We start from the raw sequence: 57671 nt of genomic DNA on the forward strand, positions 1-57671 counted from the left end.
AAATCACCTGTGATGGTCAAGGTAGTATTATTAGGGGTGTACCAGCGGTTATAAAAATCTTTTACATCTTGTAAGGTTGCATTCTGAAGATCTTCCAAAGACCCGATCACCTGCCAATTGTAGGGGTGGTCTTCGGGATACATATTTTTGTCGATCACATAAGAATTATGGCCATAAGGTTGGTTGTCTATACTCTGTCTTTTTTCGTTTTTTACCACCTGCTTCTCTTTGGCCAAAACTTGTTCCGTAACCGTATTGATGAAGAAACCTAATTTATCGGCCTCTGCCCAAATCATCTTTTCCAATGCGTTATTGGGAACAGTCTGGAAATAATTGGTACGATCCCTACTGGTAGAACCATTGGCTCCAGAGCCTCCTATACGAGCGCTCATTTCGTCCAATCCTCCTTTGCCCAAGTTTTCGGATTCAAGAAACAATAAGTGTTCAAATAAGTGTGCAAAACCTGTACGGCCCTCTATTTCCCTGGCCGAACCAACATGTGTGGTCAAAGCTACAGCGGTCACTGGGTCTGATCGGTCAATGTGGAAAACCACTTGAAGCCCATTTTCCAAAGTGAATTTTTCAAAATCTACTTTGAAATCCTGAGCACTTTCGGTGTTGGCGTTCTGGTCGGGAGAGCAGGCAAAAAAGATGCCTAAAAATAGGAGGGTAGCAATTTTAATTCTTTTCATGGTCTACTAAATATGACTTCGTATTTTATTTTCGGGGCGTAATATAAGGCATTACAAACTATATTTAAGCCTATTTGTATGCTGTTAACATTTAAGGAGTTGTCGGAAAAGTCTTAAAAAAATAGAATTTGGCATTATATCAACAAATAGGGAGTACTTTTTGTTAATTACTTTAACATCTAGAGGTTTTATGTTCGTAGAACACTTGTTATATTAGCATCCGACTAGTATCAAAACCCCCTTTTATGGCAGAAAAAAACCAATATACCGAAGATAATATCCGATCATTGGATTGGAAGGAACATATCCGGATGCGTCCTGGAATGTATATCGGTAAATTGGGAGATGGTTCTTCTGCGGACGACGGTATCTACATCCTTTTAAAAGAAGTAATCGACAATTGTATCGATGAATTTGTGATGGGAGCAGGAAAGACGATCGAAATCAGCATAAAAGAAAATTTGGTGAGTGTGCGGGACTATGGACGCGGAATTCCTTTAGGGAAAGTTGTGGATGTGGTCTCCAAAATGAATACAGGGGGGAAATACGATTCCAGAGCGTTTAAAAAATCGGTAGGATTGAACGGAGTGGGTACTAAAGCCGTAAATGCCCTCTCCAATTTCTTCAAAGTAGAATCGTCAAGGGAAAGTCAATTAAAAACCGCTGAGTTCCATCAAGGGAACCTTGTAGAGGAAGTAGGGCCGGATGATACTTCAAGGCGTAAAGGAACCAAGGTCTCCTTTATTCCCGATGAAACTATTTTCAAAAATTATAAGTACCGCGCGGAATATGTGGCGCGTATGCTTAAAAATTACGTGTACCTTAATCCCGGGCTGACCATTGTATTCAACGGGGAAAAGTTTTTTTCCAATAATGGATTGAAAGATCTTTTGGAAGACAATAATAGTAAGGAGGACATGCTGTATCCTATTATCCATTTGAAAGGAGATGATATAGAAGTGGCCATCACCCATAGTAAGACCCAGTACAGTGAGGAATACCACTCCTTTGTGAACGGACAACATACGACGCAGGGAGGGACGCACCAATCTGCCTTTCGTGAAGCGCTTGTAAGGACCATTCGCGATTTTTTTGGCAAGAACTATGAAGCCTCGGATATTCGTAAATCCATCATTTCAGCGATTTCCATTAAGGTAATGGAACCCGTATTTGAAAGTCAGACCAAAACAAAGCTGGGTTCTACGGACATGGGTGGGGATCTACCCACGGTGCGTACCTATATTAATGATTTTGTAGGGAAGTATCTCAACAACTACTTACATAAGAATAAAGAAACTGCCGATCAGTTGCAAAAAAAGATTGTACAGGCAGAGCGGGAACGGAAAGAATTGTCCGGAATCCGAAAACTGGCGAGAGATCGAGCGAAAAAAGCCAGTTTGCACAATAAAAAGTTACGGGATTGTCGTGTGCACCTCCCCGATATGAAAAAGGACAATCGTTTGGATAGTACCTTGTTCATTACCGAGGGAGACTCTGCTTCCGGTTCCATCACTAAATCCAGGAATGTAAATACGCAAGCGGTATTCAGTTTAAGAGGGAAACCCTTGAATTCTTATGGGATGTCTAAAAAGATAGTCTATGAGAACGAAGAATTCAACCTTCTACAAGCAGCATTGAATATTGAGGAATCCATGGAAGATCTGCGATACAACAATATTGTAATTGCTACGGATGCCGATGTTGACGGAATGCATATTCGTCTTCTGTTGATTACCTTCTTTTTACAGTTTTTCCCCGAATTGATCAAAGAAAACCATCTGTACATATTGCAAACGCCTTTGTTTCGGGTTCGAAACAAAAAGGAAACCATATATTGCTACAGCGAGGAAGAACGTCGCAATGCCATAGAGAAGCTATCGGGCAAGCCAGAAATTACAAGATTTAAGGGGTTGGGGGAAATCTCTCCGGATGAATTTAAACACTTTATAGGAGACGATATACGTTTGGAGCCTGTAATGCTGGACAAGGCAATGTCCATAGAACAATTGTTGCAGTTTTATATGGGCAAGAATACCCCAGATCGACAAAAATTCATCATTGAAAACCTTAAAGTAGAAATTGACTTAGTAGAAGAAAACCAATTATAAATCAAAACAATAGGAAAATTCCTTTATGGAAGAGAATGAAGAATTGAACGAAGCCTACAACGAATCCTCTGAAGATGCACAAGATACCTTGACCAAGGTAACGGGTATGTACAAGGATTGGTTTTTGGATTATGCTTCCTATGTAATTTTAGAGCGGGCCGTACCCGCCATTGAAGACGGATTTAAGCCCGTGCAACGCAGAATCATGCATGCATTGAAGGAGTTGGATGATGGGCGTTATAACAAAGTGGCAAATGTAGTGGGGCATACCATGCAGTATCATCCCCATGGAGATGCGAGTATTGCCGATGCCATGGTGCAGATCGGGCAAAAGGATTTACTCATAGATACACAGGGAAACTGGGGGAATATCCTTACGGGCGATAGGGCTGCAGCTTCTAGATATATTGAAGCCAGGCTATCAAAGTTTGCTTTGGAAGTGATCTTTAGCCCAAAAATTACGGAATGGCAACTGTCTTATGATGGCCGTAAAAAGGAACCCGTAAACCTGCCGGTAAAATTTCCTTTGTTATTGGCTCAAGGCGCAGAAGGGATAGCCGTGGGACTTTCCACCAAAGTGCTTCCGCATAACTTTAATGAGCTTATCGATGCTTCCATAAAACATCTCAAGGGGCAGCGTTTTACCCTATATCCAGACTTCCCCACTTCAGGAATAATAGATGTCACCAATTATAACGAAGGTCTACGTGGAGGAAAGATACGAGTTAGGGCTAAGATAGCGCAGTTCGATAAGAATACTTTGGTTATTAGCGAGATACCCTATGGTACCAATACCTCTTCTTTAATAGATTCTATCCTTAAGGCGAATGATAAAGGAAAGATCAAAATCAAGAAAATTGAAGATAATACCGCGGCAGAAGTAGAGATTTTGGTGCATCTGCCCAATGGAATATCTCCCGATAAGACCATTGATGCCCTGTATGCATTTACGTCCTGTGAATCTTCTATTTCTCCTTTGGGGTGTATCATTGAGGATAATAAGCCGCTGTTTATTGGTGTGGTCGACATGCTGAAGCGTTCTACAGAATATACAGTGGAGCTGCTGAAGGCAGAATTGGAGATTCAGTTATCGGAGTTGGAAGAACAATGGCACTTCTCTTCTTTGGAGCGTATTTTTATTGAAAATAGGATTTACCGCGATATTGAAGAAGAAGAAACCTGGGAAGGTGTTATAGGTGCTATCGATAAAGGACTGAAGCCTTTTGTGAAACATTTAAAGCGCGCCGTCACTGAAGAAGATATCACAAGATTGACCGAAATACGCATCAAACGTATTTCTAAATTCGATTTGGATAAAGCACAGCAATATCTTGATAGTCTGGAGGAAAGAATAGCTGAGGTAAAGTATCACTTAGAGCATTTGGTCGACTTTGCAATTTCGTATTTCAAGAATTTAAAGTCGAAATACGGAAAGGAAAGAGGGCGAAAATCCGAGATACGGACCTTTGATGATATCGAGGCGACCAAAGTGGTGATCAGAAATACAAAGCTCTACGTGAATCGCGAAGAAGGTTTTGTGGGGACTTCATTGAAGAGGGATGAATATGTCACGGATTGTAGTGATATCGATGATGTCATCGTAATGACGGCAGATGGAAAAATGATGGTGTCCAAAGTAGATTCCAAAACATTTATTGGTAAGAATATCATTCATGTCGGGGTGTTCAAGAAAAAGGATAAGAGAACGACCTTTAATATGATCTATAAAGATGGAAAGAATGGTCCTTGTTATATTAAGCGTTTCAATGTAACCAGTATTACCAGGGATAAGTTGTACGACCTAACTACGGGCAAACCAGGTTCTAGGGTACTGTACTTTTCGGCCAATCCAAATGGGGAAGCTGAGGTCGTGACCGTACACCTTCGGCATTCCGGTAGCATAAAGAAGTTGAAATGGGATATTGATTTTGCGGACATGTTGATCAAAGGGCGTAGTTCCAAAGGGAATATCGTTACTAAATATAATGTGAAACGCATTGAATTTAAGGAGAAAGGGGTTTCTACCTTAAAGCCAAGAAAGATATGGTTTGATGATGTAGTGCGTAGATTGAATGTTGATGGTAGAGGAGAACCCTTGGGGGATTTTAGGGGAGATGACCTTTTATTGGTGGTGACACAAAAAGGGGTGGCAAAGACCTTAACACCGGATTTATCCACGCATTTTGATGACGACATGATCGTATTGGAAAAATGGAACCCTAAAAAACCGCTGTCTGCCATTTATTATGAAGGGGAGAAAGAGCGGTATTATGTGAAACGGTTCGTGATAGAGGTTGGGGGTAAAGAAGAATCTTTCATTTCGGAACATCCAAAATCTTATTTGGAGCTAATTTCTACAGATTGGAGGCCCGTTGCCGAAATTGTATTTTCCAAAGTAAGGGGAAAAGATCAAAAACCTAATCAAAATGTTGATATAGAAGAATTTATATCAATTAAAGGAATAAAAGCTTTAGGAAATCAATTGACTTCGGAAAAGATTAAAAATGTCAATGCTTTGGAGCCGCTGCCCTACGAGGAGCCAGAGGAACAAAATGCAAATGACATGGAAGTGATCGATGAAGAAAATATTGAGCAACCCAAAGACGATTCCGATCAACCCACACTTTTTTAGAAAGCCAATGGCTTTGTAACCTCACTTTGTTTAACGAATAGAGGGATATTATAGAGATATAGTTACAAAGCATGAACAGCTTGTTGTTTTATTAACCTTTAATAGTATATTTAGCCAAAATTGCACATTTTATGGATTTTACAAACCCTCTGGTTTACGGCGCTCCTGCCTTTATTGCATTTATTTTAGTGGAACTTACGTATAGCAAAACACATGGTCGTGAAGATTTGTACGACTGGAAAGATTTTGCAGCGAGCAGTGCAATGGGGATTGGCTCCGCCATCATTGGGCCTTTGTTGAAGGTTGTGCTACTGGTAGTACTTTTTGAATATGCTTATGAGCTCTTTAATCCCATGGTGGATGGAGTGCGCACCAATATTATGGGTTATGAGTCCTTTGGTTATGCCTGGTATGTATGGCTATTGTGTCAATTAGCGGATGATTTCACTTATTATTGGTTCCATAGGGCCAATCATGAAATTAGAATCTTATGGGCAGCTCATATTGTGCATCATTCTTCAGACAACTTTAATTTGGGTACGGCCATAAGGAACGGATGGTTTACACTGCTGTACAAGCCATTTTTCTACGTATGGATGCCCATTGTTGGTTTTCCGGTGGAAATGGTAGTTGTGTGTCTGGCCATAGAGTCTTTTTGGCAGTTTCAATTGCATTCTCAGTATGTGCCTAAAATGGGATGGGTGGAAAAGATTTTTAATACCCATACCATGCATCAGGTGCACCATGCTCAAAATGTAGAGTACTTGGACAAGAATCACGGGGGTTTCCTGAATATCTTTGATAAAATGTTTGGGACTTGGAAAGAGCTGGATGATGATATCGATGTGAAGTTCGGGGTAATTCATGCTCCGGATTCCCATAACCCACTGGTGATACTTACCCATGAATATAAAGATATTATCAACGACGTCAAAAGGTCTAAGAAGCTCTCTCATGCTTTCATGTATATTTTTGGACCTCCGGGTTGGAGTCCGGACGGAAGCACGCTTACGGTAAAGCAGCAGCAGCGTCAGTTTAGGGAGTTTAAGAAGAAGCAGGCGGAGAACCCGGATATGGTGTTCAGCAGGCCCAATTAATAGAATGGATAAAAAGAAAAAAGGCGTCTTACTTAGTAAGACGCCTTTTTTATACCTATTGGTTTTTAAAGTTGTTTTATTTGGAAACTGCTTTCTTATTTCGCTTCATGCGCATGTCAAAAAACTCCACCATAAGTGAAAAAGCAATGGTGAAGTAGAGATAGCCTTTAGGAATGCTTCCCACTTCATTGTCAAAAACAATGAGATGTGAAAGGTGGGCCGCTTCGGCAATAAGCATAAAGCCAATGAGAATCAAGAAAGAAAGTCCTAATATCTGAATGGATGGATTTCTATTGACAAATTCTCCAACCGGATTGGCAAATAACATCATAATGATTACCGAAATAACCACGGCAACGACCATGATGACCAGGGCATCCGTTGGATTTGGGGAAATGCCATTGGTCATTCCTATGGCGGTCAATATGGAGTCAAAAGAGAAAACAATGTTAATAATGGTAATCTGAACAATGGCATTGCTAAGCGATGTGGAGCGGTGATTGCGCACCTCTCGCTCATCATGTCCCTTATCTTCAATTTTTTCACGGATCTCTTTGGTGCTTTTGTATAAAAGGAACAACCCTCCTCCAAATAGAATAAGGGCCTGTCCGCCAATACCTCCTGTAATCCAGGGTTCATCAAAGATCCAAAACGGTTTTTTGAGCGAGGTTAAAAGGGAAATTCCAAAAAGTAAAAGAATTCTCATGACCATGGCTAGGACCAAACCAATATTGGTAGCGCTCCTTCGTTGTTTCTTTTCGAGTTTGCCTGCAGCGATAGAAATAAAGATAATGTTGTCTATCCCGAGTACAATTTCCAAAAATGTAAGGGTGAGCAATGCTATCCATGCATCTGGATTGCTGAATATTTCTAACATATTTAGTTGGTTTTAATAGCGGTTCCTCTGGATTTTTTGGATTCTCCCACAATACTGTATTCAAAGGTGTATGAATTGGCAGTGGTGCTCAAAATTTTAATATGTATGGGTTGTTCTTCTGCGCTGTTTTTTGGGTGTAGGTTCTTTACGATATACTCACAATCATTGATCCAGCGAATGGAAGAAGTGTCTCTTTGTTGCTCAAAGATTTCTATTTGTGTGTTTTCTGTACGCGTAAAAGTGGTTGTTTTCTCTTCTCCATTAAGGGTTGTGGTGAAGGAGAAAGCCCCTGTTTTAAAGTCGGTACAATTGCGTTCGGGTTGAAAGCAGGAGCTAAGTAAACAGGCAAGGAGGCTGCTGAAAAGTACTTTTTTGATCATAATGCAAAATAAAGCAATTCACGGAAATGCACCATGCTAAATGTTATAATCTTCGCTTTGAAAATTGTGGGATTAGAGGTTTTCTTCATAGGCTTCAAAGCTGCCATCTGTATAAAAAATAACAATTTTTTTTATGGCCTTGTCTGTGTCTGTTTTGACTTTTGGTAATGTTGGTGTGGGGGAAAGGGTGTCTTTTTGGGTAGTGGGTACTGTGGTGGATTCTGGGGAGGGGAAAGATCCTTTGCCATTCAAAAGCCAATAGAGATTCACCTCGGGAAAGTTGGTGACCACTTTTAGGACAAACTCTAAACTAGGCTTGTTCCTGCCGGAAAGTAGATGGGAAATACTGGAACGCTGTACGCTGATTTTATCTGCAAAAGTAGCAGCGGAAAAACCGTAATAGCGCAAGATTTCTTCCAATCTTTTTATAAAATCTTCCTTGTTTACCATTGTAAATTATCTAAAAGCAAAAATACAAGGAAAATCCAATATTTTAGTATTAAATAATGTTAAATCAATTTTTAAAATAAAAACTAAAACTTTATATAAAGTATTATATATAATTGATTAATAATAATTTAAATTTTAAAAATAAAATTTATCAATACTACCGTTCATATTGTTTACGATCGTATACTTGTTTCCTGCAAAAAGTAAAAAAATAGAGTATACAATTGTAAATTACTTCATTACATTTGTAATTAAAATTGCACTTATTTTTGCAAAGAAAATTAGAGGGCATCTTATGGAAATACCGCGATCAAAATATCTAAAATTCAAAGAGGAATCTATTCAAGGCCGCTATGTGGTCAACGCACAGATTTTAGCATATTTGGAAAATGTACCCTCCAATTTTAAGGTAGAAACGATAGGATATTCTGTACTGAAGAAGCCTATAAAAATGTTGACCATCGGGTCAGGGGAACAGAAAATTTTAATGTGGTCTCAAATGCACGGAAATGAGTCGACCACTACAAAGGCCACTTTAGACCTGATTAATTTTTTAAAAGAAGATTCCAATTTTTCAAAGCTCATTAAAAAGGCATGCACCTTAAAAATCATTTTGATGTTAAATCCGGATGGTGCTGAAGTCTATACCCGAGTGAATGCAAATGAAGTGGATTTAAATCGGGATGCACAAAATCAGACCCAACCGGAAAGTAGCGTGTTAAAGAAGGTGTTTGATGATTTTCAACCAGATTTTTGTTTTAATCTTCATGGACAACGCACGATTTTTAATGTGGGCGATAGTCCTAAATCGGCAACAGTTTCTTTTTTGACTCCCGCTTTTGACGCAGAGCGGAATTTATCAGAGAGTAGAGAGCGGTCTATGAAACTCATTGCTGCCATGAATACCCTGCTTCAAAAGGAGATTCCCGGACAAGTAGGACGATATGATGACGGTTTTAACGCCAATTGTGTTGGCGATACCTTTCAAATGGCAAATGTGCCCACTATTTTATTTGAGGCGGGCCACTTTCCGGGGGATTATGATCGGGAAAAAACGAGGGAATTCATATGGTTGACCTTAATGGAAGCGTGTAGAGTCATTGCTGAGAAGGAAATACATAGATACGATGTAGAGCGCTATTTTGAAATTCCGGATAACAATAAGCTGTTCTTCGATATTCTTATACACCATGCAAATGCCTTACATGAAAAGTATAAAGAAGGGGAATCTGTAGGGGTATTGTTCCAGGAAAAGTTGGTGAATGGCGCTATTGATTTTGTGCCAAAAATTGAAAAAGTTGGTGATTTAAGCATGTATTTTGGTCATAAAGTTTTTAATGGCTTAGTAAACAAGGATTTAGAAGATATTCAAGAAAATTCAAGACTCTTTAAAACTTTATGATTTATTAACATATATTTCTTGTAAATATTAAAATTTTACATTTTTGATAAAAAAAATGAATATTCTTTACATTTAATTTCTTAATTCTTTACTTTTGCTTTTAAATATATTTTAAATGGGTAAAGTAAAACTAGACGAAATTGACCACCAGATTCTGGATATGCTGATTGATAATACCAGAACACCATTTACCGATATTGCAAAGAAATTACTGATTTCTGCAGGAACGGTTCATGTAAGGGTAAAGAAAATGGAAGAAGCCGGTATTATTAAAGGTTCTTCGCTAACATTGGATTATGTAAAATTGGGGTATGCCTTTATTGCGTATGTTGGTATTTTTCTTGAAAAAACCCATCAAACGAAATTTGTATTGGAACGCCTAACACAAATACCTTATGTTACGGTGGCCCATATTACAACGGGGAAGTTCAATATTTTTTGTAAAATTCGTGCCAAGGACACCAATCACGCAAAGAATATTATTTTCAAGATTGATGATATCGAAGGTATCAGCAGAACGGAAACCATGATTTCTTTGGAGGAAAGCATCAATGACAAGAAACGATTAATGCATACCATATTTAACGAACTTTAATTTTTTACATATACACAGTATAGATAATCCCATGCATTTTTGTGTGGGATTCTGTGTTTAATAGCTATTGCACATGAAAACTTCAGCGCTAAATACCAACGAATACCATACCTATTATGCTCCCTATATCAATGGCCTGGGAGAGGTAGATCTTTTGGAAAAATTAAAAATGGGATTGGAAAACTTTCCGCAATTTATGGGAAGTATCCCCGAGGATAAATTATCCTATACCTATGAGGAAGGAAAATGGACCATAGCAGAGATTCTCATGCATCTTATTGATGCTGAACGCGTATTTCAATATCGCGCCTTGCGTTTTGGAAGGGGAGATGAAACACCGCTCAACGGTTTTGATCAAGATGTCTTTGTGCCTACCTCTAATGCCAACAATCGTACTTTAGAAAGTATCATTGCGGAGTTCAAGGCGGTACGTGCAGCAACCATCACGCTTTTTGATAGTTTTGATGATACGGTGTTAAAGCAACAGGGAACAGCAAGCGATGCTAAAATCAGTGTAGCCGCTATTGGTTTTATCATATGTGGACATCAGAAACATCACAAACGCTTGATCAAAGAGCGCTATTTGTAAAATTATTCATCAAAGCCTAAATCGTCCTTCAGCTCATCTTCCATATTGAGCTCTAGTTCGGCTACTTTACTTTGTGAAGTATTGGTAATTGGTTTTATCTCCAATTCTTTTTCCATATTCTGATCAAAATTGGAAATAAAGTTGGACAAACTCTTGCTAATTTTTACCAGATAAAGGATATCTTCCGTCCGTAATTCTACGGCTTCAATGATTTCCCCGTGTTGGTTTTTAAAGGCAATAATATCACTATCGCCATAACCATGGGGGTAGGTTTCAATCAATAGTGCGGCAGTTTCGTGGTCTAGTTTTTTGTAATCTACTAATAGTCGTTTCATAGTTTTGGTCAATTGGAGTTATGGTAATTTCTTTTAACCTAAACTATACATTTTTTCCATGGAAAAATCCAAAGAGTTGTCAAATCATACATTTTAGTAGGTGTATATCCTATTCCATGTAGTAAGCAAATGCTGCCTTGTATAATTCTTGCGGAATGCGCACATCATAGACGGCTTCCCCTATATTTTTTAAGAGTACAAAATTGATGTTCCCATGGGAATTCTTTTTGTCGAATTTCAATAAATCCAGAATCGCGCTAATGTCATCCTCAGAAAAGGAAGTGGGCTCATAGCGTTTTAAAAAGGTGTTTTTTATGTCCTCCAGGTCGTTTTTGGATAAGCCGGTCAATTGGTGGGACAAATACCCTTCCATAATCATCCCTATGGCGATGGCTTCTCCATGAAGAAGTAGTTTATGGGCCTCGCTTTCTAAGAAATAAGACTCAATGGCATGTCCCAAGGTATGTCCAAAGTTTAAAATCTTCCGCAAATTTTGTTCGGTAGGATCTTGTAGTACGACCTCGTTTTTAATACAGACCGAATCATAGATCAGTTGGTCCAATCCTTCAAAAGAAGAGATGGATTTTAAGGTTTCCCAATACGCTTGGTCTTTGATCAAACCGTGCTTTAACATCTCGGCATAGCCACTATGGAGCTGACGGGCTTCCAAGGTTTTGAGGAAGTCGGACACAATAAGGACCATTTCTGGTTGGTTAATGACGCCGATCTGATTTTTCAAAGCTCCCAAATCTACCCCTGTTTTGCCGCCTACGGAAGCATCTACCATGGCCAAGAGTGTGGTAGGTACGTTGATAAAGGCAATCCCTCTTTTGTAGGCAGAGGCTACAAATCCGCCCAGATCTGTGATGACGCCACCCCCTAGGTTGATTACTAGGCTTTTGCGATCTCCATCCAATTCGGACATTGCTTCCCATACCTGGATACAGGTATACATATTCTTGTGGACCTCTCCGGCTTCGATCTCTATGATTTCATACAGATAATCCCCAGCAATCTCGGCCATAAACTGAGGCAGGCAATGTTCGTGCGTATTTTCATCTACCAAGATAAAAATCTTGGAATATTGGGCTTTGGCCAAATGCTCATTTAAATTTTGATAGGCCATTGCATTAAAATGCACGGCATAGGATGAAGTGCTGATAGATTCCATGAATAGGTATTTCAATAAGACTGCAAAATAAAGGCAATTTTAATCTTTGCAATACAATTTCAGTGATTATCTTTGATTTATTAAAAAATTAATACTTATGCGTCCAATTTTTGAGGATACTGCAACAGCCTTTGCCCTTAAAACCGACTCCGAACTCGAAAGAGCTTACTTCTTATTTAAAATGATCGCCAATGAGCCTTTGGTGCGTATAGGAACGGCCATGACCAATTTTGCTTTAAAGGCAAATTTACCGGTAGAAGGCTTGATACGTGCAACGGTCTTTGATCATTTTTGTGGCGGCGTCAATGAAGATGATTGTATGCCCTTGATCGATACCCTATATGAAAAGGGAGTCAGCGCCGTATTGGACTATTCTGTAGAAGGGAAGAAAGAGGAAGCACAATTTGATTTTTCACTTCAGAAAGCCATGGAAACCTTGAGCTTTGTGAAGGAGAAGCAGGCAATACCCTTTGCGGTCTTTAAACCAACTAGTTTTGGACGTATTGATCTATACGAAAAAGTAGGAAATAAGGAGAATTTGAATCCCCAAGAGACAGGGGAGTGGCAACGTATCGTTGATCGCTATGAAGCCATTTGCAAGAAAGCCTATGACATGGATGTAGGCTTGCTTATTGATGCCGAAGAAAGTTGGATGCAGGATGCTGCAGATAAGCTGATTTTGGAGATGATGCGGAAATACAACAAAGCGAAAGCCATCATTTTCAATACCATACAAACCTACCGTTGGGACCGATTGGACTATATGAAAAAAATAAAGGCGGTCGCAGCAGCAGAAGGCTTTAAGATAGGTGTTAAGATCGTACGGGGTGCCTATATGGAAAAAGAGAACGATCGTGCTGAGGAAAACGGATACCCAACTCCTATCTGCGCATCCAAACAGGAAACCGATGATAATTTCAATGCAGTAGTGGCCTATGCTATGGAACATTTAGAAGTGATTTCCATTTTTGCGGGCACCCATAATGAAGAAAGTACCTATAAGTTGATGGAGTTGATGAAAACCCAGGGCATTGAGAATGCGGATTCCAGAGTTTGGTTTGGGCAGCTCTATGGGATGAGCGATCATATTTCTTTTAACCTATCCCATCAAGGGTATAATATTGCCAAATACCTACCTTATGGCCCAGTAAAGGATGTGATGCCCTATTTGATCAGAAGAGCAGAAGAAAACACTTCAGTGGCCGGACAAACCAATCGGGAGTTGGAATTGCTCAAGAAAGAACGCAAACGCCGTAAAATATAGTTTTGTTTTTGAGTTTTTGAGTCCGTGAGTTTTGAATTCATAAGTCAGGTCCAAGCATTGAACGTAATCCTTGAACTTTGCTTTTTGAACTTGAACTTAATCCTTGAACTTCGCTATTGAACTTGAACTTGAACTTAATTCTTGAACTTGAATTTTATTTTTAAAACTGTACCCTCTCCACAGTAACCTTTTTAGGACAATTCGTTACCGTTAGCACAGCTTCCGATCCTTGGGCCGTACCTTCAATGACATAGGTTTTACAGGGCTTGGATTTGGTATCACTAGCGCTAAAATCCACATCCCCATCCCTGAAGAACGAATGGATATCTGTAGAATCCAAACTTTTGTTTTCCAGCAATTCCTGTACACTAGCGTTGTAATATAGGGGTTTGGACCGCAAGTCTTTCAACACCCTACAATTGGGAAGATAACAAAATTCAGTTCCCGTTTCCTTGGCCTTATTTCGGATAAAAAATACCATGAAAAGAATCCCTAGGGCAAGGCCAAAAAGGAAGAAGAACAAACGTTTGGTAAAAGGCATGACTTAAATTTTGGCAAAAGTATTGAAATTTAGCCTGTTTGTACGTTTAAAAAATCAGAAAATTAATATCGCTATAGGAAAGGTCAAACCATTCCCCGACCGACTTATTGGTGAGTACGCCATGATACATATAAAGACCATTTCGGAGCCCTTTGTCAAAGCGCAAGGCGCTTTCCAGGCCACCATCTTCTCCAATTTTAAGCAGATAAGGTGTAAAGATATTGCTGATGGATAAGGTAGCCGTTTTGGGGTAACGGGAAGGAATATTGGGTACTCCATAATGCAATACACCAAACTTTTCCACCGTCGGATGGTCGTGGGTCGTTACTTCCGAAGTTTCAAAGCAACCACCCATATCAATGCTCACATCAATAATAACGGAACCTTTCTTCATATGCTCCACCATGGTACTGGAAACAATGACCGGAGAGCGATCGTTACCACGTACGGCTCCGATGGCGACATCACAGCGTTTTAAGGCTTTTAACAAGTTCTTGGGCTGTATGGTAGAAGTATAAACGGTCTGTTTTAAATTCGTTTGAATACTGCGCAGTTTGGTAATGGAATTGTCAAATACTCGGATATTGGCGCCGAGCCCTAAGGCAGAGCGTGCCGCAAATTCCCCTACGGTACCCGCACCAATAATGACGACTTCTACAGGCGGGACTCCGCTAATATTCCCAAACATCAATCCGTTCCCTTGGTTCGTGGCCGCCATGATCTCAGAAGCGATCAATACGGCCGAGATACCTGCAATTTCACTAAGGGATCTAACGGCAGGGTATTTCCCATCTTCATCCCGGATGTATTCAAAAGCAATGGCCGTAATGCGTTTTTTGGCCAATTCCTCAAAATAACGTTTGGATTTGGTTTTGATTTGCAAGGCCGAAATTAAGGTCGCTTGCGGACTCATCATCTGAATTTCCGAAAGGGTAGGGGGCTCCACTTTAAGAATAATAGGGCAGGAGAGTACTTTCTTGGTATCTCGTGAAATTTCCCCTCCGGCATTGGTATAATCCTTATCGGTAAAATTAGACCCTTCCCCAGCACCTGATTCTATGAGTACTCGGTGTCCGTTTGCTGTAATCGCATTGACGGCATCCGGAGTCAGGCAAATCCGTTTTTCCTGATGTTGGGTTTCTTTGGGGATACCAATAAAGAGTTCTCCTTTCTGTTTTAAGATTTCCAAAGTTTCTTCTTGAGGCAGCAGTTGTTGTTTGCTAAAAGGAGAGGAAGGTTGATTCATAGAGTGCTGTGGCTACGGATTGTTGGTGGTCCAAAAAATGTAATTATAAAAATACGCTTTTTTTGGTAAAAATGATACTATTTTAAACAGCACAGATGCTACAGCATAGGTTTAAAGGGGGTGGTCCATGAAAATAGCAAACGCTATAATAAGGAAATACACTTACACTTAGGCAGGTGTAGTAGAAGCGGGACCTTATCTCGGAGAGAAATATATACAAAGCAAAATTTAGAAGTCAATTAGAAGTGAAGAATTGAACAAAATGGGAATAATGCAGTTGACTTTTAGAAGTATTAAGAAGCTCTTTTCTCTTTTTCTTCTCTTTTCAATTCGCGTTGACGTTCCTTTTCCTTAAGCTCTTTGAGTTCAGCGTCCATGGCTTCCAAATCGATACCGTGAACATGTTTATCATATAATTTGACCCTTATAAGATAGACAAAGGGAATAACAACCATACAAACAGGAAGTAACCATAATAAGTTTTCCGTATCAACGAAATTATCATCAGAGTAAATTACTTCAAAAATTTGGAAGGCATACATCAAAAGAGGAATCAAAATGATGTGATACCACCAATGTTTGCAGGTTAGAAACCAAATAACCAATAAATAAAGAGGGACTAGTTTTCCTAACAAAAACCATGCATAAGTATTTAAATCTTCGAAACCATTTCTATCAATCGAATAACCAAAAACATTTATGGTAGCTTCAGGATCTATTGGAAGGTATTGATGTAATTTAAATATAAATGGTGAAACAACTATTAGAAAAGCTATAAGAGACTCTATAAAAATTCTCTTTTTTGCTTGCCTACTTCTTTTTGGTTTTTCTCTCATTATTCGAATTAATATTCTTTACAACGAAAAAAAGAGTAATTTATTGATTACTCTTTTAAAAAAAATTATTAAGAATACTAAGACTATCGTCCAGGGACTCTAATTTTCGTCTTATCGACTCCTTGAGCGTTGTTCTTATTTATTCTAATTTTTGTTTTGTCTACTCCTTGCTCATATAACTCGTCTTCAGTAGTAGAAGTACAAGAAACGGCGGCAAAGGTAAACACTAGGCATGCCAAGACGCCAAATAGTGTTCTTTTCGTGTTCATCGTAATAAAAAGTTTTAGTTAATTAAAGATTTGATTCATTTTCATAACAAACGTAGGAAAAAAACGACTAACATTTCACACGAATTTGTTAAAATTTTGCATTTCAACGTTTAAAACATGCATTTCATCGAAAAAATAAGTTTTTACGACCAAGACTGCAATAAAAACAAATTTCTAGCGATGTGTACACCTTTTAGAATTAAAGATTTAGCGTTTTTTATTGAAAGAAAATATAACAAATAAATGCTTTTAATCGCTAACTACTTAAAGTAGAGTAAATTAGCGAAACATGATGCTAAAGTGATCTTGTAAGTGCTTTCCTAATGGCGTTTTTAACCCCATTTTAACCTCAATTTTATATCCGTTTAGAAGACCAAATAATTTTTTTAAATCCATACCTCTAAGGGATATACCTATCACCTAACAGAGTTCATTGTAATTTTCGAAATATAGAATATATTCACTTAATTAGATTTAAACGAAATCAGAGATGAAAAAGGTTTCGAAAGTTCTACTTTAAAAAGAATATAGAAATTATAAATTACTGAATAACAATTGTTAAAAAGATGTTATATCTAGTTATTTGGGGGTAGCTCTTTCGTAGAATGATATAGGTTAAAATCTTATTTTGTAGAAATATTTCACTAAAAAATTTGTGTAAATATAAATTATTTTCTATGTTTGTTTCATATTAATTTAAAAACATGGACAATATGAAAAAACAAACATTGAAAAATTCCCTATTACAAAAGAAAAGAATTAGCAGACTTCAACAGACAAAGATTGTTGGGGGAGGGACAAATACAAAAACAAAAGCTACTAGAGATAATAAGTGTGACTTTATTTAGTAATAAGAACTCTCTTTTGAATATTGAATTAACATTAAGAATTTAATATTCAATTGTAGTGACATTGATTTCTCCATAGGATTAATTTATATCATTCAATATGGAGAAATCAAAGTATATAGAACACTATTTTAATTTTTTTATGACAAACATACCTGACCAAAAACAAAAAGTTCAAGAAATAGATAGAATTTTACGAAAAGAATATAAAAGAACATCGGATATCGGGATAATGACTGGAATATCTGGAATTGCGTTATTTCAGTTTTATTATTCAAGATATATCGACAGTAATGAATGTGCCGAGATTGCAACGGAAATGATCGTTAATGGAATTGAAAAAATAAATAACGGCTATGATTCTCCTAGTTACAGTGATGGAATTGCCGGTTTATGTTGGGTTGTTCAACATCTGAAAATTAATGGATTCTTAGATGTGGATACGGATGCGTTTCTTTCGCCTTTTGATGAATATCTCTATGCTCAAATGCGATATGAGCTAAAACTTGGAAATTTTGATTTCTTACATGGTGCCTTGGGCTATGGCTTTTATTTTTTAAGTAGATACGATAATACATCCGATTTACATTTAAAGAAGAAATATGAAAAATACCTATTAAGCTTGGTTACGGGCTTAGAAAACTCAATGATTACAGAAGGAAAGACTTTTAAATGGGAATCTACACTAAATGTAAAAACTGGGGTTAAAGGTTTTGATTTGGGCTTATCTCATGGGATAGCTAGTATTATTAATTTTTTATCCCGCCTACATCAATTTGAAGTTTTTAAAAAATCTACCGAAAAATTACTTAAAGGCAGTATTGCTTTTGTATTGAGTACAGAAAGTGACAAAAAAACTAGTCTTTCTCTATTTCCATCAGCCATTGAAAAGGAAAAATCAATACAATATAATAGTAGAATTTCTTGGTGTTATGGAGATTTGGGAATTGGATTGTCCCTCTTAAGAGCAAGTAAAGTGCTTAAAGACGGTAGTTTAAAACAAAAAGCCTATACTATTTTTAAGCATACCGCTGAGAGAAAAACACCTCAGGATACTTTAGTGCGAGATGCCGGAGTCTGCCATGGATCCTTTGGTAATGCCTTGATGTATCAGAACATTTCGGGTAGGAACAAATTGTTTCAACGCATGTCCGAATTTTGGTTGGGAGATGGGATGCAAAAAGCAGTCTACAAGGATGGGTATGCGGGATACAAACAATGGTGCAATTCTCGAAAAACTTGGATTTCCCAATTATCACTTTTAGAAGGTATTGCAGGGATTGGTTTGACAATCATCAATTATTTATCCAAGAAACGTTTTAAATGGGATGAATGCCTATTGATAAGCTAAAATTCATAAACTCCATATCTTCGAGCGCAGTCGAGAGATGTATAGTTTGCTCATTACCTTAACTTAGAGCCTCATGATCAGCTTTTTCTGGATCATGAGGTTTTCATTTGAATTTCACGGGTACGCTCATCGATAATAGTAATATAAAGATGAACAGCATCCTCGGGGACATAGGAAGTGATTTTCTCCGGCCACTCCATAAAAACCCAGGCATCAGAGGACAAATAATCCTCTAAGCCTAAATCCAGAGCTTCGGTTTCATCTTCTAAACGATAAAAATCAAAATGATAGCCCAATAATTGGCCATCTGAATAGTGGTATTCGTTCACGATACCAAAAGTCGGGCTACTCACAATTTCTTCCCCGCTCAATTGCTGTACCATGGCTTTGATCAAGGTGGTTTTTCCAGCACCCATATCTCCATGGAAGCACAAGGTTTTAGAAGGGGAGTTCTTTAAAATCTGTCGCCCCAAATCTGCAAGTTGATCCAAGGTATAGGTAAATTGTTTCATATCTTCAAATAAAAAACGTACCATTGTGTGTTAATTCATATTTTATATGACAAATATAAAAGGAAAAAGAAGTTTTTTTTGGAGTAAAATATACTTAAAAGAACTTCTTTTGGCGTTATTGATTTTTTTTGCACCCTTTTTTATTTTTTTCCATCTGTTGTTCGATACTGATTCTAGAACTTTGAACATTTTCGGAATCTCTATTTATCATGATTTTGATGGAAGTAGCAATTTTGTTTGGATGATTCTGGGCAATGTTATACCGATTACGTTATTATTGACTTGGTTTTTTACATCCCGTTATAAATGGAGATATCTCATTCTACTACCAATGTCCATTTTTTTACGAAGTTTGATTTTTATAATGCCAGATTTTATTCTGAATAAACCAAATATAAATGTTTGGATATCAACTATTTCTGGAATGCTAATAGTTGTTATTCTTGATTTTGTCTTTTCTAAAAAAAATCGAAAACGAATTATTCTTGAAAATACTTTTGAGTATTACTTAAATTTAAAAAGTAAAAGATTTTATGACTCTTTAATAGATAAATTATATGGTATCAGAGGTGAAAAAAAAGATTTAGGATTTTCTCATTATTTAAAAAACATATATCATTTGAAGACTGTTCTAGGCAATCGACAAATGAAATATGGTTTTTCTAAACTATCCTCTTTTAAATTGAAAAGTAAGACTATTCAATGGTACATTGTATCTGTGTTGATTGGAGTGTATCTATTTTATAGATTAAATGACCTTATGGAAAAGGAGCTTATGGAATTAGATTTAGGTTTCATAGTTTTAGGAAGAAATGGTTTCTTTAGTTTCTGGGCGTTCTTTTGGTATTTTTCCAGAAAACTGGCAATTTTATTACCGCTTTGCATTTGGTTTTCTATTTCGAGAAATTGGTGGAAATATGCTATTCTTTCTCCTATTTTTTTATACACCTATCAGATATGGGAAATCTTTCAAGGGTTGGATTCTTTGGAAGGTTGGGAAAATCTAAGAGCATTACCTATTTTGGCAGTTGTATTGCTTGCCTTAATTTTTATTTCAAGAACAATGCGTTATGAATCCAAAATCATGGATGTACAGGAGCAGATTGTGGATGAAATTGAGGAGTTATTGCAAAAACAACAGGATGAAAACCGAGTGCAACAAGATAAATATGCCTTGGAAAGATTACGGGTAGAAGTGGCTTCCAATGAAGCAAAACAAAAGCAATTGGATGACCTCCTTTCCTTAAAACAACGCTTAGAGGATGAGCTTTTGGAAAAGTAAATATTCTTCTATCCTTTTACCAGTACTTTAGTTTACGTAAAATACTCCCCCACAGCACTTAAGCCTTTCAAATATAGAGTCCTATTTTCGTAAAACATCAAGATTTTATGGGCAATATCCTTATGATTTTTAGGTCGTATTTCATGAATTTGGTTAAGATTATAGATAATCTGCTTCATTTCATCGATTAAAAAACGTACAATTGTAATTCAATTACTAGCTTGTAGTGCATGTCGAACATTAGTGGAAAAAAAATATCCTTTTGGAGCTTTAAGTATATCTGGGACATAGGAGTCATACTGGTACTGCTGGTGTTGCCATTTGTACTGTACCTACATATTTTTTTTAGCGAAAAAACAAATGTTCTAAGCTTGTTTGGATATGCCTATGTGCATCCCTACAAGGATAATAGTGTATTCATTTGGGTGGTGTTGATGCATGTCATGCCCATGCTCTTGTTACTAATTTGGTATTTTAATACACGCTATTGGTGGCGTCATTTTATTCTATTTCCCTTATTTGTCATTACCTATACCTTTATGAAGGATACTTTTGTGTATCCCGATTTTATACAGGAACACATCATTGTATTTGCTGCCATTACGACTACCGTATTTTTATTGCTGATTCGTTTTTTAAATGCTTATAGTTTCCGAAAGATTAAAGTGACTCCAATAAAACTGAATATTGGTTCTAAGGAATTCTACTATGCCATTGTTAATCGTATGCGAACACAGTTTGTTCGGAAACCGGAAGAGGATAGGGAGTATTTAAAGAACTTATTGTATACGCAATCCTTATTGGAATCGGAAATCAATGATACTATTATAGGGGATGGGCTGCAATTTAAAAAGAGAAGGCGCGTCGATTTTGTGATCATTGTGATTATGATCGTGATTATTCCCATTTTGTTTCTTTTTCACAAGACCATATCGGCCAATGAAATGAGTATTGACCTTTATTTTATCTGTATAGAAAGTTACGGTTTTCCGCAGGTCTCTATTTTTATGTGGTACCTGGGAATAAAGCTTGCAAGCCTTATTATTCTCTTTATTTGGTTCAGTACCTCCAAAGATTGGTGGCGCTATGCACTCTTGTCTCCTTTGATTATTTTTACTTTTCAACTATGGCGATCAACCATGGACGATAATCCCAACTCCAGTGTAGATGAAATTGCATACATAAAGGCATTGCCTACCATTTTACTCGTAGTTTTGGCCTTATTCATTATTTCTAGGGCAGTAAAGTACCAATCAAAAATATTGGATGTCTATGAAAACATAACGCAAGAGATAGAGTCCCTATTAGGGGAATTGGAGAAATCCAACTCCCTTATTGAGGATACGAGATCTAAATTTACGGCATTACAAAAGGAAGTGGTTTCTGAAGAAACCGCTAAGGAACAATTAAATGCGCTACTAGAACTCCGAAAAAAGTTAGAAGAACAGCTTAATGAAAGAAAAGAATAAAAAAAGACGCGTTTTAGGAAACTCGTCTATTTATTTTCTTTCTTCTTTTCGATTTCAGCGGTAACCTCTCTCAAAAGTTGTTGTAATTGCTCTTCGTGACGAGCTCTTACCTTTTGCTCAATGATGTGTTCAATTTCATTTTGCTTTTCCTTGGGCAATTGATCGAAACCAGGAATGTCTTCTTTCTTCTTCAACATTTCGCCTTCGCCCGTAATCAACCAAACGACGTTAAGTTGAGGGTAAGTTCTTAAAATGGTTTCAATGACATCACTACCAATAGAGGCGTGATTTTTTTGCATTCGGAGGGTGTATCCGTTACCGGCACCAATAGAGAGATCAAATTTACGTGCACTTAATCCTGCATATCGGATAAATTGCATGAGACGGTCAATAGTTTTAATCATTTTAGTATAAATTTATCAGTTAGTAGTTGGTTTAGTGTTCCGCTAATATACAAAAATTCTATAACCATATAAAATAATTGCTCAATCTTGTGATAAAAATAGTAAGAATCAACCTACCTTATATCTTCTTTTCTAAACCTTGATTTATAAGGTAACTATCGCGGTTCCAGTACTATAAAGGGAATTATCATTTCTTCTAAAGACACTCCACCGTGCTGATAAGTGTTTCGATAATAGCCTACATAATGGTTATAATTGTTCGGATAAGCAAAGAATAGATCATTTTTTGCAAAAATATAGGAACTACTCACATTAATTTTGGGCAAAAATAGCTTTTCTGGGTTCGAAGCAGCTAAGACATCCTTATTTTCATAGGTTAAACTCCTTCCGGTTTTATATCTTAAATTTAGGCTGGTGTCCTTATCGCCGATAACTTTGGAAGGTTGTTTTACATTAATGGTTCCATGATCTGTGGTCACAATTAACTTTAGCCCCATTTGCTGGGCCTGCTGTATAATTTCTAACAAAGGAGAGTTTTTAAACCAACTGTTCGTAAGGGAACGGTAGGCTTTGTCGTTGGAAGCTAGTTCTTTGATTACTTCCATTTCGGTCTTTGCATGTGAGAGCATATCCACAAAATTGTAAACAATTACCGTGAGATCATTTTCTTTCTGCGATTTAAAGTTTTGTGATAAATGTCTTCCCTGCTTAAGACTACTGATTTTGTGGTATTCCCATTTTAGATGTAGCCCAAGGCGCTTGATTTGTTCTCCTAGAAATTTATCCTCATACAAATTTTTACCTCCTTCATCGGTGTCATTTTTCCACCAATTCGGATATTTTTTTTCCATATCCAAAGGGGTAAGCCCCGAAAAAATGGCATTTCTGGCATATTGGGTCGCTGTGGGCAATATGCTGTAGTAATTACATTCTTTCTTCTTTTTATAGAAAGAATTGAAGGTGTCTTCAAAGGCTAACCATTGATCATAACGTAAATTGTCAATGACCACCAGCAAGGTGGGCGTATCCTTTATTTCGGGTTGGATCAATTTTTTAAAAAGGGTATGGGACATTACGGGGCCTTCGTCATCGTGGAACCAATCCTCGTAATTTTTGTCGACAAACTTCCCAAACTGATTGTTGGCCTCTATTTTTTGGGATTCCAAAATTTCAAACATTCCGGAGTCTTCGATCTCTTCCAACTGTAATTCCCAGTAAATAAGTTTTTTATAGAGGTCCGCCCATTCTTCATGTGAATTCACCATGGAGAGGTCCATGGCTATTTTGCGAAATTCTTGCTGGTAATTGGCCGTAGTTCTTTCGGAAACAAGGCGTGAGTGATCTAAACTTTTCTTTAGGGAGAGTAGAATTTGATTGGGGTTTACAGGTTTTATCAGATAATCTGCGATTTTGGAACCAATGGCTTCGTCCATAATGAACTCTTCCTCACTCTTGGTAATCATCACAATGGGAAGAGTAGCATCTATGACCTTTATTTCATTCAAAGTTTCCAATCCTGAAATACCGGGCATGTTTTCATCTAAAAAAACAATGTCAAACCTGGTATTGGCCACTTCTTCCAAGGCTTCTTGTCCACTTTTGCAGGTGACTACGGTATAGTCCTTACGTTCTAAAAATAGAATATGTGGCTTAAGCAAATCAATTTCATCATCAACCCAGAGTATTGTTATCTTGTTCATTTAGTGCTTATATTTGTTGCTAAAAATCTATTTTGATAAAATCAAACAAACTTAAGATTTTCAATGATCCAATTTACGGATTTATTAGAATTCCAAGTACGCTTATTTTTGACCTTATCGCAGAACCTTATTTCCAAAGACTCCGTAGAATTTCCCAAATGGGCTTGTCGTATTTGGTATATCCCGGGGCGCATCACACGCGTTTTCATCACGCCTTGGGGAGCATGCATTTAATGCGAAAGGCAATACAAGTACTTCGTTTTAAGGATGTTGAGATTACTGAGGAGGAAGAAGAAGGTTTGTTGTGTGCCATATTATTGCACGATATTGGTCATGGACCCTTTTCCCATGCTATGGAACACAGTATCGTAAAAGGCGTAAGTCATGAAGAGATATCCTTGCTCTTTATGGAAGCGATGAATAAGAAGTTTAACGGAAGTTTAACGCTTGCGATCGCGATCTTCAAGAAGGAGTATCCCAAAAACTTTTTAAATCAGTTGGTTTCCAGTCAATTAGATATGGATCGGTTGGATTATTTAAAAAGGGATAGTTTTTATACCGGCGTATCTGAAGGAAATATCAACTCTGAACGGCTTATCAGCATGCTCAATGTGTCCGAAGGCAGTTTGGTGATCGAGGAAAAAGGTATCTATTCGGTAGAGAAATTTTTAATGGCGCGCCGTTTTATGTATTGGCAGGTCTATCTTCATAAAACCGCTTTAGTGGCCGAACAACTGCTGGTGAATACCATGCGCAGGGCTAAATTTTTGATTGAAAAAGGGGTTCCCTTGGAATGTAGCGAGGCCTTGAGCTTCTTTATGAAACACACCATTCAGGCAGCTACCTTTGGACCTGAAGTATTGCATACTTTTGCCCAACTGGACGATATTGATTTGCTATCGGCCATAAAAACATGGCGAAAGCACGATGATGCCGTGTTGTCCGAGCTCTGCGATATGATCATCAATAGGAAGTTGTTGCATATTAAAATCAAGAATAAACCCATATCCAAGGCTAAACTTCAAAAACGTTTGGAAGCTCTTAAAACCAGAAAGCAATTTTCCGAGGAAGAGGCTTCGTATTTCATTTTTTCGGGCAAAATAGAAAATCAGGCCTATAATCAGGAGGAGGAAAGAATACAAATTCTAGCTAAAAGTGGTAAAATAACGGATGTGGCCAAACTTTCGGATCAATTAAATGCACGCACATTATCCAAGAAAGTAACCAAATATTATATGTGCTACCCTAAGGAAGGGGTTTAACAATTTTTCTTACTTTTGTTCCCGCAAACCAAAAACAGAGGATAAAACTACAACGTGTGAAATTTACAGCTAGTCAGATTGCAGGTATTTTGGAAGGGGAGGTCGAAGGAAACCCTGAAATAGCTGTGGATAAATTGGCGAAAATAGAAGAGGGGCAAAGTGGCTCCCTTACTTTTTTGGCCAATCCAAAATATACACCTTATATATATACAACAAAAGCATCGATTACTATTGTCAATAAGGACTTTGTTCCAGAGCAAGAGTTAGATACTACATTGATTAAAGTAGAAGATGCCTACGAATCCTTTTCCAAGTTATTGGAATACTACAATCAGGTAAAGAATAATAAAGTAGGGATTGAAGAACCGGTATTTAAATCGGAAACCGCTACATATGGTGCAGATTTTTACTTGGGAGCTTTTTCCTATCTGGGAAATAATGTCAGCATTGGGGATAATGTTAAAATTTATCCCAATGTATATGTAGGGGATAATGTTACCATAGGAAGTAATGTAATCATTTTTGCCGGGGCCAAAGTCTATTCGGAAACCCGTATCGGGGACCATTGTATGATTCATAGTGGTGCTATTATAGGCGCGGATGGATTTGGTTATGCACCCCAACCCAATGGGGAATTCAATAAAATCCCGCAAACCGGAAATGTCATTATTGAGGATAATGTGGATATAGGTGCTGGTACAACGATCGATCGCGCTACCTTAGGATCAACAATACTGCGAAAAGGGGTAAAACTCGATAATCAAATTCAGATTGCCCATAATGTAGAGATAGGGGAACATACGGCCATAGCAGCACAAACAGGTGTTGCCGGTTCTACCAAGATAGGGAAGCATTGCATGATCGGAGGACAAGTGGGCATTGTAGGACATATTACGATAGGGGATAGGGTGAAGATACAGGCGCAGTCCGGAATAGGAAGAAATGTAAAAGATGATGAAGTATTGCAAGGATCACCTGCCATTGCGTATGGGGATTACAACAAATCCTATGTGCATTTCAAGAATTTGCCAAAAACGATAACTAAAATCAACCAAATAGAAAAAAAAATTAACGGTGAGTAATAGTGCAAAACAACGTACAATTGCAAAAGAAGCTGCACTTAGTGGAGTAGGATTGCATACTGGGGAAAATGTTACCCTGAAATTTATACCCGCACCTGAAAATCATGGTTACGCTTTTAAAAGAGTTGATTTAGAAGGGGCACCGATTATTGAAGCGGATGCCAATTATGTGGTGAATACGCAACGCGGTACCAATTTGGAAAAAAGAGGGGTTAAGATTCAAACCTCTGAACATGTTTTAGCGGCCTTGGTTGGTTTGGAAATCGATAATGTCATTATTGAATTGGATGCGCCCGAACCTCCCATTATGGATGGTTCTTCCAAATTTTTTGTGGAAGCCTTGGAGAAGGCGGGAATCGTGGAGCAAGAGGCAGAACGGGAAGAGTATATTGTCAAAGATGTCATTTCTTATAGAGATGATGCCACAGGGAGTGAGATTACGATCATTCCTTCAGAAGAGTATCAAGTAACGACCATGGTCGACTTTGGAACGAAAGTCTTGGGAACTCAAAATGCCACTTTAGAGCGTTTGTCCGATTTTAAGACGGAAATTGCGGACGCCCGTACCTTTAGCTTTTTACATGAACTGGAAATGCTTTTGGAACATGGACTGATTAAAGGAGGAGATCTCAACAATGCCATTGTATATGTAGATAAAGAGATTTCCGAAGCAACCATGAAACGCTTGGAGAAAGCCTTTAAAAAGAAAAAACTATCGGTGAAGCCCAATGGTATTTTGGATAATCTGACCTTGCATCAGCCCAATGAGGCTGCAAGGCATAAATTACTGGATGTTATTGGAGATGTAGCATTGGCCGGTACGCGTATTCGAGGAAAAATAATTGCAAACAAACCCGGACATTTTGTAAACACACAATTTGCCAAAAAGATTGCAAAGATCATTAAACTGGAAAAACGCAATAAAGTCCCGCAATTCGATCTTACAGAAGAACCTTTGATGGACATCCATCAAATCATGGCCATGTTGCCACATCGACCTCCTTTTTTATTGATCGATCGTATTTTAGAACTTTCGGACAATCATGTCGTGGGAATGAAAAATGTGACCATGAATGAACCTTTCTTTATGGGACATTTTCCAGGAGCGCCAGTAATGCCAGGAGTATTGCAGGTCGAAGCTATGGCGCAAACCGGGGGTATACTGGTGTTAAGTACGGTTCCGGACCCAGAGAATTACCTTACGTTTTTTATGAAAATCGATAAGGTGAAATTTAAACAGAAAGTACTTCCAGGAGATACATTGATTTTCCATTGTAGCTTAATTACCCCTATACGAAGAGGTATTTGTCATATGCAAGCCTATGCATATTCCAATGGGAAACTGGTTTGTGAAGCAGAAATGATGGCACAAATCGCAAAAAAGAAATAAAATGAATCAACCGCTTGCCTATATCCATCCAGGAGCCAAAATTGCGAAAAACGTAGTAGTGGAGCCTTTTACGACCATTCATAATAATGTTAAAATTGGCGAAGGGACTTGGATCGGATCTAATGTTACCATTATGGAAGGTGCGAGGATCGGAAAAAATTGCAATATTTTTCCTGGAGCCGTTATATCCGCTCCCCCGCAAGATCTTAAATATAAAGGCGAAGAAACTACAGTAGAGATTGGAAACAATACTACAATTAGAGAATGTGCTACGATTAATAAGGGAACTTCCGATCGCATGAAGACCGTGATAGGGAAGAATTGTCTTATTATGGCCTATTGTCATATTGCACACGACTGCTTTATTGGCAACAATTGTATTTTTTCCAATAATTCTACTTTGGCCGGACATGTAACGATTGGCGATAATGTAATTCTTGCCGGTTTGGTGGCAGTGCATCAATTTGTTTCCGTAGGCAACCATGCTTTTGTAACCGGAGGTTCTTTGGTGCGTAAAGATGTCCCTCCGTATGTAAAGGGAGCTCGGGAACCTATGTCGTATGTGGGCATCAATTCAGTGGGATTGCGAAGACGAGGGTTTGACTCCGACAAGATTAGGGAAATACAGAATATATATAGGATATTATATCAAAAGAATTATAACAATACCCAAGCGGTACAGATTATTGAGGCGGAAGTGGAAGCTACGCCGGAAAGAGATGAAATCTTACAATTTATCCGGGATTCCCAGCGTGGAATTATGAAAGGGTATTTTAGTACAAATTAAAAGAAATTATGGCATCTACATCAGACATTAGAAAAGGATTGTGCATACGATACAATCATGATATTTTTAAAATTATTGAATTTTTACATGTGAAACCTGGGAAAGGTCCAGCTTTCGTTCGTACAAAATTAAAAAGCGTTACCACGGGAAAAGTCATTGACAATACCTTTTCTGCAGGGCATAAAATAGATGATGTACGGGTAGAGACACGTTCCTATCAGTACCTCTATGCCGAAGGCGAAACTTATCACTTTATGAATACGAGTGATTACAATCAGATTACTTTGGAAGAAAGTTCCTTAGACGCTCCGGGTTTGCTTAAAGAAGGAGAAGTAGTGACCATTTTATTCAATGCCGAAGATAGTATGCCGCTATCCGTAGACATGCCGGCAAGTGTTATTTTAGAGGTAACCCATACGGAACCCGGTGTAAAAGGGAATACGGCGACAAATGCAACCAAACCTGCAACCGTAGAAACCGGTGCTCGGGTAAATGTCCCACTTTTCATTAATGAAGGGGATAAGATTAAAGTGGAAACGGAGAAAGGAACTTATATGGAACGCATCAAAGAATAAAAATCTTTTGCTTTCTATTACGCTTTGCATATTTAAAAATAAAGTATTGGACCTATAGATCTGTCTTCCATGAAATTTCCTACTACACACACTTTGCAACAGATCGCTACAATTATCAACGCAGACTTTAAGGGGGCTGCCGATTTTCCAGTGTTGGGAATGAATGAAATTCATGTGGTTGAACCTGGGGATATTGTTTTTGTAGATCATCCTAAATATTATGACAAAGCCTTAAACTCAAAGGCTACAGTGGTGTTGATCAATAAAGAAGTAGCCTGTCCTGAAGGGAAGGCGCTTTTGATTTCAGATGATCCTTTTCGCGATTTCAATACGCTTACACAGTTTTTCAAACCTTTTGAAAGGTCGAGCGTAGGTATTGCACCTTCTGCAAAAATTGGTAAAAATACGATCATACAGCCAAATACCTTTATTGGAAACCATGTTACTATTGGGGAAAATTGTATTATTCATTCCAATGTGTCTATATATGATCATTGTGTCATTGGAGATCATGTTACCATTCACGCAGGGACAGTATTGGGGCCTGATGCCTTTTATTATAAGAATAGGCCTGAAGGTTTTGATAAATTGAAATCCGGGGGACGTGTGGTTATTGAAGATCATGTGGACATTGGCGGACTTTGCACTATAGATCGTGGCGTTACAGGAGATACTACTATTGGAGAAGGAAGTAAGTTGGATAATCAAGTACATGTAGGTCATGATACGGTTATTGGAAAAAAATGTTTGATTGCTTCGCAAACCGGTATTGCCGGTTGTGTAGTTATAGAAGATGAGGTGACCCTGTGGGGTCAAGTAGGTGTGATTAGTGGCATAACTATAGGTGAAAAAGCTGTTGTCTATGCACAGGCAGGTATTTCTAAATCGCTTGAAGGTGGTAAAACCTATTTTGGAAGTCCTGCTGTTGAAGCAAGAGATAAAATGAAAGAGTTGTTCTATATAAAACAGATTCCGGACATCCTTAAACGTTTAGAAGAATAAAGTTTTGGGAATAAGCGAAAGAATACTTTATAAATCGTTTTCAAAATTCTATTTTTGTGCAGCTAAAAAAATAAATCAGTATACATAATGAGTGTTTTAGTCAATAAAGATTCCAAAATAATAGTACAGGGTTTTACAGGTAGTGAAGGTACTTTTCACGCAGAACAAATGATTGAGTATGGAACCAATATCGTTGGTGGTGTAACCCCAGGGAAAGGTGGTCAGGAACATTTGGGAAAACCTGTATTCAATACCGTAGAGGAAGCGGTGCAAAAAGTAGGCGCCGATACTACAATTATTTTTGTGCCACCGGCATTTGCTGCCGATGCCATTATGGAGGCTGCTAATGCAGGAATTAAGGTAATTATTACCATCACAGAAGGGATTCCTGTTGCCGATATGGTGAAAGCGTCGAACTATATTAAGGAGATGGATTGTCGTTTGGTAGGCCCTAATTGCCCCGGTGTAATTACGCCAGGTGAGGCAAAAGTGGGAATCATGCCCGGTTTTGTGTTTAAGGAAGGGAATGTTGGTATTGTTTCCAAATCGGGAACATTGACCTATGAGGCTGCGGACCAAGTGGTAAGACAGGGACTGGGAATAACTACAGCTATTGGTATAGGAGGTGACCCTATCATTGGAACCACTACCAAAGAAGCAGTAGAGTTATTGATCAATGATCCGGAAACTTCATGTGTTGTGATGATTGGAGAAATTGGCGGACAATTGGAAGCGGATGCTGCGCAGTGGTATAAGGCCAGTGGAAGCAATAAACCTATTGTTGGTTTTATTGCAGGAGAAACAGCACCTGCAGGAAGGACTATGGGACATGCAGGAGCTATTGTTGGAGGTAGTGATGATACGGCCCAGGCCAAGAAGCGCATCATGAGGGATTGTGGTATTCATGTAGTGGACTCCCCAGCGGAAATAGGAAAAAAAGTGAAAGAAGTAATGGCTTAACATGCAGTTTAAATGTTAAAGTTTATACAATAAAACAACGAATTGAATCCATCGGTCTTACATTTAAGTCGATGGATTTTGTTTTTAATTGCAGCTATCCTAACCATAATTAATGAACCTAAAAAAAATCGCATGAAAAGAATCAGATTATCTATTATTGCTTGTGCAGTACTGTTGATTGGATGTAAGAGTAACTCTTCGTCTGACGAATTAGTAGTGAGCACCCATACCGATGAAGAAGGATTTACCTATGAAACGGTTTCAAATGACCCCACAGGTCTGCGATTGTACACCTTGGACAATGGATTAAAGGTATATCTTGGAAAAAACGAAGAAGAACCTAAAATACAAACACTGATCGCAGTACGGGCCGGTTCTACCTATGATCCTGCAGACAATACTGGTTTGGCTCATTATTTAGAGCATATGGTATTTAAAGGGACAGATAAAATAGGAACACAGGATTATGAAAAAGAAGCTGTTTTTCTAAAGCAAATTTCGGACTTGTACGAAGCGCATAAGGCAGAACAGGATCCTGAAAAGAAAAAAGAAATCTACAAGAAGATCGATGAAGTCTCTTTGGAAGCTTCAAAAATCTCTATTGCGAACGAGTATGATAAAATGGTAAGTTCCCTAGGTGCTGAAGGGACCAACGCCTTTACTTCCAATGAACAGACGGTATATGTGAACAAGATACCCAGCAATGAGTTTGATCGATGGTTGACTATTGAAAGCGAACGTTTTAGCAAACTGGTACTGCGATTGTTCCATACCGAATTGGAAGCGGTGTACGAAGAGTTCAATAGAGGTCAGGATAGTGACGGAAGAAAACACTATTTTGCTCTATTGGAAGGATTGTTCCCGAATCACCCGTATGGTACACAATCGACCATTGGAAAATCCGAGCACCTGAAGAATCCTTCCATGGAGGCTATTCATAATTATTTCAGTACCTACTATGTGCCAAATAATATGGCAGTGATTCTAGTAGGGGATTTGGATTTTGATGCTACTATCGCTAAGGTAAACGATGCTTTTGGCGGTTATCAAAAAAAGGAAGTGTCCCATCCTACCTTTGAACCAGAAGCGCCAATTACCGCTCCAATTAAAAAAGAAGTATACGGGCCAACTGCAGAATCACTATATGTGGCCTATCGAACAGAAGGAAAAGGCTCTAAGCATGAAACCATTGTGACCTTAATCGATTATATTCTGGCAAATTCCAGTGCCGGCCTAATTGATTTGGATCTAAATCAGAAGCAGCTAGTGCAAAGTGCTTCTTCCTTTACCAATTTTGACAATGATTACGGAATGCATGTATTGACAGGGAGGCCTAAACAAGGGCAGACGCTGGATGATGTAAGGGAGTTGTTATTGGGAGAGATAGAAAAGATTAAAAAAGGGGAATTTGAAGACTGGATCATTGATGCGGTGGTAAACGATTTGAGATTATCCCAGATTCAACAGTATGAAAACGGAAGCGCCACGGCCTATGCCTATTTGGATGCCTTTATTGGTTTCCAAGATTGGAAAAGCCGTCTACAGATGTTGGATGAGATGAAGAAGATCACCAAAGAAGATATTGTTGCCTTTGCCAATACCATGTATGGGGATAACTACGTGGAAGTACATAAGTTAAAAGGAGAGGATACAAATATTGTAAAAGTAGAGAACCCGGGTATCACCCCTATTGAATTAAATAGAGGTAAAGAGTCTGAATTCCTGAAAGAATTCAACAAACTTACCGCTTCAGAACTAAAGCCGCAGTATGTAGATTACAAAACGGCCATTCAAGAGCGTGAAACGGCAAGCGGATTGAAAGTATCCTATATAGAAAACCCTAACAATGACATCTTTAATTTGAATGTTATTTTTGATATGGGCAGGGACAACGACAAACAATTGAGCTTGGCGGCAGGGTATCTCGATTATTTGGGAACTTCCAAATACACTCCTGAGGAATTAAAGCAAGAATTCTACAAATTGGGAATCAGCTATTATATCAGTGCCGCTAATGACAAAACGTATGTGGGCTTTTCTGGTCTAAAAGAAAATTTGGATGCTGGCCTTAACCTCGTGGAACACCTATGGGCAGATGCTGTGCCTGATCAAGAGTCCTACGATAAGTATGTGGATCAAATTCTTAAAGGACGGGAAGATGGAAAGACACAAAAAGGAAATATCTTCTGGAATGGTCTTTTTAACTATGGAAAATATGGTGAAAATTCTAGATTACGTGATATTTACACCAGAGCAGAATTAAAAGCAATTGATCCGGCAAGCTTAGTGACAAAAATAAAGGAGTTGAGAGGCTTTAAGCAACGCGCATTTTACTACGGAAAAGATGTAGATGCAGCCATTGCATCTTTGGATAAAAACCATACAGTAAATCTAGATGAACTTTTAGATTATCCTGATAAAGTAACCTATGTGGAGAAAGAAACAGGAGGGAATGTATTCTTCGTGGATTACGATATGGTACAAAGTGAAATGATGCTTTTGGCAAAAGGGTCGGAATTGGATCCCAAAAAAATGGCCGTTTCAAGACTGTTCAACACCTATTTTGGTAGTGGACTGTCCTCTATTGTTTTTCAAGAAATTAGAGAATCTAAATCCTTGGCCTACTCTGCTTTTTCAGCCTATCAACCGGCCAATAGAGAAGGAGAATCTGACTATGTAATGGCTTATATGGGCACTCAGGCCAATAAAATGCCAGAGGCTGTGGATGCAATGATGGAGTTAATGACCAATATGCCCGAGGCTGAAGAACAGTTCAATCAGGCGAAAGAGGCAACTTTAAAACAAATTGCGGCTCAAAGAATTACAAAATCCAACATTTTTTGGACCTATGAATCCTTAAAGAATAGAGGCATTGATAATGATAATCGTGAAGAATTGTATTCCACGATCAAAGACATGACCATGGAAGATTTAAAAGAATTCTTTAATAACAATATTAAAGGGGAACAATATAATGTCATGGTGATAGGAAACAAAAAAGATGTAAACTTTGAGGCTTTACAGAAGTTGGGTACGATCCAGGAGCTAGATGTTGACGATTTGTTTAATTACGAAAAACCAGTGCCAATTAAATCATAAACGACCAAAGGTCATTTTTAAACGAATACTAGAATGAAGTTATTAGAAGGAAAAAATGTCATCATTACAGGTGCCAGTAGGGGAATCGGAAAAGGAATTGCGGAAATTTTTGCGGATCATGGCGCAAATGTGGCATTCACCTATAGTTCCAGTGAAGGACCAGCTTTGGAACTTGAACGGGAATTGAAAGCCAAAGGGGTAAATGCCAAGGCATATAAAAGTAATGCGGCCAGCTTTGAAGCTGCTGCGGAATTGGTAGCCCAGGTATTGGAAGATTTTGGAGGTATCGATGTATTGATAAATAATGCGGGTATTACAAAAGACAATTTATTGATGCGTATGGGGGAGGCCGATTTTGATGCTGTTATTGAAATTAACTTGAAATCTGTGTTTAATATGACCAAAGCCGTACAGCGAACCTTGCTAAAACAACGTAAGGGCTCCATTATAAATATGAGTAGTGTTGTTGGTGTAAAAGGAAATGCTGGTCAGGCGAATTATGCGGCTTCCAAAGCCGGGATGATAGGCTTTACTAAATCTGTAGCCCTTGAATTGGGGTCAAGAAATATTCGTTGCAATGCTATTGCCCCTGGGTTTATCGAAACCGAAATGACGGCAAAATTAGACGAGAAAGTGGTGCAAGGTTGGCGAGATGCCATTCCATTAAAAAGAGGGGGGACAACCACTGATGTGGCCAATGCCTGCTTGTTTTTGGCATCTGATATGTCACTCTATGTCACAGGTCAAGTATTGAATGTAGACGGAGGAATGTTGACATAGTGACCGATAACCGTTATTTGAAGTTCTGACACCTCATAATACAGCACTTCGTTTTTATATCACTATTTTGATTTACAGATTTTAAAAAAAATGCAGACGACAACTTTAGCACTTATGATCTTGGCGGCAATCGCCGCTTTAGGTTTGGTGCTGCTGCAATATTATTATAAGACAAAGAAAAGGGGAAAGCTTCAAAAACTGCTTTCCTTTTTTCGCTTTATAGCTCTGTTTTCTTTGTTTTTGCTATTGATCAATCCAAAGATGATCAAAGAAGAATATGAATTGGAGAAGGCCAACCTTATTGTTCTATCGGATAATTCATCTTCCATTGCTGCCACTCAAGGTATTGCCCAGCTTAATCAAGTTGGCAATGCACTAAGAGAGAACACGGCCTTATCCGATAAGTTCAATATAGAACATTATAGTTTTGGAGCTTTTCTAAATGATCGGGATTCTTTATCCTTTTCGGAAAAAACAACGGATATCACCAAGGCTTTAACTACAGCGGAAGAGATTTTTGGGAAAGAAAACAGTGCCGTTGTCGTATTGACCGATGGCAATCAGACCTTAGGTAGGGATTACGAGTTTTATGGCAATACAACAAGCGGATTTCCTATATATCCAGTGGTTATTGGAGATACTACACAATATGAAGATATAAGGGTCGGACAAGTAAATAGCAATGCCTACGCCTTTCTAAAGAATAAATTTCCTTTAGAGACCTATATCCTTTACGAAGGGAAAGGTAGCGTGACTTCGAATGTGAAAATTCAAATGAACGGAAAAGTCATTCACCAGGAAAGGGTTCAACTTTCGGAGGCGAATACCACAAAAAAAATAAATATTCTCATCGAGGCCAATACCGTAGGTGTTAAGACCATTAAAATTAGTGCAGATCCGCTACAAAATGAAAAGAATAGGGAGAACAATAGCAAGAGTACGGCTGTTGAGGTGATTGACGAGAAAACAAAAATTGCCGTGATATCCGCGATAAAACATCCAGATGTAGGGGCACTGCGCAAGGCTATTGAGAGTAATGAACAACGGGCGGCAAGTATATATGGCCCCAATGCGGCCGCCTCCAGTTTAGAAGATACAGACGTATTTATACTCTATCAACCCACACGCGCTTTTGCTAGAATTTATGAATATTTAGAAAAGAAAGGGGCCAGTGTATGGACGATTACCGGATCAAAAACCGACTGGAATTTCCTAAACGCGGTTCAGGACGATTTTGAGAAGTCCAATTACAATCAGCCAGAGGAAGTCTTTCCGGTGTTGAACCCTGCTTTTGGTGTTTTTAATACGGAAGATTTTTCAACCGAAGATTTTCCTCCCTTATGGGGAAGTTTGGGAGATATTGTGTTGAAAAATGGAGGTGAGGTTATTTTGAATCAGCGCATTAAGGGAGTCAACTTAGACATCCCCTTACTGGCCATAGTAGGGAATGATAGCCAGCGTGCAGCGGTTCTTTTTGGAGAAGATATATGGAAATGGAGAATACAAGCCTACAGGAATGACCAGGATTTTCAGAATTTTGATGATTTTATAGGGAAGCTAATGCTATATCTGGCAACCACTAAAGCAAAAAGCAGACTTTCTGTAGATTACAAAGCCATATATTCTGGAAGCAAGGATGCCCGAATTGCCGCAACCTATTTTGATGAGACTTTTGTATTTGATGAAAATGCAACCATAAACCTTCTGATCAATAGTGTTGATCAAACTACGCGCAAAGAGATTCCAATGTTGATGAAAGGCAATTTTTATGAAGCTGATTTAAGCGATTTGCCTACCGGGGATTATACCTTCAGTGTAAAGGTAGCCAACGAAAACCTAAATAGATCGGGAAGCTTTACCATTTTGGATTTTGATGTTGAAAAACAATTTCTATCAAGCAACTATGGAAAACTCGGTCGCTTGGCACAACAATCCTCCGGGAAACTCTATTACCCGAATGAAAGTGCTGATTTAATCCGTAATTTATTGGAAGACGAACGCTTAGTACCTATTCAGAAGAGCAAAGAAAATGTCGTATCTTTAATCGATTTTAAATTCCTGCTGGGAATCATCATTTTAACGTTGGCCATAGAGTGGTTCATACGTAAATTTAACGGACTAATATAAAACAAAACCAAATGGATAAATTACCTAAGATTGCATTACCTTTTATTGTTATTTTGATTGTTGCCGTAATATTAATTTCTAAATCTGCGATTACTATTGGTTCCGGTGAAGCCGGCGTATTGTATAAAACCTTTGGCGGAGGTGTAGTAACCGATGAACCTCCCATGGGAGAAGGTTTTCATATCGTAGCACCTTGGAACGACGTTTTTGTGTATGAGGTGAGACAACAGGAGCTATTTGAAAAAATGAAGGTACTATCTTCAAACGGATTGGAAATTCAAATTGATGCATCCGCCTGGTATCAACCTATTCAAAAAGAACTGGGAAATCTTCATCAAAATTTAGGAGAAGGCTATCTGGATCGTGTTATTAAACCGGCCATACGAAGTGCTGCGAGAAGTGTGGTAGGTAGGTATACTCCAGAGCAATTATATTCAAGTAAGCGAGATGCCATTCAAGATGAAATTTTTGAAGAAACCAAAAAGATTTTGGATGAGCAAAATGTGCAATTGAATGAAGTTTTGGTACGCGATGTGACACTTCCAAATACGATTAAGGAGGCTATTGAACGTAAATTAAGACAAGAGCAGGAATCTTTGGAATATGAATTCCGCTTGGTTACCGCAAGAAAAGAAGCCGAGAAGGTAACTATTGAAGCACAAGGTAAGGCTGACGCAAACCGTATTTTGAGTGCCTCCTTGACCGATAAAATCCTACAGGATAAGGGAATCGATGCCACATTGAAGTTGTCGGAATCGCCAAATGCCAAGGTTATCGTAGTAGGAAGTGGAGATTCCGGATTACCGCTGATTCTAGGAAATAATTAAAATATTCCCAATAAATTTTTTGATTAAAAATATATTTTTAATTTTACGGCCGTAATGAAAAACAAAAATACACATCATCATTTTTACACTGGCGCTCAAGCGAGGTAAGAATGTATTGTAGTATTGCAACATATATAAAACCCGTTTGAGAAATCAAACGGGTTTTGTTTTTGATATATCGATGCAGTATCATTTGAAAAAAGAGAAAATGGAAAAAATTAGAATTGCTATTCAGAAAAGTGGACGTTTAAATGAGGACTCTTTACGTATCTTAAAGGATGCCGGAGTTTCTATTGAAAACGGAAAGGATCAATTGAAGGCCTCTGCTAGAAATTTCCCTATGGAAGTATTTTATTTGAGAAATGGAGATATTCCCCAATATTTGAGGGATGGTGTTGTGGACATTGCCATCATTGGGGAAAACGTTTTGATAGAAAAAGGGAGTGATATTAATATTGCCGAGAAATTAGGCTTTTCCAAATGTAAAGTCTCCTTGGCCATCCCTAAGGGAAATGATTATGATTCCGTTCAGGATTTAAATGGAAAACGAATCGCTACCTCATATCCCAATACGGTTAAATCCTATTTGGAAGAAAAAGGTGTAAAAGCGGACCTTCATATCATCAACGGTTCCGTAGAAATTGCACCTAACATAGGACTGGCAGATGCCATTTGCGATATTGTGTCTAGTGGAAGTACACTTTTTAAGAACAATTTAAAGGAAGTGGAAGTGATGCTGACCAGTGAAGCTGTTTTGGCCATTTCCCCCCAAATTTCTGAAGCCAGAGCGGCAATTTTGGAAAAGTTGCGTTTTCGCATTCAATCGGTTTTAAAAGCAAGAAAATCCAAGTACATTTTATTGAATGCCCCAAATGAAAAATTGGAGGTGATCATTTCCTTATTACCAGGAATGCGAAGCCCCACCGTACTTCCGTTGGCAGAAGAAGGTTGGAGCTCTGTACATACGGTAATCAATAAAGATAAGTTTTGGGAAGTAATCGATGAACTAAAACAAGCAGGGGCAGAGGGAATATTAGTATGTCCTATTGAAAAAATGGTATTGTAAAGGGAAGGGAAACACAATCTCTTTCCGTAAAAGGTAGAAGTAGTTTTGTAGTGAAAGGGATTCATTGTAATGACTTTCAAAAACAATAGTGAACAAATGAAAAAGATTTATAGCCCAAAACAAGAAGATTGGAACGATATCTTACGTAGACCAACACAGACTGTGGCCGACATAGAAGATACCGTAAATAACATTTTTAGGGCAGTATCCCAAGAAGGAGATAAAGCCTTGAATACCTATACTGAACAATTTGATGGAGTCCGTTTGGACAAACTCAAAGTTTCCGAAAAGGAAATAGAGGAGGCAAGGATGTTGGTTTCCGATGACTTAAAAGAAGCGATTCAAGTAGCAAAGCAGAATATTGAAGTTTTTCATAAGGCACAGAAAACCTCAAAAGTTGAAGTAGAGACAACCAATGGAGTAGCCTGTTGGCAGGAGAAACGTCCTATTCAAAAAGTAGGTTTATATATTCCTGGCGGAACAGCTCCATTATTTTCAACGATTTTAATGCTGGCTATTCCCGCTACCATAGCCGGCTGTGAAGAAATTGTACTTTGTTCCCCTCCCAGTGCGGAAGGAAAAATACACCCGGCCATTTTATATACGGCAAATTTATGTGGTGCGACCCATATTTTTAAGGCGGGAGGAATTCAAGCCATAGCCGGTATGACCTTTGGGACGGAAAGTATTCCTCAAGTATATAAAATATTTGGTCCAGGAAATCAATACGTCACCGTAGCCAAACAGATTGCTACCAAACATGGGGTGGCTATAGATATGCCCGCTGGACCCAGCGAACTACTGGTGGTCGCTGACGATACGGCGAATGCGGCTTTCGTTGCTTCAGATCTATTGAGTCAAGCAGAGCATGGTGTGGATAGTCAGGTAATCCTAGTATCTACCTCCAAAGATTTAATGAATGCGGTGGAGAAGGAGGTCGTGACCCAAATGGCAGTATTGCCCAGGAAAGCCATTGCCGAGAAGGCCATTGCGAATAGTAAATTAATTTATATGGACAATGACCAAACCGCTGCTGCGCTAATTAACGTATATGGTCCTGAACACTATATTGTTTGTGTGGCCAATGAAAACTATTATCTAGAGCGCATACAGAATGCAGGCTCCGTATTTATCGGAAATTATACCCCGGAAAGTGCAGGAGATTATGCCTCTGGTACAAATCATACGCTGCCTACCAATGGCTATGCAAAACAGTATAGCGGCGTAAATTTAGATAGTTTTATGAAGAGTATGACCTTTCAGAAAATTTCTAAGGAAGGGATACAAAATATTGGTAGAACCATAGAGCTCATGGCGGAAGCAGAAGGCCTGGAAGCACATAAAAATGCGGTAAGTCTGCGATTAAACAGTTTAAAGCCGATTTAAAGAGACCACTTGAGCAAGCACTTAGAAATGACAAAAACAGCATTTGATATCAATAGCGTCGTAAGGGAAAATGTAAAAAATCTGGCGCCTTATTCTTCCGCAAGAGACGAGTATGTTTCCGATGGATCGGAGATGGTTTTTCTCGATGCCAATGAAAATCCTTTCGAAAATGGTGTAAATCGTTATCCCGATCCACAACAACGCAGTGTAAAAAAAATCTTAGCGGAACAAAAGGGAGTGGTTACTGACCAGATCCTATTGGGTAATGGAAGTGATGAAGTACTAGATCTTATTTTTAGGGCATTTTGTGAACCCAATGTGGACAACATCATCTCATTGCCGCCTACCTATGGGATGTACAAAGTACTGTCTGGAATAAACACCATTGAAAATAGGGAAGTTGTATTGACCCCTGATTTTCAGCCTGATGTCCCGGAAATTCTTAAAACAGTTGATGAGCATACTAAGATTATCTTCCTTTGCTCTCCCAATAACCCTACAGGGAATAGCTTCTCGGACGATAGCATACAAGAACTATTGACGAATTTTAAAGGACTAATTGTAATCGATGAAGCTTATATTGATTTTTCCCCTAAACAAAGCTGGATCCAAAAATTGGGGGACTACCCTAATCTTATTGTAACACAAACGCTCTCCAAGGCCTATGGTTTGGCTGGGATTCGCTTGGGAATATGTTATTCCAGTGCTACGGTTATTAGCCTATTGAACAAAATTAAGCCGCCTTATAATGTAAATGAGCTCACACAGCAACGGGCTTTAGATCGAATTAAGGATGTAGTGGGCGTGCGGGAAGAGGTGAATCAAATTTTACAGGAACGCGTACTATTGATAGCGGCTTTGGAAGAAGTTGATTGTGTTGTTCAGGTATTCCAGACAGATGCAAACTTTATTTTGGCGAAAGTGGATGATGCCAACAAAAGGTACGCGGACTTATTGAGAAAAGGAGTCGTTGTGCGAAATAGAACTACACAGGCCCGTTGTGAAAATACCTTGCGATTTACTGTGGGTACCCCGGAAGAGAATAGCATTTTGATAAAGGCGCTACAGCAATTAAAATAAAAAAGGTCATAAAAACTGAGAATACGATAACATTATGCAAAAGAAAGTCTTATTTATAGATAGGGATGGAACAATTATCAAGGAAACTGCGGATGAACAGATCGACGCATTTGAAAAAATGATTTTTTATCCTAAGGCATTCACGTATTTAGGAAAAATTGCCAAGGAATTGGATTATGAATTGGTAATGATTACGAATCAGGATGGATTGGGAACGGATGTTTTTCCGGAAGATACTTTTTGGCCGGTCCATAACTTTATTATGACCTCTTTTGAAAATGAAGGGGTAGTTTTTGACAAGGTATTTCTTGATCGTACTTTTCCCCATGAAAATGCCAACACTAGAAAACCAGGCACGGGTTTATTAACAGCGTATTTCTCTGAAGAATATGATTTAGAAAACTCGTTCGTTATCGGGGATCGTTTAACAGATATGGAACTGGCCAAAAACCTTGGGGCTCAGGGAATCTTTATCAATGATGAAACCAACCTAGGCACTGGTGAAATTACGGTAAAACGGGAAGAATTGGACGCTATTATTGCTTTGGAAAGTAATGATTGGGAGAAAATTTACAGCTTTTTAAAATTAGAGGATAGAAGGGCAACCATTGATCGCAAGACCAATGAGACCGATATTCAAATTCAATTGAACCTAGATGGCACGGGTAAGAGTGCGATAGATACCGGGATTGCTTTTTTTGATCATATGCTGGATCAATTGGCACGTCATGGTCAAATGGACTTAAATATTAAGGTGAAAGGCGACCTTGAAGTAGATGAACATCATACCATAGAAGATACGGCCATAGCCCTGGGAGAGGTGTTTCATAAGGCTTTGGGAAATAAGTTAGGGATAGAACGCTATGGCTTTTGCCTACCTATGGATGATTGTTTGGCCCAGGTGGCCATTGATTTTGGAGGAAGAAATTGGTTGGTATGGGAAACGGAATTCAAAAGAGAAATGATTGGAAAAATGCCCACAGAAATGTTCCATCACTTTTTTAAATCGTTCACCGATGGAGCTAAAGCCAATCTGAACATTAAAGCAGAGGGTAGTAATGAACACCATAAAATTGAAGCCATATTCAAAGCCTTTGCCAAGGCCATTAAAATGGCGGTAAAACGAGATTTAGAAAAGATGGTATTGCCAAGTACAAAGGGAATGTTATGAAGATAGTAATTATAAATTATGGTGCGGGCAATATCCAGAGCATTAAGTTTGCTATTCAACGCTTAGGGTATGAGGCAGTACTTAGCGATGAGGTGGAAGAAATATTGGCCGCGGACAAGGTCATTTTTCCCGGAGTAGGGGAAGCCAGTAGTGCCATGCGAAAATTAAGGGAGAGTCAATTAGATGCCCTTGTTCCTCAATTAAAACAACCGGTTTTAGGGATATGTTTGGGAATGCAGTTGATGTGTAAGTCGTCCGAAGAAGGAGCTACCAAAGGCTTAGGTATTTTTGATGTCGATGTGGTTCGCTTTTCCAATGCAGTAAAGGTACCGCAAATAGGCTGGAATCAAATTTCCAACTTAAAATCGGAACTTTTTGAAAACATAGCTGAAAAGGAATACATCTATTTAGTACACAGCTATTATGCTCCCCGCTGTTCGCATACCATTGCAGAAACGGATTATGAGGTAACGTATAGTGCAGCTTTGCACAAGGAAAACTTTTATGGGACCCAATTTCACCCAGAAAAAAGTAGTGACGTTGGAGAGCAGATTTTAAAAAATTTCCTTGAAATCCAATCATGAGCGGAGAATTTCAGATAAGCACGGATAAAACGCAATTAGATATCAATTTAATAGCTGATTATCTTTTAAATGAAGCGTATTGGTCTAAGGGAAGAAGTTTGGAATTGGTGGAGAAATCCATTGAACACTCGCTTTGTTTTGGGGTGTATACGCAAGAAGGACAACAGCTTGCCTTTGCCAGAATTGTAACGGACTACGTGGTCTTTGCTTGGATAATGGATGTGTTTGTTATAGACAAGTTCAAGGGGAAAGGAGTAGGGAAGCTTTTAATAGATTATATGATGCGTTATCCCGATTTGAAAAATGTGAAGGGTATGGGACTGCGAACGGAAGATGCCCAGGGATTCTATGAGAAATTTGGGTTTGGGACTATACTTGAACCAGAAACTTGGATGTTTAAAAGAAATAGGAATATATAGCAGCACCTAAAAGAAAATGAGAATAATACCAGCAATAGATATCATTGAAGGAAAATGTGTCCGACTCTCTAAAGGAGATTACGACACTAAAAAAGTTTATAATGAAAACCCTTTAGAAGTTGCCAAGTCTTTTGAAGCACATGGCATACAGTATTTGCATTTGGTAGATTTGGATGGCGCTAAATCCAAACATATTGTCAATCACAGGATTTTGGAAACCATTGCCTCAAAAACCAATTTGAAAATAGACTTTGGAGGAGGTTTAAAATCCGACGAAGATTTGAGGATCGCGTTTGAAAGTGGGGCAAATCAGATAACGGGTGGCAGTGTGGCCGTGAAAAACCCTGAAACATTTTCCAATTGGTTGCAGCAATATGGTGCGGATAAAATCATATTGGGTGCTGATGCACATCATGAAAAAATAGCGGTTTCCGGATGGTTGGAGGAATCCAATGAGGAAGTTGTTCCTTTTATTAGGGGATATCAAGAAAAAGGGGTGCAGTACGTTATTTGTACAGATATTAGCAAGGATGGAATGCTCCAGGGCCCTTCTTTTGATCTGTATAAAAGAATTTTGGAAACTACGGCTGAAGGCTTTTCTAAGGGGATGGAAGGGAAGCCAAAAGGAATTAGTCTTATTGCCAGTGGCGGAATCTCTACTTTTGAAGAATTGCCCAAATTGGCCGAGATTGGATGTGAAGGCACCATTATCGGAAAGGCGATTTATGAAAATAGGATAGGACTAAAACAGTTGGAACATTTTATCGTATCTCAATAAGAGTCAGATGGAAAATAAGATACAGGATGAAATAATAGCAAATGCCTTATATCGATTCGATGAAAGTACGCGAATGATTAAGATCAGCTTAGCTTTGCTTTCCGAGGAAGAGGTTTGGCAAAAACCGAACGGGTCTTTAAATAGCGTTGCCAATTTACTGTTACATTTATGCGGTAATATTACCCAATATGCCATTGCCTCTTTAGGGGAAAAAGAAGACCTAAGGGAGCGCGATTTGGAATTTAGCACCACTTCTGGCTATACCAAAGATCAGTTATGGCAGCAATTGGAAGCTACGGTATCAGAGGCGAAAAATGTAATAAAGGCGGCTACTACCCAACAGTTACAGAAGAAAAGGGAAGTACAAGGTTTTTATTTTTCCGGAATAGGAATACTTATGCATGTGGTAGAACATTATTCCTATCATACCGGACAAATTGCATTTTGGACGAAACTGCTAAAGGAAAAAGATTTAAGGTTTTACGATGGGATGGACCTTAGCATTAAAAATAAAGAGTAATTATAGTATGTTGACAAAAAGAATCATACCCTGTTTGGATATTAAAAATGGTCGTACGGTAAAAGGCGTGAACTTTGTGGATTTACGCGATGCAGGAGATCCCGTAGAACTGGCAGCTATTTACGCAGAGACAGGAGCCGACGAACTGGTATTCCTAGATATTTCCGCCACTGAGGAGCGTAGAAAAACCCTGGCAAATTTGGTGTTGCGTGTTGCAGAAAAGGTGAATATCCCATTCACGGTAGGAGGAGGTATTTCCTCCGTGGCGGATGTTGATATCCTATTGCAGAATGGGGCCGATAAGGTATCTATTAACTCTTCGGCCGTTAAAAAACCAGAACTCATCAATGAACTTGTTGCCAAATTTGGTTCTCAATGTATTGTAGTGGCTATAGATGCGAAACAAATAGAAGGCGAATGGATTGTTCATTTGGTAGGGGGAAAGGTTCCTACGAGCTTAAATTTATTTGATTGGGCCAAAGAGGTGGAAGCAAGGGGGGCAGGCGAAATATTATTTACTTCAATGGACCATGATGGGACTAAAGATGGGTTTGCGAATTTGGCCTTATCCCGACTTTCCAGAGAACTTAATATCCCAATCATAGCTTCTGGAGGAGCAGGGAATATTCAACATTTCGTAGATACTTTTGATGAAGGTAGGGCAGATGCCGCCTTGGCAGCAAGCGTTTTTCATTTTAAGGAAATCGCCATTAAAGATTTAAAAACAACATTACAGGAAAGTGGAATTCCTGTACGATTATAGTTGGGAGCGTTTAATAAATAAAGAAAACCCATAAGAGAGTACCTCAAAATTAAAGCAAATGAAAATAGATTTCAACAAAAATAAAGATGGATTAATTCCTGCCATCATTCAAGATGTCACTACTAAAAATGTATTGATGTTGGGGTATATGAATGAAGAAGCTTTTAATAAGACTAAAGAAAGCGGAAAAGTAACTTTTTTTAGTAGAAGTAAGCAGCGCCTGTGGACGAAAGGTGAGGAAAGTGGCAATTACCTAAACCTCGTAGCGATACAGAATGATTGCGACCATGATACCTTACTGATTTCGGTGCACCCTGTGGGGCCTACGTGTCATACGGGTAGCGATACCTGTTGGAACGGGGACAACAAACAGGATTATGGCTTTATTAGTACCCTGGAAGAAATAATTAGGGATCGCAAGGAAAATCCTGAAAACCAAGATAGTTATGTGGCCTCCCTTTTTAGAAAGGGAATCAATAAAGTGGCCCAGAAAGTAGGGGAGGAAGCGGTTGAAGTGGTGATAGAGGCCAAAGATGACGATGAGGAATTATTTCTTGGGGAAAGCGCAGATTTGCTATTCCACTATCTTATTTTACTACAAGCCAAGGGATATACTCTAGAAGATGTAATGGCAGTTTTAAAGGGAAGACATAAATAAAAAATGACCCTGTTTTTAGATTTCTCGCTGATTACAGGAATTTTAATGACTTTTCTGATGCTTTTTTCCTTGGTCAGAAAAAAAGAAAAGAGCAATGCCCAGCAGGTATTGTTGACTATTTTTACCCTGCTGTTTTTGGCACTGGTGTGTTATTATGGCTATTTGCATAAAATTTATGTGCTCCTGCTCAGCACGTATCTTTTTGTAGACACCTTCGATGTGCTTATTGGTCCTTTACTTTGGGTATATGTCCGCTGCATTACCAATAGCCCTTACAATACGCTGTATAAAAATAAAATCCATTTTATTTATCCTTTAATATCCACGCTATTAATTTCAATACCTTCCATGGTATTCATGGTTCAGGGTACTTTTGATGAGAGTATTTTAGGAACTCTAAATCCGTATTTTTCTTTTGAAATACTATATTCCTTGGGCTACACGATAGCTGCTTATACCAAACTTTTAAGTTTTCAAAAGGCGGTTAAACACAACTATTCCAATCTAGAGAACAAAGATTTAAATTGGATAAGGATTTTTTTAATAGGCATTATGGGAATCGCCCTTATCGATATATCTACTTCAATCTATGAACTGACTTTAGCAAAAGAGCTTTCGTGGAATATAGGATATCTTACCGTCCTTCCAGGGATACTTTTGTTGATTTATTTGGGCTATTATGGTATTTCCCAAGCCACTATTTTAGTGCCAGATTTTTTACTGAACCAATCGCATGCCTCGAAAACTTCTGAAAACCAATTTGCCCCCACCATTTCCAAGAAATATGAATATGATGCAGAGGAAATGAAGCAGTTGAAATTACAATTGTCTGCGCTGATGGAGCAACAAAAGCCCTATCTTATGGAGGATCTGACCCTAAGCCATCTTGCTAAAATGCTTTCTACCTCGGACAAAAAACTATCTACATTGCTTAATCAACATATGAAAATTTCTTTTTATGACTATGTAAATGGGTTTAGGGTCCAAGCGGTAAAGAATAGATTGAAAGAGAATTGGGATAGCACGTATACACTTTTGGGAATCGCCTACGATTGTGGGTTTAAATCCAAAAGCAGTTTCAATAGAATCTTCAAAAAGAACACAGGGCTATCCCCTTCAGCCTATAAAAAAAAGGAATAAGAGGTGCCAATGCTTCAATTGGGGCGATTTGAGCATATACAATGTGTTGTTTTACACTCAAATCAATACAATTTTGAGCAAATGAAACCAAAATCAAATACAACGATTGGTAAGACGACTTTTTATCTGAACATTGGCCTTTTTATGATTTGCCTCCTGACCCTAATAGGGTTGCGGGAATACGGTATTCAAACCCTTCAAGAGAATGGCGATTTTACCTATGATTCCCATACCTATCTACGCTTAACGGCCAATATTTTAATTATCATTCTGGCATTGGCCTTTATGAAAATTAACAAACTCTTTACATGGGCAGGATGGGGCTTTGGTAAAATTGAGAAAGGATATCTCTTAATTTTTCCATTACTATATCTTCCTTTGATCAATTATCTGTTTATGGACGATGTAGATACAAAGGTTTTATTCCCTCACATCCTGCTATTACTGGGGTACTGTATATCTATTGGGTTTTCAGAGGAACTGGCGTTACGTGCTGTTTTGCAGTCGTATATCATTAAATACCTAAAGAAAGACAAAAAAAGAGTCCTCTACGGGGTTTTTGGTGCCGCTTTTTTCTTTGCCATCTTACACCTGATTAAATTTGATAAGGGGGTGTATGGAGAAATGGCACAACTCCTATTTGCGTTCTTTATTGGAAGTATGTTTGGGATGCTCTTACTAGTGACAAAAAGACTATATCCACTGATTGTGATACACGCTATAATAGATTTTGTGGCTAAACTGGATAATGCAGGAATTCCAATAGATGGTAATGGTGCAGAACCTACTTCCTTGATTAGCGCCCTTGCCAGTGTAGTATTGACGCTCCCTTGTATGTTATACGCTTGGTTTCTTTATAAGAAGTATAAGGCGATGCCTTCTGGAAATTAGTCGCGCTGTTCATTCCTGGGTCACCACCAAACAATAAAGAATTTCTTAAAAACAGTTGCAGATTGCTTTTGCCACAATAACACGGCCTTTTTTTGAGACATATAGTGTTCCAAAGAGGCGAGAGCCTCGTTATATGCAACCCAAGCTACAGATTTGTGCGGAGGGAGCACTCGTTCTCTTTTGGATGGAAAGTAGTAGTCATACCTAACAAAATCCCTTTTTTTGAATACGGAAATGGACATCCATTCCCCTACAATGCATGCAGGGTTCAAAGGAGCAATGGAAGGAAGTTTGGAGGTGGCATAAGGAACAAACAATTGCGCTTTAAAACAGACGTGATGCTGTAGGTTGGCCCTATCTTCGATCAGATGTTCTTTGAGTATCGCTTGGGCTTCCGGACCATCCACTAAAGGAAACTGCTTCTCTTGTATTTTTTCTAATTTTTTATGGAATAGATCTACACGATTAGCTCCGGATAAGTGTTTCACAACTTGACCAAGAGAAGTGTCTATGATGTAAAACTTATAGGTGAGCTCCACATGAATAAGTTCAAGGGTGCTCGTTCTCCTCAAGAGGAAATCAATTTCCCCTAAAGTGGTTTTATTTCTTCTGATGGGGATATTATGAAGCAGTATTTCATAAGAAGCATCATAACGTAAAAGTTGCTGAAAAACATGCTCTATCTGATGACCAAGACGAATGTTCCCAGGAATAGGAGTGGGTTTAAACTGTGCCAAGTCTAGTGTCGGAAACGCAAACTGTTGCATTTTAAACTGCACCCCTTCCCATAAAGGAGGAGTTTCCATAAAAGCTTTATAAAATGCTAGATCATCTTGCATACTGCAGCGAATTTAGGGATAACCGTTAAGTTTTCATTAATAAGATATCACCGTTCTTAGAAATGTGTTATTTTTATAGTATGGCTATGAATACTAGGAAAGGCTTTCGTTTCTCATCATATGAAGCACCAGAGCAATCGCCCTTCGAAAAACTTTTTGAGATTTTTAAAGAACTCATTACCCATACTTCCGGGGATGTTGACGAAGCGTTGGATTGGTTGAGGGAATTGGATAAGGAATATGAACTTACCGATGAGAATTATACCATTGAAGATTTTATTGAAGATCTAAAGGCAAAGGGATTCTTGCGCGAAGAATTTAAGGATGGCGATGGGGAAGGTGCAGGAGATGGAAACGGAGATTTGGCCATTACAGCTAAAATGGAGCGCATTATTCGTCAACAAGCTTTAGATCAGATCTTTGGAAAACTAAAGCGAAGTGGTTCAGGAAATCACAAGACGGGAAAATCGGGTCGAGGAGATGAACATACTGGAGAGTTCAGGGCATATCGCTATGGTGATGGCTTGGAGCATATTTCAATGACGGAAAGTTTGCGAAATGCACAAATCAATCATGGCTTGGATAGCTTTTCTTTAAGTGAAGAGGATTTGGTGGTTGAAGATACCCAACATAAGGCGCAAATGAGTACAGTGCTGATGATCGATATAAGTCATAGTATGATTTTGTATGGGGAGGACCGTATTACCCCCGCTAAAAAAGTTGCCATGGCATTGGCAGAATTGATTACGACCAGATATCCCAAAGATACGTTGGATGTATTGGTTTTTGGAAATGATGCTTGGCCCATTCAAATCAAAGACCTTCCCTATCTTAAAGTAGGACCATATCATACCAATACTGTTGCCGGCTTGCAATTAGCGATGGATATCCTGCGAAGAAAACGAAACACCAATAAGCAGATTTTCATGATTACTGATGGAAAGCCAAGTTGTTTGCGCCTGCCCGACGGGAATTATTATAAAAATAGTGTAGGCTTGGACGACTACATTGTAGAGAAATGTTATAATATGGCAAGGCAGGCAAGAAAACTACATATCCCCATTACAACTTTTATGATTGCCCAAGACTCCTATTTGATGCAATTTGTGCGGCACTTTACGGAAGCAAATAAAGGGAAAGCATTTTACACAGGACTCAAAGGCTTAGGGGAAATGATTTTTGAAGATTACGAACAAAATAGAAGAAAAAGACTGAAAGGCTGATCAATTCCCTTAGATAAATGGCATTGATCAACTATAGAAATCAAAATAAAAAACGACTTTGGATTATAAGAACATTACGAATTTAGGAGCACTTAAGGCTTCTGGATATAGCGGAAAAGGAATTAAAGATGAATTACGGGATAATCTTATAAAGCGGATTCAGCATAAGGAAGAAACTTTTGATGGGGTTTGGGGATACGAAAATTCAGTGATCCCTGAATTAGAGCGCGCCATACTTTCCAGGCACAATATTAATTTATTGGGATTGAGAGGACAGGCGAAGACGCGTTTGGCCCGACTCATGGTAAATTTGTTGGATGAGTGGATTCCAGTGGTGGAAGGATCAGAAATCAATGATGACCCCTTAAAGCCCATGTCGCGTTATGCGTTGGAGTTAATCGAAGAAAAAGGAGATGATACTCCCATCTCTTGGTTGCATCGGGAGGAACGTTTTTTTGAAAAATTAGCGACTCCAGATGTTACAGTAGCAGACCTTATAGGTGATGTAGATCCAATCAAGGCTGCTAATTTAAAACTCTCTTATGCCGATGATAGGGTAATTCACTTTGGGATGATTCCCAGAGCAAATAGGTGCATATTTGTAATTAATGAACTCCCAGATTTGCAGGCAAGAATCCAAGTTTCCCTTTTCAATATCCTTCAGGAAGGAGACATCCAAATCAGAGGCTTTAAACTGCGATTGCCACTAGATCTACAGTTTATTTTTACCGCGAATCCTGAGGATTATACCAATAGAGGAAGTATTGTTACCCCACTTAAAGACCGTATAGGTTCGCAGATACTTACCCATTACCCGGAGAGCGTTGAGATTGCCAGAAAAATCACGGAACAAGAAGCAACTTTGGATGAACGACAATCCAATGCCATTCATGTTCCACATATCGCAAAAGATGTTTTGGAGCAAATAAGTTTTGAGGCTAGGGAAAGCGAATATGTCGATGCAAAAAGTGGTGTCAGTGCTAGAATGAGTATTACGGCTTTTGAAAATCTATTGAGCACCGCCGAACGACGATCCTTAAAAAATGGAGATGCCCAAACCAAAGTACGTCTAAGTGATTTTATGGGCGTAATTCCTTCTATTACAGGTAAGATTGAATTGGTTTATGAGGGAGAACAAGAAGGTGCGGGGGGAGTTGCGGCTATACTCGTTGAAGATGCGATAAAAACCTTGTTTCCATCATATTTCCCCAAAATAGAGAAGTTGCAGCATAGAGATACGGAAACGGCCTATGACGAATTGATCAACTGGTTTTTTGAAGGACAGGGATTGGAATTGTTGGATAGTACAACGGATAAGGATTATGAAGAAAGATTGAATAGCATTCCGGCCCTAAACGACTTGATCGACACCTACATTACCAATGTTCCGAAAGAGGATATTTACTTTTTTAAGGAGTTGCTCCTTTGGGGCCTAGTAGCACATAAAAAATTGAACAAACAACGGTTTGTGGAAGGATATCGGTTTAAGGATCCGTACGGAAATTTTATTAGCGGATTATAAACCCAAATACGTTACAAAAAAACAAAGGCCCGTTGTGCAAATTGCCAACGGGCCTTCTCATTTTCATAGCAATTTTCCTCGTTTAAGCCTGATAGGCCGGGAGATTGAAAATGAATGAGCTACCTTCTTTTGGGCGACTCAAAACCGTAATAGTAGTATCATGCAGGTCCATGATTTTCTTTACGATGGCCAATCCCAATCCATGACCGTTCTTTTTGGTGCTGTTATCCACTTGTTTATAGCGGTCAAAAATATAAGGTTGTTCACTGATTGGAATTCCTGTACCGGTATCCGTAATGTTAATTTCAATATTTTGATCCAGGCGCTTTATGGACAAGGTGACTTGCCCGTGGGGCTGTGTATATTTTATGGCGTTCTCTATAAGATTTTGCAAAGCTCGTTCTACAAGACCCACATCGGCAAAAACCATACTATTCTCCTGAGGATTGTCCAATTGCAATTCAATCTGTTTCTGTTTGGCAATTACATTGAATTTGGCAATAAGATCATGGGATAACTCTGTAATTGAGAAAGGTTCTTTAATGGGGGTAACCTGCTCAGCCTCCAATTTGGAATATTCAAACAATTGATTGATCAAATTGGAAAGTTTGTCAATATTGTCATTCGTAATCTGTAGATACTCCTCTTTTTCAGATTCGGTAAGCGTCTCCTTCTTTATTTGTAGTGTTTCAACATAGCCTTTAAGTATTGCCAAAGGTGTTCTTAAGTCGTGAGATACATTGGCAATAAGTTCGCGACGCAGGGAATCTACCGATTTCATTTTGTCGATATTCTCTACAATGGTATCGGCCATATTGTTAAATGCCTGCGCAAAAGTATGAATATCTGATTTTTCGGGATTTTTAATGCGTACATCCAGATCCCCTTCTTCAAATCTTCGTACAATTTTTGTAATGGACCGCAAGTTTTTTGTCAAAAACCAAATACTTAATAATCCGATCAAAGCCGCAAAAATCATGGTAAGCACCGTTGCTCCGATACCCAATTTAAAGAAGTATTGCCCCAATAGATTGGAACTAATGTTTTGAAAGCGTTCCCCGGCCAGTATAATATAGATATAGCCCTCACGGTCATCCTTTTCAAAATGTGCTGCAGAAAAAATCTTTTTTTCTCCAAATATTCTAGGATCATCCCCTAAAACATAGGCATTCTTATTGGAAATAAAAGTTTTTACGGCATTTAGGTCTACCTTGCCTTCTGGAGTATTTCCGTCTTCATCCAAAACCACAGAATACAAAATTTCTCCACTAATATCCAATAGATATACCTCAATACTTCTATTTACGGCCATCATATCGTGCATGACATCACCAAACAAAGCCTTATTGACACTGCCATCTTCTAAAAATGGAGAATCGGATTTAAATTTCTCTTCAATTAAGTGATTTGCCAAATTGGCATTTAGACGTTGTGCCGTAGCTTGACTGTGCTTATTGGCAAAATAGACAGAAACAAAAACGTAGGAAGCCCCCATCAAGAGGATAATGAATATAAAGGCTAGCCACATTTTTTTGATCAGCCTTGGTGTCAATGTTTTTTCCGAACCCGTCATAAGGTAATATCTTCATTAAATTTATAGCCTACTCCCCAAGTGGTCAAAATATAATTTGGATTGGCCATGTCTGACTCAATTTTGGCACGTAACCTATTAATATGTGAGTTTACGGTATGTTCGTATCCTTCAAAATTATATCCCCAGATAATATTCAATAATTCAGATCGGGAATAATTTCGGCCAGGATTGGATGCCATAAGAACCAATATTTCAAACTCCTTAGGAGATAATTCTATTTTCTTATTGTCCAAAAGGACTTTTCTTTTGTCAATATCAATGTGCAAATTTTCAAAATCAAGAACAGAAGTTTTCTTTTCTTCCTGCCCCACCGTATCAAATCTGCGCATTACAGCTTTTATTCGGGCTAATAACTCCCGTATGCTGAAGGGTTTTGTAATATAGTCGTCAGCGCCTATTTCTAAACCTAACACCCGATCAATTTCCTCAGATTTGGCCGTCAACATAATAACAGGCGTATTTTTTTTTGAGCGTAATTGTTTACAGACCTCTACACCATCCATAGAAGGTAAATTAAGATCTAGTAGCACAAGGTCGTAGTCATTCTTTAAGGCCATATTTAAGCCTTCCTCTCCATCCATTGCCTTATTGGTGCTATAGATGGTACTGGTAAGATGTATTTCCAAAAGTCTTATGATTTCCGGATCATCTTCAATAATGAGTATATTTTTCATGATAATAACAGTACGAATGAAATTAAATAATATCACAAAGTGGTCACAATAGCGTAAAAAAAGTGTGACAACTAAATTAAACCTGGTCGTTTGTGGAAGCTTAGTCGTAAAATTACTGGATTTTTTAAAAAAATAGTAAAGAATATGGCAATGGTCCATGGAAAAGGCCATTGGCTCATTTCTATGAAGCTATCCGACTGCCCTTAAAGAAGGGTGTTCAAGATTTACCAATGATCAATTTTATGGATATCTTCAAAATTGTAGTCGCCCACCATATCCTTTCGCTGTTTAAAAGTCAATAAGGTTAGCACCGGAAGTAAAATATGCAAGATCAATATAAAAATGCCCAAGGGGAAAAATGTTGAAGGGACCACGTGGTCTACATATTCCGTGTATTCATATAAGGTATCTGCCGCAGTATAGATTTTAAATAAATAGACGAACAATATACTGTATAAGGCATATTCTATATTCCGCATTTTTGGATCGGGGAATTCTTCTTCGGTGATTTTAAACCACATCACATAAAGGAAAACAAAATGAACAATGCTGAGTATTGGAAAAATATAATTGAGAGGGTCAAAAAAGTAAAAAGAATTGGTATACAATCCGTAAAAACTGGATAATACCAATGCAAGTAGGATACCTATAGATAACCTCAAGTTCTTTTTCCAGCTAATGTGTCGCAAAATAAACTTCATAGGGGAACGAATTTTAAGGGAGCAAACCACCTTATATAGCTGTAACGAAATCCATTTTTTTTTATTTCACAGGATCAAAGTATATAGTGGACAATGGCTTCCTCCCGTTTCATTCGGGGGCGGGATTTTCCATTTTGTCGATTTTTTCAAGTCTTTTTTTTCCCTTTCAGAGCCAAAAATTCCCTTTCAGAATAGTTTTTGGTGCGATACCGACTCTAAATGTGCAGTTTTGCCCTGGTTAAATAAAAAACTGTAATTCAAATTAAAAAGTTTAGAAAAATGAAAAAGTTATCAAAAATCTTATTGGCGGCATGGCTCATGGCCTTCGTAGCCTGTAACAATGACGATGAGGTCGTTGAACCCGTTGCCGAGACGCCCGCACAGGAAGAGACGGCGGCCGAGACCCCTGCAGAGGGCGAAGAGGGAGAGACCATGGAAGAAGTGGCCACCACCTCTTTCAACGTTACCATCTCCAACGTAGTGAACTTCTTGGAGGTTCAGATATTCAACCAGCCCGATGACGTGGACGGTGCCCCCGGACCACTTCCACAGCGTGGCGGATCCTATTGGGCGGACTTCCAGGCCGTGCCCGGAACAAAATTGAACTTTGCCACCATGCAGATCGTTTCCAACGACTTTTTCTTTGGCCCAACGGGACAAGGTATAGAATTGTTCGATGACAATGGACAGCCCGTCATCGGAGACGTTACCGATGAGGTATTGTTATGGGACGGTGCCGTTGAGGCAACAGATCCTTCACAATTTGCATCTGTGAGCGGAGGGAACGCGCCCAGCGAACCAGATCCTGACACAAGGGTACGTGTAGTCACTCCGGACGTGACCGATATGATCCGTGTGACCCTTGACTATAACGAGTCCACAAGGACCTTCCGTTTGTTGATCGTCAACCTTAGAGGTTCCGAAGATCCCGACAACCCTGTGATCCTATCCCCAGGTATCTTGGTGCTGCACGCCCTTGACAACCCATTGTTCACCACAGGTGAGCCGGACAGAGGTCTTGGATTGGCCGATATCTCCATCGCCGGTAACCCTACACGTCTTTTCGAGTGGTTCACCGAGACAGGTACCACTGGAGCGCCATTGCGGCTTTCCTCTTCTTATACCCTTTTCTCCCCAGGTGTGGTATACGCCTTTGGATCTGAGCGCGACCCGGTATTCGTACAGGGACAGCCAGCAGTAGAGGGAAGCGGTGTGGAAGAGATCGCAGAGGACGGGAACAACGGGCCTATCTTCGATTACATCAGCAACCAGTTGAACATCCCGGTAGCGGCAAGTGACCAGACCTCCAACATCGGACCTGGTGAGAGCCTTACCTTTACCTTGGAAGATGTTCCCGTGGGATACAGGTTCAGCTACAACACCATGATGGTGAACAGTAACGACTGGTTCCTATCCTACAACAACGTGGGCTACCCATTGTTCGAAGAGGACGGTACGCCTAAGAGCGGAACGGGAGCCTCTGCACGTTCCTACCTTTACGATGCAGGAACGGAAGTAGACCAGATCGTTGGTTTCGGTGCCGATCAGCCCATGAGACAGGCAGGACCGAACACCGGTGCCGCTGACGAGAACAACCTTACACGTAGGGTGACCGAGATCGAGGACGTACAGTTCGGAAAAGGTCTTATCGCCTCTCCTGCAGGAGTAGTATACTACGCGGACCCAAGAGGTGGGTACAACATGGTGGTCGTTACCATAGAGCCCATCCAGTAAGCTTTACGACATATCGGAAAACCTACAATTCCGAATACAACAAAAGCCTCCGAGAGATCGGAGGCTTTTTCTATGTTATGGGCCAAGAAGTAGAGGTTATATTTTCAATGGGATAAAACGTATTTTTACAGAATAAACGATAGGCATGAATAGAAAGAGGTTCTATTATCTTGTTAAGCTTCAGTTTTTAGGATTCCGATATTCTGGTTGGCAAAAACAACCAGATAGGAAAACTATAGAGGGGATGCTCACCAAAACCTTAAAGTTTATCTTAGCTGATACGAATTTTAAAATCCTTGGCGCAGGGCGTACAGATGCTAAAGTTTCTGCATTGGATGCGGCCTTTGAACTTTTTATAGAAGACAAGCCTTTACAGGACCTTGTGCTTTTTAAAGAGATATTCAATAAAAATTTACCATCTGATATAAAGATACTTAGTATTAATGAGGTAAATGAATCATTTAATATAATTCACAGCAGTAAGAAAAAGAAATATGTGTATTTGTTCTCTTTTGGAAAAAAGAATCACCCATTTTGTGCCCCTTATATGACCAATGTTCTGGATCAGTTGGACATTGCATTGATGCAAGAAGGAGCACAACTTCTTACAGGAACACATAACTTTAGGTCGTTCACTGCAAGACCCAGAGAAAATACGAAGGTGAGACGCACCATTATTTCTGCCAAGATTGAAGAGAATACGATGCTCCGGGCAAATTTTTTTCCAGAAAAAAGCTATGCTTTTATCGTTGAGGGAACCGGGTTTATGCGGTATCAAATCAGAATGATGATGGGGGCTCTTATCCAATTGGGCAAAAGAGAGCTGTCATTAACTACCATACAAACTTCCCTTAAAGAGGATAGTGATATTAAATTCACCTATGTAGCCCCTGGTTCCGGTCTTCATCTGCATAGCTTGGAATTTGAATAAACAGGTTGATATTGCTGCAATAGTATTCCAATTGGAATGTAGGGATAGGAGGGGTG

At 38.8% G+C, this 57671-nt stretch carries 55 protein-coding genes (1 of these 55 cut by a window edge); 37 read left to right on the forward strand and 18 right to left on the reverse strand.

The features are described 5' to 3' along the window. Positions 1–692: the 5' end (the start) of a M16 family metallopeptidase gene (locus ACEXOE_RS10390; RefSeq protein ID WP_394748713.1), read on the reverse strand. Its footprint begins 2152 nt before the window's first position; 692 of the gene's 2844 nt are visible here — the first part of the coding sequence; its start codon is at positions 690–692; its stop codon lies off the left edge, out of view. A gap of 245 nt (positions 693–937) precedes the next feature. Between ACEXOE_RS10390 and ACEXOE_RS10395 the strand changes: the two genes are divergently transcribed. The 3 genes from ACEXOE_RS10395 (at position 938) to ACEXOE_RS10405 (ending at position 6529) form a co-directional block, all read left to right on the forward strand. Then, the gene (locus ACEXOE_RS10395) at positions 938–2800 is read left to right on the forward strand and encodes a DNA topoisomerase IV subunit B (protein ID WP_394748714.1); all 1863 of its coding nucleotides are present in this window, start codon (positions 938–940) and stop codon (positions 2798–2800) included. Positions 2801–2825: 25 nt separating this feature from the next. After that, positions 2826–5432: a DNA gyrase/topoisomerase IV subunit A gene (locus ACEXOE_RS10400; RefSeq protein WP_394748715.1), complete on the forward strand. Its 2607-nt coding sequence runs from the start codon at positions 2826–2828 to the stop codon at positions 5430–5432. Positions 5433–5563: 131 nt separating this feature from the next. Beyond that, positions 5564–6529, forward strand: a complete 966-nt coding sequence (locus tag ACEXOE_RS10405) for a sterol desaturase family protein (RefSeq protein WP_394748716.1) — start codon at positions 5564–5566, stop codon at positions 6527–6529. Positions 6530–6605: 76 nt separating this feature from the next. On the opposite strand, the gene ACEXOE_RS10410 is transcribed toward ACEXOE_RS10405, so the two are convergent. The 3 genes from ACEXOE_RS10410 to ACEXOE_RS10420 all read right to left on the reverse strand — a co-directional run bounded on the left by ACEXOE_RS10410 (position 6606) and on the right by ACEXOE_RS10420 (position 8236). Then, positions 6606–7406, reverse strand: a complete 801-nt coding sequence (locus ACEXOE_RS10410; RefSeq protein WP_394748717.1) for a TerC family protein — start codon at positions 7404–7406, stop codon at positions 6606–6608. Positions 7407–7408: 2 nt separating this feature from the next. Continuing rightward, a complete protein-coding gene (locus tag ACEXOE_RS10415) occupies positions 7409–7786 on the reverse strand; it encodes a DNA topoisomerase IV (RefSeq protein WP_394748718.1) in 378 nt (125 codons plus the stop codon). 72 nt (positions 7787–7858) lie between these two features. Continuing rightward, the gene (locus tag ACEXOE_RS10420) at positions 7859–8236 is read right to left on the reverse strand and encodes a helix-turn-helix domain-containing protein (protein WP_394748719.1); all 378 of its coding nucleotides are present in this window, start codon (positions 8234–8236) and stop codon (positions 7859–7861) included. Positions 8237–8531: 295 nt separating this feature from the next. Between ACEXOE_RS10420 and ACEXOE_RS10425 the strand changes: the two genes are divergently transcribed. The 3 genes from ACEXOE_RS10425 (at position 8532) to ACEXOE_RS10435 (ending at position 10822) form a co-directional block, all read left to right on the forward strand. Beyond that, a complete protein-coding gene (locus ACEXOE_RS10425) occupies positions 8532–9638 on the forward strand; it encodes a M14 family metallopeptidase (RefSeq protein WP_394748720.1) in 1107 nt (368 codons plus the stop codon). A 115-nt stretch (positions 9639–9753) separates the two neighbouring features. Continuing rightward, on the forward strand, positions 9754–10233 hold the full coding sequence (locus ACEXOE_RS10430) for an Lrp/AsnC family transcriptional regulator (RefSeq protein WP_394748721.1): 480 nt from the start codon (positions 9754–9756) through the stop codon (positions 10231–10233). A 73-nt stretch (positions 10234–10306) separates the two neighbouring features. Beyond that, on the forward strand, positions 10307–10822 hold the full coding sequence (locus tag ACEXOE_RS10435) for a DinB family protein (protein ID WP_394748722.1): 516 nt from the start codon (positions 10307–10309) through the stop codon (positions 10820–10822). 2 nt (positions 10823–10824) lie between these two features. Here the strand turns inward: ACEXOE_RS10435 and ACEXOE_RS10440 are convergent, their stop codons facing one another. Then, positions 10825–11157: a hypothetical protein gene (locus tag ACEXOE_RS10440; protein WP_394748723.1), complete on the reverse strand. Its 333-nt coding sequence runs from the start codon at positions 11155–11157 to the stop codon at positions 10825–10827. Between the two features lie 109 nt (positions 11158–11266). Continuing rightward, positions 11267–12328, reverse strand: coding sequence for a 3-dehydroquinate synthase (gene aroB, locus ACEXOE_RS10445; protein ID WP_394748724.1), 1062 nt, complete (start codon positions 12326–12328; stop codon positions 11267–11269). Positions 12329–12425: 97 nt separating this feature from the next. On the opposite strand from aroB, the gene ACEXOE_RS10450 reads away from it, so the two are divergent. Further along, a complete protein-coding gene (locus ACEXOE_RS10450; RefSeq protein ID WP_394748725.1) occupies positions 12426–13592 on the forward strand; it encodes a proline dehydrogenase family protein in 1167 nt (388 codons plus the stop codon). A gap of 160 nt (positions 13593–13752) precedes the next feature. On the opposite strand, the gene ACEXOE_RS10455 is transcribed toward ACEXOE_RS10450, so the two are convergent. The 4 genes from ACEXOE_RS10455 to ACEXOE_RS10470 all read right to left on the reverse strand — a co-directional run bounded on the left by ACEXOE_RS10455 (position 13753) and on the right by ACEXOE_RS10470 (position 16484). Further along, the gene (locus ACEXOE_RS10455; RefSeq protein WP_394748726.1) at positions 13753–14133 is read right to left on the reverse strand and encodes a DUF4258 domain-containing protein; all 381 of its coding nucleotides are present in this window, start codon (positions 14131–14133) and stop codon (positions 13753–13755) included. 46 nt (positions 14134–14179) lie between these two features. Further along, positions 14180–15379: an alanine dehydrogenase gene (locus ACEXOE_RS10460; protein ID WP_394748727.1), complete on the reverse strand. Its 1200-nt coding sequence runs from the start codon at positions 15377–15379 to the stop codon at positions 14180–14182. Between the two features lie 293 nt (positions 15380–15672). After that, on the reverse strand, positions 15673–16215 hold the full coding sequence (locus tag ACEXOE_RS10465) for a hypothetical protein (protein ID WP_394748728.1): 543 nt from the start codon (positions 16213–16215) through the stop codon (positions 15673–15675). Positions 16216–16298: 83 nt separating this feature from the next. Next, on the reverse strand, positions 16299–16484 hold the full coding sequence (locus ACEXOE_RS10470; RefSeq protein ID WP_394748729.1) for a hypothetical protein: 186 nt from the start codon (positions 16482–16484) through the stop codon (positions 16299–16301). Between the two features lie 990 nt (positions 16485–17474). Between ACEXOE_RS10470 and ACEXOE_RS10475 the strand changes: the two genes are divergently transcribed. Further along, entirely contained in the window at positions 17475–18683 is a 1209-nt protein-coding gene (locus tag ACEXOE_RS10475; RefSeq protein WP_394748730.1) for a lanthionine synthetase C family protein, read from the forward strand. Positions 18684–18775: 92 nt separating this feature from the next. Here the strand turns inward: ACEXOE_RS10475 and tsaE are convergent, their stop codons facing one another. Further along, positions 18776–19219 carry a tRNA (adenosine(37)-N6)-threonylcarbamoyltransferase complex ATPase subunit type 1 TsaE gene (gene tsaE, locus ACEXOE_RS10480; protein ID WP_394748731.1) on the reverse strand — a complete coding sequence of 148 codons (444 nt, stop codon included), beginning with the start codon at positions 19217–19219 and terminating at the stop codon, positions 18776–18778. Positions 19220–19526: 307 nt separating this feature from the next. On the opposite strand from tsaE, the gene ACEXOE_RS10485 reads away from it, so the two are divergent. Further along, entirely contained in the window at positions 19527–20477 is a 951-nt protein-coding gene (locus ACEXOE_RS10485) for a hypothetical protein (protein WP_394748732.1), read from the forward strand. A 32-nt stretch (positions 20478–20509) separates the two neighbouring features. Here the strand turns inward: ACEXOE_RS10485 and ACEXOE_RS10490 are convergent, their stop codons facing one another. After that, positions 20510–20656 (reverse strand): hypothetical protein, encoded by a 147-nt coding sequence (locus tag ACEXOE_RS10490; RefSeq protein WP_394748733.1) that lies wholly within the window; start codon positions 20654–20656, stop codon positions 20510–20512. A gap of 51 nt (positions 20657–20707) precedes the next feature. On the opposite strand from ACEXOE_RS10490, the gene ACEXOE_RS10495 reads away from it, so the two are divergent. Continuing rightward, positions 20708–21946, forward strand: coding sequence for a hypothetical protein (locus tag ACEXOE_RS10495; RefSeq protein WP_394748734.1), 1239 nt, complete (start codon positions 20708–20710; stop codon positions 21944–21946). A 26-nt stretch (positions 21947–21972) separates the two neighbouring features. Here the strand turns inward: ACEXOE_RS10495 and ACEXOE_RS10500 are convergent, their stop codons facing one another. Next, entirely contained in the window at positions 21973–22350 is a 378-nt protein-coding gene (locus ACEXOE_RS10500) for a hypothetical protein (RefSeq protein ID WP_394748735.1), read from the reverse strand. Positions 22351–22505: 155 nt separating this feature from the next. Further along, positions 22506–24050 (reverse strand): T9SS response regulator signal transducer PorX, encoded by a 1545-nt coding sequence (porX, locus tag ACEXOE_RS10505; RefSeq protein WP_394748736.1) that lies wholly within the window; start codon positions 24048–24050, stop codon positions 22506–22508. A 32-nt stretch (positions 24051–24082) separates the two neighbouring features. Between porX and ACEXOE_RS10510 the strand changes: the two genes are divergently transcribed. From ACEXOE_RS10510 to ACEXOE_RS10620, 23 genes are all read left to right on the forward strand, one after another. Then, complete coding sequence (locus tag ACEXOE_RS10510; RefSeq protein ID WP_394748737.1) at positions 24083–25312, forward strand: HD domain-containing protein; 1230 nt, start codon at positions 24083–24085, stop codon at positions 25310–25312. A 56-nt stretch (positions 25313–25368) separates the two neighbouring features. After that, positions 25369–26394: a UDP-3-O-(3-hydroxymyristoyl)glucosamine N-acyltransferase gene (gene lpxD, locus ACEXOE_RS10515; protein WP_394748738.1), complete on the forward strand. Its 1026-nt coding sequence runs from the start codon at positions 25369–25371 to the stop codon at positions 26392–26394. Further along, positions 26387–27784, forward strand: a complete 1398-nt coding sequence (locus ACEXOE_RS10520) for a bifunctional UDP-3-O-[3-hydroxymyristoyl] N-acetylglucosamine deacetylase/3-hydroxyacyl-ACP dehydratase (RefSeq protein ID WP_394748739.1) — start codon at positions 26387–26389, stop codon at positions 27782–27784. Before lpxD ends, ACEXOE_RS10520 begins: the two co-directional genes overlap by 8 nt. Before the next feature lies 1 nt (position 27785). Next, positions 27786–28571 carry an acyl-ACP--UDP-N-acetylglucosamine O-acyltransferase gene (lpxA, locus tag ACEXOE_RS10525; RefSeq protein ID WP_394748740.1) on the forward strand — a complete coding sequence of 262 codons (786 nt, stop codon included), beginning with the start codon at positions 27786–27788 and terminating at the stop codon, positions 28569–28571. Between the two features lie 8 nt (positions 28572–28579). Continuing rightward, complete coding sequence (gene efp, locus ACEXOE_RS10530; protein WP_394748741.1) at positions 28580–29146, forward strand: elongation factor P; 567 nt, start codon at positions 28580–28582, stop codon at positions 29144–29146. Between the two features lie 69 nt (positions 29147–29215). Beyond that, a complete protein-coding gene (locus ACEXOE_RS10535) occupies positions 29216–30148 on the forward strand; it encodes a UDP-3-O-(3-hydroxymyristoyl)glucosamine N-acyltransferase (protein WP_394748742.1) in 933 nt (310 codons plus the stop codon). A gap of 87 nt (positions 30149–30235) precedes the next feature. Then, positions 30236–31108: a succinate--CoA ligase subunit alpha gene (sucD, locus tag ACEXOE_RS10540; protein ID WP_394748743.1), complete on the forward strand. Its 873-nt coding sequence runs from the start codon at positions 30236–30238 to the stop codon at positions 31106–31108. 132 nt (positions 31109–31240) lie between these two features. Next, positions 31241–34207, forward strand: a complete 2967-nt coding sequence (locus tag ACEXOE_RS10545; protein ID WP_394748744.1) for a M16 family metallopeptidase — start codon at positions 31241–31243, stop codon at positions 34205–34207. Between the two features lie 33 nt (positions 34208–34240). Beyond that, positions 34241–34987 carry a 3-oxoacyl-[acyl-carrier-protein] reductase gene (gene fabG, locus ACEXOE_RS10550; protein ID WP_394748745.1) on the forward strand — a complete coding sequence of 249 codons (747 nt, stop codon included), beginning with the start codon at positions 34241–34243 and terminating at the stop codon, positions 34985–34987. Between the two features lie 90 nt (positions 34988–35077). Beyond that, positions 35078–37114, forward strand: coding sequence for a VWA domain-containing protein (locus ACEXOE_RS10555; protein ID WP_394748746.1), 2037 nt, complete (start codon positions 35078–35080; stop codon positions 37112–37114). Positions 37115–37125: 11 nt separating this feature from the next. After that, positions 37126–37941: a prohibitin family protein gene (locus ACEXOE_RS10560; RefSeq protein ID WP_394748747.1), complete on the forward strand. Its 816-nt coding sequence runs from the start codon at positions 37126–37128 to the stop codon at positions 37939–37941. Between the two features lie 208 nt (positions 37942–38149). Continuing rightward, positions 38150–39007, forward strand: coding sequence for an ATP phosphoribosyltransferase (hisG, locus tag ACEXOE_RS10565; protein ID WP_394748748.1), 858 nt, complete (start codon positions 38150–38152; stop codon positions 39005–39007). Positions 39008–39103: 96 nt separating this feature from the next. Continuing rightward, entirely contained in the window at positions 39104–40393 is a 1290-nt protein-coding gene (gene hisD, locus ACEXOE_RS10570; RefSeq protein ID WP_394748749.1) for a histidinol dehydrogenase, read from the forward strand. Between the two features lie 27 nt (positions 40394–40420). Further along, positions 40421–41473 carry a histidinol-phosphate transaminase gene (gene hisC / locus ACEXOE_RS10575; RefSeq protein ID WP_394748750.1) on the forward strand — a complete coding sequence of 351 codons (1053 nt, stop codon included), beginning with the start codon at positions 40421–40423 and terminating at the stop codon, positions 41471–41473. Positions 41474–41507: 34 nt separating this feature from the next. Beyond that, positions 41508–42644 carry a bifunctional histidinol-phosphatase/imidazoleglycerol-phosphate dehydratase HisB gene (gene hisB / locus ACEXOE_RS10580; protein ID WP_394748751.1) on the forward strand — a complete coding sequence of 379 codons (1137 nt, stop codon included), beginning with the start codon at positions 41508–41510 and terminating at the stop codon, positions 42642–42644. Next, positions 42641–43228, forward strand: a complete 588-nt coding sequence (gene hisH / locus ACEXOE_RS10585; RefSeq protein ID WP_394748752.1) for an imidazole glycerol phosphate synthase subunit HisH — start codon at positions 42641–42643, stop codon at positions 43226–43228. The genes hisB and hisH overlap by 4 nt, the downstream gene beginning before the upstream one ends. Continuing rightward, positions 43225–43647, forward strand: coding sequence for a GNAT family N-acetyltransferase (locus ACEXOE_RS10590; protein ID WP_394748753.1), 423 nt, complete (start codon positions 43225–43227; stop codon positions 43645–43647). The genes hisH and ACEXOE_RS10590 overlap by 4 nt, the downstream gene beginning before the upstream one ends. A 16-nt stretch (positions 43648–43663) precedes the next feature. Continuing rightward, positions 43664–44425: a 1-(5-phosphoribosyl)-5-[(5-phosphoribosylamino)methylideneamino]imidazole-4-carboxamide isomerase gene (gene hisA, locus ACEXOE_RS10595; protein WP_394748754.1), complete on the forward strand. Its 762-nt coding sequence runs from the start codon at positions 43664–43666 to the stop codon at positions 44423–44425. Positions 44426–44432: 7 nt separating this feature from the next. Further along, positions 44433–44945 (forward strand): DinB family protein, encoded by a 513-nt coding sequence (locus ACEXOE_RS10600; RefSeq protein ID WP_394748755.1) that lies wholly within the window; start codon positions 44433–44435, stop codon positions 44943–44945. 7 nt (positions 44946–44952) lie between these two features. Continuing rightward, positions 44953–45708, forward strand: coding sequence for an imidazole glycerol phosphate synthase subunit HisF (gene hisF / locus ACEXOE_RS10605; protein WP_394748756.1), 756 nt, complete (start codon positions 44953–44955; stop codon positions 45706–45708). 58 nt (positions 45709–45766) lie between these two features. Further along, a complete protein-coding gene (gene hisIE / locus ACEXOE_RS10610) occupies positions 45767–46366 on the forward strand; it encodes a bifunctional phosphoribosyl-AMP cyclohydrolase/phosphoribosyl-ATP diphosphatase HisIE (RefSeq protein WP_394748757.1) in 600 nt (199 codons plus the stop codon). 3 nt (positions 46367–46369) lie between these two features. Then, positions 46370–47506: a helix-turn-helix domain-containing protein gene (locus ACEXOE_RS10615; protein ID WP_394748758.1), complete on the forward strand. Its 1137-nt coding sequence runs from the start codon at positions 46370–46372 to the stop codon at positions 47504–47506. Positions 47507–47587: 81 nt separating this feature from the next. After that, positions 47588–48397 (forward strand): CPBP family intramembrane glutamic endopeptidase, encoded by an 810-nt coding sequence (locus ACEXOE_RS10620; protein WP_394748759.1) that lies wholly within the window; start codon positions 47588–47590, stop codon positions 48395–48397. A gap of 20 nt (positions 48398–48417) precedes the next feature. Here ACEXOE_RS10620 and ACEXOE_RS10625 read toward each other — a convergent pair whose 3' ends face one another. Beyond that, a complete protein-coding gene (locus tag ACEXOE_RS10625) occupies positions 48418–49236 on the reverse strand; it encodes a DUF1853 family protein (protein ID WP_394748760.1) in 819 nt (272 codons plus the stop codon). An 80-nt stretch (positions 49237–49316) separates the two neighbouring features. On the opposite strand from ACEXOE_RS10625, the gene ACEXOE_RS10630 reads away from it, so the two are divergent. Together ACEXOE_RS10630 and ACEXOE_RS10635 are read left to right on the forward strand one after the other, a co-directional pair. Continuing rightward, positions 49317–50459 carry a vWA domain-containing protein gene (locus ACEXOE_RS10630; protein WP_394748761.1) on the forward strand — a complete coding sequence of 381 codons (1143 nt, stop codon included), beginning with the start codon at positions 49317–49319 and terminating at the stop codon, positions 50457–50459. A gap of 58 nt (positions 50460–50517) precedes the next feature. After that, positions 50518–51981, forward strand: a complete 1464-nt coding sequence (locus ACEXOE_RS10635) for an AAA family ATPase (protein ID WP_394748762.1) — start codon at positions 50518–50520, stop codon at positions 51979–51981. An 82-nt stretch (positions 51982–52063) separates the two neighbouring features. Here the strand turns inward: ACEXOE_RS10635 and ACEXOE_RS10640 are convergent, their stop codons facing one another. The 3 genes from ACEXOE_RS10640 to ACEXOE_RS10650 form a co-directional block, all read right to left on the reverse strand. Further along, positions 52064–53554 carry a HAMP domain-containing sensor histidine kinase gene (locus ACEXOE_RS10640; RefSeq protein ID WP_394748763.1) on the reverse strand — a complete coding sequence of 497 codons (1491 nt, stop codon included), beginning with the start codon at positions 53552–53554 and terminating at the stop codon, positions 52064–52066. After that, on the reverse strand, positions 53551–54249 hold the full coding sequence (locus ACEXOE_RS10645) for a response regulator transcription factor (RefSeq protein ID WP_394748764.1): 699 nt from the start codon (positions 54247–54249) through the stop codon (positions 53551–53553). The genes ACEXOE_RS10640 and ACEXOE_RS10645 overlap by 4 nt, the downstream gene beginning before the upstream one ends. 224 nt (positions 54250–54473) lie before the next feature. Next, positions 54474–54950, reverse strand: a complete 477-nt coding sequence (locus ACEXOE_RS10650; protein ID WP_394748765.1) for a hypothetical protein — start codon at positions 54948–54950, stop codon at positions 54474–54476. Positions 54951–55229: 279 nt separating this feature from the next. Between ACEXOE_RS10650 and ACEXOE_RS10655 the strand changes: the two genes are divergently transcribed. Both ACEXOE_RS10655 and truA read left to right on the forward strand, forming a co-directional pair. Further along, complete coding sequence (locus ACEXOE_RS10655) at positions 55230–56684, forward strand: spondin domain-containing protein (RefSeq protein ID WP_394747873.1); 1455 nt, start codon at positions 55230–55232, stop codon at positions 56682–56684. 145 nt (positions 56685–56829) lie between these two features. Continuing rightward, the gene (gene truA, locus ACEXOE_RS10660) at positions 56830–57615 is read left to right on the forward strand and encodes a tRNA pseudouridine(38-40) synthase TruA (protein ID WP_394748766.1); all 786 of its coding nucleotides are present in this window, start codon (positions 56830–56832) and stop codon (positions 57613–57615) included. Positions 57616–57671 lie beyond the last annotated feature (56 nt).

The sequence above is a fragment of the Spongiimicrobium salis genome (genome assembly GCF_043678055.1).
Taxonomy (GTDB): Bacteria; Bacteroidota; Bacteroidia; order Flavobacteriales; family Flavobacteriaceae; genus Spongiimicrobium; species Spongiimicrobium salis.

What these genes read in the sequence shown, in the direction of transcription:
- hisB (WP_394748751.1), top strand. Translation starts at nt 41,508, where the DNA reads ATGCAAAAGAAAGTCTTATTTATAGATAGGGATGGAACAATTATCAAG.
- truA (WP_394748766.1), top strand. Translation starts at nt 56,830, where the DNA reads ATGAATAGAAAGAGGTTCTATTATCTTGTTAAGCTTCAGTTTTTAGGA.
- ACEXOE_RS10475 (WP_394748730.1), top strand. Translation starts at nt 17,475, where the DNA reads ATGACAAACATACCTGACCAAAAACAAAAAGTTCAAGAAATAGATAGA.
- ACEXOE_RS10560 (WP_394748747.1), top strand. Translation starts at nt 37,126, where the DNA reads ATGGATAAATTACCTAAGATTGCATTACCTTTTATTGTTATTTTGATT.
- ACEXOE_RS10630 (WP_394748761.1), top strand. Translation starts at nt 49,317, where the DNA reads ATGGCTATGAATACTAGGAAAGGCTTTCGTTTCTCATCATATGAAGCA.
- ACEXOE_RS10650 (WP_394748765.1), bottom strand. Translation starts at nt 54,950, where the DNA reads ATGAAGTTTATTTTGCGACACATTAGCTGGAAAAAGAACTTGAGGTTA.
- ACEXOE_RS10440 (WP_394748723.1), bottom strand. Translation starts at nt 11,157, where the DNA reads ATGAAACGACTATTAGTAGATTACAAAAAACTAGACCACGAAACTGCC.
- ACEXOE_RS10640 (WP_394748763.1), bottom strand. Translation starts at nt 53,554, where the DNA reads ATGACGGGTTCGGAAAAAACATTGACACCAAGGCTGATCAAAAAAATG.
- ACEXOE_RS10590 (WP_394748753.1), top strand. Translation starts at nt 43,225, where the DNA reads ATGAGCGGAGAATTTCAGATAAGCACGGATAAAACGCAATTAGATATC.
- ACEXOE_RS10435 (WP_394748722.1), top strand. Translation starts at nt 10,307, where the DNA reads ATGAAAACTTCAGCGCTAAATACCAACGAATACCATACCTATTATGCT.
- aroB (WP_394748724.1), bottom strand. Translation starts at nt 12,328, where the DNA reads ATGGAATCTATCAGCACTTCATCCTATGCCGTGCATTTTAATGCAATG.
- ACEXOE_RS10655 (WP_394747873.1), top strand. Translation starts at nt 55,230, where the DNA reads ATGAAAAAGTTATCAAAAATCTTATTGGCGGCATGGCTCATGGCCTTC.
- sucD (WP_394748743.1), top strand. Translation starts at nt 30,236, where the DNA reads ATGAGTGTTTTAGTCAATAAAGATTCCAAAATAATAGTACAGGGTTTT.
- ACEXOE_RS10600 (WP_394748755.1), top strand. Translation starts at nt 44,433, where the DNA reads ATGGAAAATAAGATACAGGATGAAATAATAGCAAATGCCTTATATCGA.
- ACEXOE_RS10535 (WP_394748742.1), top strand. Translation starts at nt 29,216, where the DNA reads ATGAAATTTCCTACTACACACACTTTGCAACAGATCGCTACAATTATC.
- ACEXOE_RS10410 (WP_394748717.1), bottom strand. Translation starts at nt 7,406, where the DNA reads ATGTTAGAAATATTCAGCAATCCAGATGCATGGATAGCATTGCTCACC.
- ACEXOE_RS10455 (WP_394748726.1), bottom strand. Translation starts at nt 14,133, where the DNA reads ATGCCTTTTACCAAACGTTTGTTCTTCTTCCTTTTTGGCCTTGCCCTA.
- ACEXOE_RS10425 (WP_394748720.1), top strand. Translation starts at nt 8,532, where the DNA reads ATGGAAATACCGCGATCAAAATATCTAAAATTCAAAGAGGAATCTATT.
- hisF (WP_394748756.1), top strand. Translation starts at nt 44,953, where the DNA reads ATGTTGACAAAAAGAATCATACCCTGTTTGGATATTAAAAATGGTCGT.
- ACEXOE_RS10450 (WP_394748725.1), top strand. Translation starts at nt 12,426, where the DNA reads ATGCGTCCAATTTTTGAGGATACTGCAACAGCCTTTGCCCTTAAAACC.
- ACEXOE_RS10420 (WP_394748719.1), bottom strand. Translation starts at nt 8,236, where the DNA reads ATGGTAAACAAGGAAGATTTTATAAAAAGATTGGAAGAAATCTTGCGC.
- ACEXOE_RS10405 (WP_394748716.1), top strand. Translation starts at nt 5,564, where the DNA reads ATGGATTTTACAAACCCTCTGGTTTACGGCGCTCCTGCCTTTATTGCA.
- ACEXOE_RS10625 (WP_394748760.1), bottom strand. Translation starts at nt 49,236, where the DNA reads ATGCAAGATGATCTAGCATTTTATAAAGCTTTTATGGAAACTCCTCCT.
- efp (WP_394748741.1), top strand. Translation starts at nt 28,580, where the DNA reads ATGGCATCTACATCAGACATTAGAAAAGGATTGTGCATACGATACAAT.
- fabG (WP_394748745.1), top strand. Translation starts at nt 34,241, where the DNA reads ATGAAGTTATTAGAAGGAAAAAATGTCATCATTACAGGTGCCAGTAGG.
- ACEXOE_RS10620 (WP_394748759.1), top strand. Translation starts at nt 47,588, where the DNA reads ATGAAACCAAAATCAAATACAACGATTGGTAAGACGACTTTTTATCTG.
- ACEXOE_RS10415 (WP_394748718.1), bottom strand. Translation starts at nt 7,786, where the DNA reads ATGATCAAAAAAGTACTTTTCAGCAGCCTCCTTGCCTGTTTACTTAGC.
- tsaE (WP_394748731.1), bottom strand. Translation starts at nt 19,219, where the DNA reads ATGGTACGTTTTTTATTTGAAGATATGAAACAATTTACCTATACCTTG.
- lpxA (WP_394748740.1), top strand. Translation starts at nt 27,786, where the DNA reads ATGAATCAACCGCTTGCCTATATCCATCCAGGAGCCAAAATTGCGAAA.
- ACEXOE_RS10645 (WP_394748764.1), bottom strand. Translation starts at nt 54,249, where the DNA reads ATGAAAAATATACTCATTATTGAAGATGATCCGGAAATCATAAGACTT.
- hisA (WP_394748754.1), top strand. Translation starts at nt 43,664, where the DNA reads ATGAGAATAATACCAGCAATAGATATCATTGAAGGAAAATGTGTCCGA.
- ACEXOE_RS10490 (WP_394748733.1), bottom strand. Translation starts at nt 20,656, where the DNA reads ATGAAGCAGATTATCTATAATCTTAACCAAATTCATGAAATACGACCT.
- ACEXOE_RS10545 (WP_394748744.1), top strand. Translation starts at nt 31,241, where the DNA reads ATGAAAAGAATCAGATTATCTATTATTGCTTGTGCAGTACTGTTGATT.
- ACEXOE_RS10395 (WP_394748714.1), top strand. Translation starts at nt 938, where the DNA reads ATGGCAGAAAAAAACCAATATACCGAAGATAATATCCGATCATTGGAT.
- ACEXOE_RS10555 (WP_394748746.1), top strand. Translation starts at nt 35,078, where the DNA reads ATGCAGACGACAACTTTAGCACTTATGATCTTGGCGGCAATCGCCGCT.
- porX (WP_394748736.1), bottom strand. Translation starts at nt 24,050, where the DNA reads ATGAACAAGATAACAATACTCTGGGTTGATGATGAAATTGATTTGCTT.
- ACEXOE_RS10460 (WP_394748727.1), bottom strand. Translation starts at nt 15,379, where the DNA reads ATGAATCAACCTTCCTCTCCTTTTAGCAAACAACAACTGCTGCCTCAA.
- hisC (WP_394748750.1), top strand. Translation starts at nt 40,421, where the DNA reads ATGACAAAAACAGCATTTGATATCAATAGCGTCGTAAGGGAAAATGTA.
- hisIE (WP_394748757.1), top strand. Translation starts at nt 45,767, where the DNA reads ATGAAAATAGATTTCAACAAAAATAAAGATGGATTAATTCCTGCCATC.
- ACEXOE_RS10500 (WP_394748735.1), bottom strand. Translation starts at nt 22,350, where the DNA reads ATGATTAAAACTATTGACCGTCTCATGCAATTTATCCGATATGCAGGA.
- ACEXOE_RS10615 (WP_394748758.1), top strand. Translation starts at nt 46,370, where the DNA reads ATGACCCTGTTTTTAGATTTCTCGCTGATTACAGGAATTTTAATGACT.
- hisH (WP_394748752.1), top strand. Translation starts at nt 42,641, where the DNA reads ATGAAGATAGTAATTATAAATTATGGTGCGGGCAATATCCAGAGCATT.
- ACEXOE_RS10470 (WP_394748729.1), bottom strand. Translation starts at nt 16,484, where the DNA reads ATGAACACGAAAAGAACACTATTTGGCGTCTTGGCATGCCTAGTGTTT.
- ACEXOE_RS10430 (WP_394748721.1), top strand. Translation starts at nt 9,754, where the DNA reads ATGGGTAAAGTAAAACTAGACGAAATTGACCACCAGATTCTGGATATG.
- hisD (WP_394748749.1), top strand. Translation starts at nt 39,104, where the DNA reads ATGAAAAAGATTTATAGCCCAAAACAAGAAGATTGGAACGATATCTTA.
- ACEXOE_RS10465 (WP_394748728.1), bottom strand. Translation starts at nt 16,215, where the DNA reads ATGAGAGAAAAACCAAAAAGAAGTAGGCAAGCAAAAAAGAGAATTTTT.
- ACEXOE_RS10495 (WP_394748734.1), top strand. Translation starts at nt 20,708, where the DNA reads ATGTCGAACATTAGTGGAAAAAAAATATCCTTTTGGAGCTTTAAGTAT.
- ACEXOE_RS10485 (WP_394748732.1), top strand. Translation starts at nt 19,527, where the DNA reads ATGTCCATTTTTTTACGAAGTTTGATTTTTATAATGCCAGATTTTATT.
- hisG (WP_394748748.1), top strand. Translation starts at nt 38,150, where the DNA reads ATGGAAAAAATTAGAATTGCTATTCAGAAAAGTGGACGTTTAAATGAG.
- ACEXOE_RS10400 (WP_394748715.1), top strand. Translation starts at nt 2,826, where the DNA reads ATGGAAGAGAATGAAGAATTGAACGAAGCCTACAACGAATCCTCTGAA.